The sequence below is a fragment of the Pseudomonas sp. L-22-4S-12 genome, assembly GCF_009799935.1.
GTDB lineage: Bacteria > Pseudomonadota > Gammaproteobacteria > Pseudomonadales > Pseudomonadaceae > Aquipseudomonas.
In genome coordinates, this window is sequence record NZ_WELL01000002.1 from 1 (window position 1) to 56,206 (window position 56,206).

General features: G+C 67.3%; 47 protein-coding genes, 2 tRNA genes and 1 pseudogene (1 of these 50 cut by a window edge). 30 read left to right on the top strand and 20 right to left on the bottom strand.

The window, feature by feature from the left end; genetic code table 11:
• The 4 genes from F3I16_RS06505 to modA all read right to left on the bottom strand — a co-directional run.
• Positions 1 to 901, bottom strand: a 901-nt coding sequence (locus F3I16_RS06505) for an alginate export family protein (protein WP_160492923.1), incomplete at its 3' end; no start/stop codon positions are given.
• A gap of 144 nt (positions 902 to 1,045) precedes the next feature.
• On the bottom strand, positions 1,046 to 2,128 hold the full coding sequence (gene modC, locus F3I16_RS06510) for a molybdenum ABC transporter ATP-binding protein (RefSeq protein WP_160492924.1): 1,083 nt from the start codon (positions 2,126 to 2,128) through the stop codon (positions 1,046 to 1,048).
• Positions 2,125 to 2,799, bottom strand: a complete 675-nt coding sequence (gene modB, locus F3I16_RS06515; protein WP_160492925.1) for a molybdate ABC transporter permease subunit — start codon at positions 2,797 to 2,799, stop codon at positions 2,125 to 2,127. Before modB ends, modC begins: the two co-directional genes overlap by 4 nt.
• A 7-nt stretch (positions 2,800 to 2,806) precedes the next feature.
• Positions 2,807 to 3,553: a molybdate ABC transporter substrate-binding protein gene (gene modA / locus F3I16_RS06520; protein ID WP_160492926.1), complete on the bottom strand. Its 747-nt coding sequence runs from the start codon at positions 3,551 to 3,553 to the stop codon at positions 2,807 to 2,809.
• Positions 3,554 to 3,641: 88 nt separating this feature from the next.
• Between modA and can the strand changes: the two genes are divergently transcribed.
• Positions 3,642 to 4,310, top strand: coding sequence for a carbonate dehydratase (can, locus tag F3I16_RS06525; protein ID WP_160492927.1), 669 nt, complete (start codon positions 3,642 to 3,644; stop codon positions 4,308 to 4,310).
• Positions 4,311 to 4,794: 484 nt separating this feature from the next.
• Here can and narL read toward each other — a convergent pair whose 3' ends face one another.
• Positions 4,795 to 5,433, bottom strand: a complete 639-nt coding sequence (narL, locus tag F3I16_RS06530) for a two-component system response regulator NarL (protein ID WP_160492928.1) — start codon at positions 5,431 to 5,433, stop codon at positions 4,795 to 4,797.
• Positions 5,430 to 7,232: an ATP-binding protein gene (locus tag F3I16_RS06535; RefSeq protein ID WP_160492929.1), complete on the bottom strand. Its 1,803-nt coding sequence runs from the start codon at positions 7,230 to 7,232 to the stop codon at positions 5,430 to 5,432. The genes narL and F3I16_RS06535 overlap by 4 nt, the downstream gene beginning before the upstream one ends.
• A gap of 232 nt (positions 7,233 to 7,464) precedes the next feature.
• Here F3I16_RS06535 and F3I16_RS06540 point away from each other — a divergent pair, with 232 nt between their 5' ends.
• The 9 genes from F3I16_RS06540 (at position 7,465) to gdhA (ending at position 20,867) form a co-directional block, all read left to right on the top strand.
• Positions 7,465 to 8,733, top strand: a complete 1,269-nt coding sequence (locus tag F3I16_RS06540) for a nitrate/nitrite transporter (RefSeq protein WP_160492930.1) — start codon at positions 7,465 to 7,467, stop codon at positions 8,731 to 8,733.
• 36 nt (positions 8,734 to 8,769) lie between these two features.
• Positions 8,770 to 10,161, top strand: coding sequence for a NarK family nitrate/nitrite MFS transporter (locus F3I16_RS06545; RefSeq protein WP_218573175.1), 1,392 nt, complete (start codon positions 8,770 to 8,772; stop codon positions 10,159 to 10,161).
• A gap of 67 nt (positions 10,162 to 10,228) precedes the next feature.
• Positions 10,229 to 13,981: a nitrate reductase subunit alpha gene (locus tag F3I16_RS06550; protein WP_160492932.1), complete on the top strand. Its 3,753-nt coding sequence runs from the start codon at positions 10,229 to 10,231 to the stop codon at positions 13,979 to 13,981.
• A gap of 11 nt (positions 13,982 to 13,992) precedes the next feature.
• Positions 13,993 to 15,531 carry a nitrate reductase subunit beta gene (narH, locus tag F3I16_RS06555; protein ID WP_160492933.1) on the top strand — a complete coding sequence of 513 codons (1,539 nt, stop codon included), beginning with the start codon at positions 13,993 to 13,995 and terminating at the stop codon, positions 15,529 to 15,531.
• A gap of 2 nt (positions 15,532 to 15,533) precedes the next feature.
• Positions 15,534 to 16,289 carry a nitrate reductase molybdenum cofactor assembly chaperone gene (gene narJ, locus F3I16_RS06560; protein ID WP_160492934.1) on the top strand — a complete coding sequence of 252 codons (756 nt, stop codon included), beginning with the start codon at positions 15,534 to 15,536 and terminating at the stop codon, positions 16,287 to 16,289.
• Positions 16,282 to 16,977: a respiratory nitrate reductase subunit gamma gene (gene narI / locus F3I16_RS06565; RefSeq protein WP_160492935.1), complete on the top strand. Its 696-nt coding sequence runs from the start codon at positions 16,282 to 16,284 to the stop codon at positions 16,975 to 16,977. The genes narJ and narI overlap by 8 nt, the downstream gene beginning before the upstream one ends.
• A gap of 201 nt (positions 16,978 to 17,178) precedes the next feature.
• Positions 17,179 to 18,153, top strand: a complete 975-nt coding sequence (locus F3I16_RS06570) for a peptidylprolyl isomerase (RefSeq protein ID WP_160492936.1) — start codon at positions 17,179 to 17,181, stop codon at positions 18,151 to 18,153.
• Between the two features lie 48 nt (positions 18,154 to 18,201).
• Positions 18,202 to 19,194 (top strand): GTP 3',8-cyclase MoaA, encoded by a 993-nt coding sequence (gene moaA, locus F3I16_RS06575; RefSeq protein WP_160492937.1) that lies wholly within the window; start codon positions 18,202 to 18,204, stop codon positions 19,192 to 19,194.
• Between the two features lie 335 nt (positions 19,195 to 19,529).
• Entirely contained in the window at positions 19,530 to 20,867 is a 1,338-nt protein-coding gene (gdhA, locus tag F3I16_RS06580) for an NADP-specific glutamate dehydrogenase (RefSeq protein ID WP_160492938.1), read from the top strand.
• 268 nt (positions 20,868 to 21,135) lie between these two features.
• On the opposite strand, the gene F3I16_RS06585 is transcribed toward gdhA, so the two are convergent.
• A complete protein-coding gene (locus tag F3I16_RS06585; RefSeq protein WP_160492939.1) occupies positions 21,136 to 21,276 on the bottom strand; it encodes a hypothetical protein in 141 nt (46 codons plus the stop codon).
• Positions 21,277 to 21,370: 94 nt separating this feature from the next.
• Between F3I16_RS06585 and F3I16_RS06590 the strand changes: the two are divergent.
• Both F3I16_RS06590 and F3I16_RS06600 read left to right on the top strand, forming a co-directional pair.
• A pseudogene (locus F3I16_RS06590) lies at positions 21,371 to 23,569 on the top strand (ribonucleoside triphosphate reductase).
• Between the two features lie 119 nt (positions 23,570 to 23,688).
• On the top strand, positions 23,689 to 24,387 hold the full coding sequence (locus F3I16_RS06600; protein ID WP_160493394.1) for an anaerobic ribonucleoside-triphosphate reductase activating protein: 699 nt from the start codon (positions 23,689 to 23,691) through the stop codon (positions 24,385 to 24,387).
• Between the two features lie 118 nt (positions 24,388 to 24,505).
• Here the strand turns inward: F3I16_RS06600 and F3I16_RS06605 are convergent, their stop codons facing one another.
• From F3I16_RS06605 to F3I16_RS06620, 4 genes are read right to left on the bottom strand one after another with little or no spacing between them, the layout of a single operon-like run.
• Positions 24,506 to 25,873, bottom strand: a complete 1,368-nt coding sequence (locus F3I16_RS06605; protein ID WP_160492941.1) for a 4Fe-4S binding protein — start codon at positions 25,871 to 25,873, stop codon at positions 24,506 to 24,508.
• The gene (locus tag F3I16_RS06610; protein ID WP_160492942.1) at positions 25,870 to 26,715 is read right to left on the bottom strand and encodes an FTR1 family protein; all 846 of its coding nucleotides are present in this window, start codon (positions 26,713 to 26,715) and stop codon (positions 25,870 to 25,872) included. The genes F3I16_RS06605 and F3I16_RS06610 overlap by 4 nt, the downstream gene beginning before the upstream one ends.
• 24 nt (positions 26,716 to 26,739) lie before the next feature.
• On the bottom strand, positions 26,740 to 27,066 hold the full coding sequence (locus F3I16_RS06615) for a cupredoxin domain-containing protein (protein WP_160492943.1): 327 nt from the start codon (positions 27,064 to 27,066) through the stop codon (positions 26,740 to 26,742).
• A 47-nt stretch (positions 27,067 to 27,113) separates the two neighbouring features.
• Positions 27,114 to 27,647, bottom strand: a complete 534-nt coding sequence (locus F3I16_RS06620) for an iron transporter (RefSeq protein ID WP_160492944.1) — start codon at positions 27,645 to 27,647, stop codon at positions 27,114 to 27,116.
• 188 nt (positions 27,648 to 27,835) lie between these two features.
• On the opposite strand from F3I16_RS06620, the gene F3I16_RS06625 reads away from it, so the two are divergent.
• From F3I16_RS06625 to F3I16_RS06640, 4 genes are all read left to right on the top strand, one after another.
• Complete coding sequence (locus tag F3I16_RS06625) at positions 27,836 to 28,081, top strand: hypothetical protein (protein WP_160492945.1); 246 nt, start codon at positions 27,836 to 27,838, stop codon at positions 28,079 to 28,081.
• A gap of 28 nt (positions 28,082 to 28,109) precedes the next feature.
• Positions 28,110 to 29,498, top strand: a complete 1,389-nt coding sequence (gene hemN / locus F3I16_RS06630; RefSeq protein ID WP_160492946.1) for an oxygen-independent coproporphyrinogen III oxidase — start codon at positions 28,110 to 28,112, stop codon at positions 29,496 to 29,498.
• Positions 29,499 to 29,670: 172 nt separating this feature from the next.
• Entirely contained in the window at positions 29,671 to 30,042 is a 372-nt protein-coding gene (locus F3I16_RS06635; RefSeq protein ID WP_160492947.1) for an antitoxin Xre/MbcA/ParS toxin-binding domain-containing protein, read from the top strand.
• A gap of 325 nt (positions 30,043 to 30,367) precedes the next feature.
• Positions 30,368 to 31,120: an RES family NAD+ phosphorylase gene (locus tag F3I16_RS06640; RefSeq protein ID WP_160492948.1), complete on the top strand. Its 753-nt coding sequence runs from the start codon at positions 30,368 to 30,370 to the stop codon at positions 31,118 to 31,120.
• Positions 31,121 to 31,200: 80 nt separating this feature from the next.
• Here F3I16_RS06640 and zapE read toward each other — a convergent pair whose 3' ends face one another.
• Positions 31,201 to 32,358 carry a cell division protein ZapE gene (gene zapE / locus F3I16_RS06645; RefSeq protein WP_160492949.1) on the bottom strand — a complete coding sequence of 386 codons (1,158 nt, stop codon included), beginning with the start codon at positions 32,356 to 32,358 and terminating at the stop codon, positions 31,201 to 31,203.
• A gap of 449 nt (positions 32,359 to 32,807) precedes the next feature.
• Here zapE and F3I16_RS06650 point away from each other — a divergent pair, with 449 nt between their 5' ends.
• On the top strand, positions 32,808 to 33,230 hold the full coding sequence (locus tag F3I16_RS06650) for a tetratricopeptide repeat protein (protein ID WP_160492950.1): 423 nt from the start codon (positions 32,808 to 32,810) through the stop codon (positions 33,228 to 33,230).
• Between the two features lie 177 nt (positions 33,231 to 33,407).
• A complete protein-coding gene (gene rmuC / locus F3I16_RS06655; RefSeq protein WP_160493395.1) occupies positions 33,408 to 34,769 on the top strand; it encodes a DNA recombination protein RmuC in 1,362 nt (453 codons plus the stop codon).
• Positions 34,770 to 34,877: 108 nt separating this feature from the next.
• Here rmuC and F3I16_RS06660 read toward each other — a convergent pair whose 3' ends face one another.
• From F3I16_RS06660 to F3I16_RS06670, 3 genes are all read right to left on the bottom strand, one after another.
• A complete protein-coding gene (locus F3I16_RS06660; protein ID WP_160492951.1) occupies positions 34,878 to 36,140 on the bottom strand; it encodes an MgtC/SapB family protein in 1,263 nt (420 codons plus the stop codon).
• A 114-nt stretch (positions 36,141 to 36,254) separates the two neighbouring features.
• Positions 36,255 to 36,953: a pirin family protein gene (locus F3I16_RS06665; RefSeq protein WP_160492952.1), complete on the bottom strand. Its 699-nt coding sequence runs from the start codon at positions 36,951 to 36,953 to the stop codon at positions 36,255 to 36,257.
• Positions 36,954 to 37,105: 152 nt separating this feature from the next.
• A complete protein-coding gene (locus tag F3I16_RS06670) occupies positions 37,106 to 40,576 on the bottom strand; it encodes a PAS domain-containing hybrid sensor histidine kinase/response regulator (RefSeq protein WP_160492953.1) in 3,471 nt (1,156 codons plus the stop codon).
• A gap of 180 nt (positions 40,577 to 40,756) precedes the next feature.
• Here F3I16_RS06670 and F3I16_RS06675 point away from each other — a divergent pair, with 180 nt between their 5' ends.
• The 4 genes from F3I16_RS06675 (at position 40,757) to F3I16_RS06690 (ending at position 43,376) form a co-directional block, all read left to right on the top strand.
• Positions 40,757 to 41,326: a GNAT family N-acetyltransferase gene (locus F3I16_RS06675; protein WP_160492954.1), complete on the top strand. Its 570-nt coding sequence runs from the start codon at positions 40,757 to 40,759 to the stop codon at positions 41,324 to 41,326.
• Entirely contained in the window at positions 41,319 to 42,158 is an 840-nt protein-coding gene (locus F3I16_RS06680) for an AraC family transcriptional regulator (protein ID WP_160492955.1), read from the top strand. Before F3I16_RS06675 ends, F3I16_RS06680 begins: the two co-directional genes overlap by 8 nt.
• 178 nt (positions 42,159 to 42,336) lie before the next feature.
• The gene (locus tag F3I16_RS06685) at positions 42,337 to 43,047 is read left to right on the top strand and encodes an AzlC family ABC transporter permease (RefSeq protein WP_160492956.1); all 711 of its coding nucleotides are present in this window, start codon (positions 42,337 to 42,339) and stop codon (positions 43,045 to 43,047) included.
• Positions 43,047 to 43,376 (top strand): AzlD domain-containing protein, encoded by a 330-nt coding sequence (locus F3I16_RS06690; RefSeq protein ID WP_160492957.1) that lies wholly within the window; start codon positions 43,047 to 43,049, stop codon positions 43,374 to 43,376. Before F3I16_RS06685 ends, F3I16_RS06690 begins: the two co-directional genes overlap by 1 nt.
• Positions 43,377 to 43,424: 48 nt before the next feature.
• Here F3I16_RS06690 and F3I16_RS06695 read toward each other — a convergent pair whose 3' ends face one another.
• Entirely contained in the window at positions 43,425 to 45,533 is a 2,109-nt protein-coding gene (locus tag F3I16_RS06695) for a TonB-dependent receptor (RefSeq protein WP_160492958.1), read from the bottom strand.
• A 176-nt stretch (positions 45,534 to 45,709) separates the two neighbouring features.
• Here F3I16_RS06695 and F3I16_RS06700 point away from each other — a divergent pair, with 176 nt between their 5' ends.
• Positions 45,710 to 47,584: a 1-acyl-sn-glycerol-3-phosphate acyltransferase gene (locus F3I16_RS06700; protein ID WP_160492959.1), complete on the top strand. Its 1,875-nt coding sequence runs from the start codon at positions 45,710 to 45,712 to the stop codon at positions 47,582 to 47,584.
• A 54-nt stretch (positions 47,585 to 47,638) separates the two neighbouring features.
• Here the strand turns inward: F3I16_RS06700 and sugE are convergent, their stop codons facing one another.
• Together sugE and rdgC are read right to left on the bottom strand one after the other, a co-directional pair.
• Positions 47,639 to 47,953, bottom strand: a complete 315-nt coding sequence (gene sugE / locus F3I16_RS06705) for a quaternary ammonium compound efflux SMR transporter SugE (protein ID WP_160491130.1) — start codon at positions 47,951 to 47,953, stop codon at positions 47,639 to 47,641.
• Between the two features lie 158 nt (positions 47,954 to 48,111).
• Positions 48,112 to 49,032 carry a recombination-associated protein RdgC gene (gene rdgC, locus F3I16_RS06710; RefSeq protein ID WP_160492960.1) on the bottom strand — a complete coding sequence of 307 codons (921 nt, stop codon included), beginning with the start codon at positions 49,030 to 49,032 and terminating at the stop codon, positions 48,112 to 48,114.
• Between the two features lie 202 nt (positions 49,033 to 49,234).
• Between rdgC and F3I16_RS06715 the strand changes: the two genes are divergently transcribed.
• From F3I16_RS06715 to F3I16_RS06745, 7 genes are all read left to right on the top strand, one after another.
• Positions 49,235 to 49,310 (top strand) — tRNA-Val (locus F3I16_RS06715).
• 20 nt (positions 49,311 to 49,330) lie between these two features.
• Positions 49,331 to 49,407: transfer RNA gene (locus F3I16_RS06720), tRNA-Asp, on the top strand.
• A gap of 240 nt (positions 49,408 to 49,647) precedes the next feature.
• Positions 49,648 to 50,355: an FKBP-type peptidyl-prolyl cis-trans isomerase gene (locus F3I16_RS06725; protein ID WP_160492961.1), complete on the top strand. Its 708-nt coding sequence runs from the start codon at positions 49,648 to 49,650 to the stop codon at positions 50,353 to 50,355.
• A gap of 364 nt (positions 50,356 to 50,719) precedes the next feature.
• Positions 50,720 to 51,157, top strand: coding sequence for a YkvA family protein (locus F3I16_RS06730; protein WP_160492962.1), 438 nt, complete (start codon positions 50,720 to 50,722; stop codon positions 51,155 to 51,157).
• Positions 51,158 to 51,305: 148 nt separating this feature from the next.
• A complete protein-coding gene (locus tag F3I16_RS06735; protein ID WP_160492963.1) occupies positions 51,306 to 51,626 on the top strand; it encodes a helix-turn-helix transcriptional regulator in 321 nt (106 codons plus the stop codon).
• Positions 51,623 to 51,991: a hypothetical protein gene (locus F3I16_RS06740; protein WP_160492964.1), complete on the top strand. Its 369-nt coding sequence runs from the start codon at positions 51,623 to 51,625 to the stop codon at positions 51,989 to 51,991. The genes F3I16_RS06735 and F3I16_RS06740 overlap by 4 nt, the downstream gene beginning before the upstream one ends.
• Entirely contained in the window at positions 51,992 to 52,462 is a 471-nt protein-coding gene (locus tag F3I16_RS06745; protein WP_160492965.1) for an SEL1-like repeat protein, read from the top strand. It begins immediately after the preceding gene.
• Here the strand turns inward: F3I16_RS06745 and F3I16_RS06750 are convergent.
• Complete coding sequence (locus tag F3I16_RS06750; RefSeq protein WP_160492966.1) at positions 52,454 to 54,208, bottom strand: bifunctional diguanylate cyclase/phosphodiesterase; 1,755 nt, start codon at positions 54,206 to 54,208, stop codon at positions 52,454 to 52,456. The two genes, F3I16_RS06745 and F3I16_RS06750, sit on opposite strands and share 9 nt — an antisense overlap.
• A gap of 102 nt (positions 54,209 to 54,310) precedes the next feature.
• Positions 54,311 to 56,206: the 3' portion of a carboxy terminal-processing peptidase gene (locus F3I16_RS06755; protein ID WP_160492967.1), read on the bottom strand. The gene runs 180 nt beyond the window's last position; 1,896 of the gene's 2,076 nt are visible here — the last part of the coding sequence; its start codon lies beyond the right edge, outside the window; its stop codon occupies positions 54,311 to 54,313.

Genomic DNA, 56,206 nt, shown 5'->3' on the forward strand with positions numbered 1-56,206 from the left:
CGCCGCCCAGCACTTCGTAGCCGGCCTTCAGCGCCACGCCCTTGAGGGTGTAGCCGAGTTCGGCCAGAAGGTAGTCGCTGTCCAGCTCCTGCGGGTTGCTGTCGTAGTCGCTCTGGCGCGCGTATTCCAGGGCGTAGCTGAAGCCCTGGATCGCGCCGTTGAGGCGCAGGCCGTTGGTCTGGCTGGACAGCGCACCCTGGGCGCCGGTGGGGGTGATGGCCAGGTTGTCGAGGTCCAGCAGGTAGCTGTAGGCGGTGGCGGTCAGCTCGGGCATGAACACGTACTGGGCGTTGACCAGGTGGCTGTGGCCCTCGATGTTGGCCGGGTTGGCGGCGCTGTCGTGCTGGCCGTTGTCCGGGCCGAAGATGGTGTTGACCTGATCGATGTAGGCGTAGGTCAGGGTCAGCCCGGCGAGCGGCTTGAGCTGGGCCAGGGCGCCGTCGTAGGTCTGCTCGTTCTGGCGCCAGGCCACGCCGCCGACGAAGCGCTGGTTGTCCAGGTTGATGCGCTGGCGGCCGAGCACGGCGCTGCCGTACTGGTGGTCGTAGCGCAGCAGGGCCTGGTTGATTTCGCTGCCGTCCGGGTCGGGCACCGCCGAGTACTCGGTCTGGCCGTTGCGGGTGTCGTTGTAGGCGGCATCGCCGATGCGGCTGACGTTGTCGGCCTCGACCAGGGCGGAGAGGCCGTACCACTTGCCGCTCTGGAAGCCGAGGCGGGTGCGCAGGGTCTGGGCGTTGGCGTGCTTGAGGGCGTTGTCCTGGTCGACGTGTTCAACGCGGTAGCGGGCGTCGAAGATCGGCTTGCCCTCGGTGAACAGGTTGCTGAAGGCCTCTTCGGCCAGCACGGGGGTGGCGCAGGCCAGTAGCGGCAGGATGATCCAACTGTTGGCGCGTGGGTACATACGGGTTCTCCCGGGTGTCAAAGTTGGGGCTGACGATAGGCGCCGGCGGCGAATCGACCTTGATGTTCATCAAGTTCCGCCGGGCATCGCGCGATCCGGCCTGCGGCCTGGCGCCGTGCCTGTTGCGGCGGGGGCGGGGGGCGCTCAGTTGAGGGCGACGGCCTTGACCTGCGCCCACAGCGCCTGGCCCGGCTGCAGCTGCAGCTGTTCCAGGGAGTAGCGGGTGATCAGCGCCAGCAGCGGGTGGCCGTCGGCCTCCAGTTGCAGCAGGGCGTGGGCCGGATGCGGCGCCGCGCGGATGGCCAGCAGGCGCACCGGCAGCTGGTTGAGCGCGCTGCTGGTGCCGGGGTGCTGGTGGGAGACGCTGACATCGCGGGCGCGAATCCGGCAGCGCAGCGGCGTGCCGGCTGCCGCCTGGCTGGCCGGCAGGTGCAGGCTCAGGCCCCGGGGCCCGGCCAGGCGCAGGCTGAGCAACTGGTAGTCGGGGTCGAAGGCGGCGACGCGGCCGTCCAGCAACACGCCGACCTCGTCGTCGCCCTGGCCGGGCAGGTCGTGGCCGGCCAGCACCTCGGCGGGCGGGCCGCAGGCCTGCAGGCGACCGTCGCGCAGCAGGAGCAGGCGGTCGGCCAGGCGCAGGATCTCGTCGTGGGCATGGGTCACGTAGAGCATGGGGATCTGCAGCTCGTCGTGCAGGCGCTCCAGGTAGGGCAGGATCTCCCGCTTGCTGGCCTGGTCGAGGGCCGCCAGCGGCTCGTCGAGCAGCAGCAGGCTGGGGTTGCACAGCAGGGCGCGGGCGATGGCCACGCGCTGGCGCTGGCCGCCGGACAGCTGGGCGGGGCGACGGCCGAGCAGCGCCTCGATCCCCAGCCAGTGGATCGCCTGTTCGGGGGCGATGCGCCGGCTGGCCGGAGCGCTGCGTTGCCAGCCGAACAGCAGGTTGCGGCGCACGTCGAGGTGCTCGAACAGGCGCCCGTCCTGGAACACCAGGCCCAGCGGGCGCCGGTGCGGCGGCACGAACAGCCGGCGCTGGCTGTCCTGCCAGCAGTGCTCGCCCACCGCCAGGTAGGCCGGCTCGGCGCGCTCCAGGCCGGCCAGGCAGCGCAGCAGGCTGGTCTTGCCGCAGCCGGACGGCCCGGAAATCACCGTGACCCCGGCCAGCGGCGTGTCCAGTTCCAGGCGCAGCTCGAAGTCGCCGCGGCGCAGCTGCAGACGGGCCTGCAGGTTCATCTGCCACCCCGCTGGCGCAGGCCGCCATACAGCGCCAGCAGGGCGCAGAACGACACCAGCAGCAGGCCGCCGGCCAGCCAGTGGGCGCTGGCGTAGTCCATGGCCTCGACGTGGTTGAATATCTGCACCGAAACCACGCGGGTGCGCTGCGGGATGTTGCCGCCGATCATCAGCACGATGCCGAACTCGCCCAGGGTATGGGCGAAGGCCAGCACGGCGGCGGCCAGGTAGGCGCTGCGGGTCTGCGGCAGGACCACGTGCAGGAAGCTGTCCCAGGGCCCGGCGCGCAGGGTCGCGGCGGCCTCCAGCGGGGCGCGACCGAGCTGGACGAAGGCGCTCTGCAGGGGCTGCACGACGAAGGGCAGGGAGTAGATCAGCGAGCCGATCACCAGGCCGCTGAAGCTGAAGGCCAGGGTGCCGAGGCCGAGGCTGGCGGTCAGCTGGCCGAGCGGGCTCTGCGGGCCGAGGGCGACCAGCAGGTAGAAACCGATCACCGTGGGCGGCAGGACCAGGGGCAGGGCGACCAGGGCGGCCACCGCGCCGCGCAGGCGCCGGCGGCTGTGCGCCAGCCACCAGGCCAGCGGGGTGCCGAGCAGGAGCAGGAGCAGGGTGGTGACGCCGGCCAGTTGCAGGGTCAGGCGGATGGCGGAGAGGTCGTCCGGGGCGAGCATGGGCGGCCTACAGGCGGTAGCCGTAGCGGCGGATCAGCGCCTGGCTGGCGGGGCTGCGCAGAAACGCGAGGAACTCGCCGGCCAGCGGATTGGGCTGGCCGGCCCGCAGCAGCACGGCGTCCTGCTGCAGCGGCGGATACAGGTGTTGCGGCACCGGCCAGGCCGAACCGGCGCGCAGGCGGCCATCGACGAACACCTGGGAATAGGCGACCAGGCCCAGCTCGGCATTGCCGCTGGCGATGAACTGCTGCACCTGGGCGATGTTCTGCCCCTCGACCAGGCGCGCTTGCAGGCGCCCCTGCGGGTCCAGCCTGGCCAGCAGGGCGTGGCTGGCCTGGCCGTAGGGCGACAGCCGGGCATTGGCTAGGGCCAGGTGCCGGAAGCTGTCGCCCTGCAGCACCAGGCCCTGGGCATCGACCAGATCCGTGCGGGCCGACCACAGCACCAGTTGGCCGGTGGCGTAGGTGAAGCGGCTGCCGGCCACGGCCAGGCCTTCGCGCTCCAGGCGCGCCGGGGTGGCGTCGTCGGCGGCCAGCAGCACTTCGAACGGCGCGCCGTTGCGGATCTGCGCATACAGCTGGCCGGTTCCGCCGAGGGAGATCAGCAGCCGCCCGCCCTGCTGCGCCTCGAAGCGGCTGGCCAGTTCGCGCAGCGGCGCGGCGAAGTTGGCGGCGGCGGCCACCGACAGTTCGGCGGCCGCCAGCAGCGGGCCGGGCAGCAGGGCGAGCAGGCAGAGCAGGATGATCGAGCGCATGGTCGGGTCGGGGCGGCTAGGGGAGCCCAGCCTAAACGGCGCGGCGCCGGGCGGGCTTGATTTTGGACAAGTCGGCGGCGCCTGGCCCATGCTATCTCGGTGCGCGAGTGGGTTAATCGAGGAATGCCGCGTGGATGTCAAACAGCTATTGGCCAACAACCGTTACTGGGCCGAGTCCCTGCGCGCCCGGGACCCCGAGTTCTTCGCCCGCCTGGCGCGCCAGCAGCGCCCGGAGTTTCTCTGGATCGGCTGCTCGGACAGCCGGGTGCCGGCCAACGAGGTGGTCGGCCTGATGCCGGGCGAGCTGTTCGTGCACCGCAACGTGGCCAACATGGTGGTGGCCACCGACATGAACTTCCTCTCGGTGCTGCAGTACGCGGTGGATGTGCTGCAGGTCAAGCAGGTGATCGTCTGCGGCCACTACGGCTGCGGCGGCGTGCGGGCGGCCCTGGGCCATGAGGCGCTGGGCCTGATCGACAACTGGTTGCGCGCGCTGAAGGCGCTCTATCACCAGAACCTGGAACGCTTCGCCGACCTGGAGGCGGAACAGCAGGTCAATCTGCTCTGCGAGCTGAACGTGCAGCGCCAGGTGCGCAACGTGTGCCACACCACCATCGTGCAGAACGCCTGGCGCCGCGGCCAGGCTCTGGCCGTGCACGGCTGGATCTACGGCCTGCACGACGGCCTGGTCAAGGACCTGCAGGTCACGGTCGACAGTGCCGAACAGCTCGACGCGAGCTTCCTCTACGACCAGTGAGGGGCGGTGTGGCGATGGCCGCCGGTATTAGGCCATGGTGCGCCCCAGTCGTAGGTTGGGTTGAGGAGCCGCGCGACGAAGCCCAACGACCCTGCCCGGTTGTTGGGCTTCGCTGCGCTCAACGCCAACCTACCCACGCATGCGCGCCGCGAAATGCAGGGCCATTTGATTGGCTATGTCCCAATAGCGTGTTGCACAGGCCATCGAGCTTGAGTGGGAGCGGATTTATCCGCGATAAACAGGCGGCTCGGCGTAGGCCCTGATCGCGAATGAATTCGCTCCCACGAACAGCCAGAGCAGCCACCTCGAGCGTTTGAGCCAAACAACAGCGCGGCGTAGCAGGTACAGAGCCATTTGATTCGCTAGCTGTGCTCACCCTTCGGGCCAGTCTGCGACTGTTACTCCCGATGGTCGTAGCGCCTTGTCTGGCTCTAATCCAGAAGATCCTGAACAGGGTCTGCGGTCTCCAGCGGACCGGCTCGCCTCAGTGCAGGTTTTCCATGGCCCAGACCGCGGCCTCGACCCGCGAGCGCAGGCCCAGCTTGTGCAGCAGGTTCTTCACGTGCACCTTCACCGTGCCTTCGGTGATGCCCAGCTTGTTGCCGACCATCTTGTTGCTCAGGCCGCCGGCGATCATCTTCAGCACCTGGCGCTCGCGCTCGGTGAGGTCCAGCGAGCTGGCGCCCTGGGGCGAGCGCAGGGCCTGGGCCAGCACGGTGGTCAGGGCCGGGCTGACCACCAGGTTGCCCTGCAGCGCCTCGCGCAGGCGGGTGATCAGGTGCTCCGGCTCCATGTCCTTGAGCAGGTAGCCGTCGGCGCCGAAGCGCATGGCGTCGCGCACGTCGTTCTCCGCGTCGGACACGGTGAACAGCAGGATCTTGCCGGCATAGCCCTGGTCGCGCAGGCGCTTGAGGGTTTCCACGCCATTGAGCTGCGGCATGTTGTTGTCCAGCAGGACCAGGTCCGGGTTCAGCTGGGCCACCAGGACGGTGGCTTCCTCGCCGTTGTTGGCTTCGCCGACCACCACCAGGTCGGATTCCAGCTCGATCAACTGGCGAATACCGCGGCGCATCATCGGGTGGTCGTCGACCAGCAGCAGCGTGTGCGGACTTGCAAGGCTCATTGCGCTATCTCGTGGGTGGGCTGACGCAGGAAATCGGGGCAGAACAGCAGGTGCACGCGGGTGCCGTGCGGTGGCCGCGGCTCGATGGCGAGCTTGCCGCCCAGGCTGCGCGCGCGTTCCTGCATGATGTTCAAGCCATGGTGCTGGCGGCTGTCGAAGCCGGGGGCGATGCCGCAGCCATCGTCCTCGATCAGCAGTTCGACCTCTTCGCCACTCTGCCGCAGGTGCACCCAGGCCTGGCTGGCCTGGGCATGCCGGGCGCAGTTGGACAGGGCCTCGCGGACGATCTGCAGCAGGTGGATCTGTTCGGTGGCGGTCAGGGTGAAGGCCAGCGGCTCGCAGTGCAACAGCACGCGCATGTTGCCACGCTCGGCGAACTCGCGGGCGGTGTCGTTGAACGCCTGGTCGATGCCGCCTTCCTGGATCTGCAGGCGGAAGGTGGTGAGCAGCTCGCGCAGCTGGCGGTAGGCATTGTTCAGGCCTTCGCGCAGCTCGTCGCTGACCTGGATCAGCTGCTCGCCGGGTTCGCCGCGGCGGATCAGGGTCTGCAGGCGGCTGACCTGCAGCTTCATGTACGACAGCGCCTGGGCCAGCGAGTCGTGCAGCTCGCGGGCGATGGTGGTGCGCTCGTCGAGCAGCAGCAGGCGGTTGTCCTGTTCGCGCTGGCGCTCCAGCAGCAACGAGGTGCCGATCAGGTTGGCCAGGGCCTGGATCAGCTCCTGTTCCCAGGGCCGCGGCACATGGCCGTCCACATAGTGCGCGCGCAGCTCGCCGAGGCTGTCGCCCTGGGCGCTGACGACGAAGATCAGGCGGCTCGGGCCCTGGTGCCGCTCGCAGCTGGCGCAGTCGTTGCGCGAGCAGATTTCCCGCGACTCGCTGCCGTGCAGGGCGATCAGCTGCTCGACCGGCTCGGCCGCATCGCCGCGCAGGCATAGGGTCAGGCGCAGGCCGGGCAGGCGCTGCTGGAAGCTGTCGATCAGCTCGTCGAGCTGTTCGGCATTGGCCGGGCTGCTGGCGATGCTGCGGCTGCTCTGGTAGAGCAGCTCCAGGGCCGAGTTGCTCTGTTCCAGATTCTGCGTCTTCTCCGTCACCCGCGTTTCCAGGGTGCGGTGCGACTCCTCGATGGCATCGGCCATGGCGTTGAAGCTCACGGCCATCTGCCCCAGCTCGTCGTCGGAACGGTATTCGATGCGCGCATCCAGGTCGCCGGCGCGAAAGCGCTCGGTGGCGCCGACCAGCTCCTGCAGCGGGTTGATCACGCTGCTCTGCAGCTCGAACATGCCGATCAGCAGGATCACCACGGTGAGCAGCAGGGCCGCGCCCTGGATGCTCTGCTGCCAGCCCTGGCGCTTCTCGCTGAGGCGCTGCAGGAGCAGGACGAAGTGCTCCAGCTGGCCGACGAAGACTTCCGACTGCTGCTGGAAGGTGGCCGCGTCGCCGCGCTCGAGGGCCGGCTTCAGCTGCCCCTGCCACTGCTGCAGGATGGCCTGGAAGGCCTGCTGCTGGGGCGATTCGGGCTGGTCGCTGAGCAGGTGGTGGAGGGCGGTGCTGTCCAGGCGGCGCTGCATGTCGTCGCGCAGGTGCTGGATCCGTTCGGCCGAGGCATTGGCTTCCAGCTGCCAGTTGAGGCGGTAGGTGGCCATGCGCAGCGAACCGGCGGTGTTGATGGCGGCGGCATCGTCCTCGCTGACCCAGGCGATCAGCACGGCGCTGAAGGCGCTGGAGAAGGCCAGGGCGGCGATCAGCAGGACCGCGAGCCCGGCACGTGCCGGCAGCGAGCTTTTCAACCAGTCCAGCATGGCGGCTACCTCTAAAGAGTTCGAGGAGGGGGTAGGGCCGGCTCCTGGAGTGTTTGTGATGTGTTAACTAGTTGATTTGTAAGGGTTAAATTGGTTTTAAAAGCCCTACCACTAAAGTGGTAGCAGGGCCGATGGTAGGGCCGGATGGCCGGTCTTTCCCTTGATCCGTGTCAAGAATTTTAAGCCTTCGCGGTCTAGCCTGCAGCCATGACAGATTTCCCGGAGGACCGTCATGGCCAGTCAGAAACTCCAGCAAGGCTTAGTGCTCGGCATGAGCACGGTGGCGTTCACCATCTGTTTCATGGTCTGGATGATGTTCGCCGTACTCGGCGTGCCGATCAAGGAACTGCTGCAGCTTAACGAAACCCAGTTCGGCCTGCTGGCTGCCACGCCGGTGCTCACCGGTTCGCTGATCCGCCTGCCGCTGGGCATGCTCACCGACCGTTTCGGCGGGCGCATCGTGTTCTTCATCCTGATGCTGGTGTGCGTGCTGCCGATCTACCTGATCAGCTACGCCACCGAGTACTGGCAGTTCCTTGCCCTCGGCCTGTTCGTCGGCCTGGCCGGCGGTTCCTTCTCGGTGGGCATCGCCTACGTCGCCAAGTGGTTCGACAAGAGCACCCAGGGCACAGCCATGGGCATCTTCGGTGCCGGCAACGCCGGCGCCGCGGTGACCAAGTTCGTCGCCCCGGCGATCATCGCCGCCGCCAGCTGGCAGATGGTGCCCAAGGTCTACTCGGCGATCATGTTCCTCACCGCCCTGGCGTTCTGGTTCCTCACCTACGAGAACAAGGCCCACCGGGTGCCGAGCAGCGTGTCGCTGGCCGAGCAGCTGAAGACCCTGAAAGACCCGCGCGTGTGGCGCTACTGCCAGTACTACTCGATCGTTTTCGGCGGCTACGTGGCCCTGGCCCTGTGGATGACCAAGTACTACGTGCAGGAATACGAGTTCACCCTGCAGACCGCCGCCCTGCTGGCCGCCGCCTTCTCCCTGCCGGGCGGCGTGCTGCGCGCCATCGGCGGCTGGATGTCGGACAAGTGGGGCGCCCACAGCGTGACCTGGTGGGTGATGTGGGTGAGCTGGATCTGCCTGTTCCTGCTGTCCTACCCGCAGACCGACTTCACCGTGCAGACGGTCAACGGCCCGCAGACCTTCCATATCGGCCTCAGCGCCACCCTGTTCACCGTGCTGCTGTTCGTCATGGGCATCGCCTTCGCCTTCGGCAAGGCCTCGGTGTTCAAGTACATCTCCGACGAGTTCCCGGAGCGCATGGGCGCGGTGTCCGGCATCGTCGGCCTGGCCGGCGGCCTGGGCGGCTTCGTCCTGCCGATCATGTTTGGCGCCCTGGTCGACCTGACCGGCGTGCGCAGCTCCTGTTTCATGCTGATGTACGGCGTGGTCTGGGTCTCCCTGATCTGGATGTACCTCAGCGAAGTTCGCAAAACCCCCGTCATGGGCCAGGGCTCTTCCGGCCCCATGGCTTCCGCTTCCGACGCTTGAAGGAGACAGAGCATGTCCGCAACCAAGAACCCGGCCATGGGCCAGCCTCCGCGGCAGGGGGCGGTAATTCAGGATTGGCGCCCCGAGGACCCGCACTTCTGGGGCAGCACCGGCAAGGCCATCGCCACCCGTAACCTGTGGATTTCCATTCCGGCGCTGTTCCTCGCCTTCGCCGTGTGGATGGTGTGGAGTACGGTGATCGTGCGCCTGAACGCCATCGGCTTCACCTTCAGCACCGACCAGCTGTTCTGGCTGGCGGCGCTGCCGGGGCTGTCCGGCGCCACCCTGCGCATCTTCTACTCGTTCATGGTGCCGATCTTCGGCGGCCGGCGCTGGACCGCACTGAGCACCGCCTCGCTGCTGGCGCCGGCGATCTGGATGGGCTTCGCCGTGCAGGATCAGAGCACGCCCTACAGCATCTTCGTGATCATCGCCCTGCTGTGCGGCTTCGGCGGCGGCAACTTCGCCTCGTCGATGTCCAACATCAGCTTCTTCTACCCGAAATCCCAGCAGGGCACCGCCCTGGGCCTGAACGCCGGCCTGGGTAACCTGGGCGTGTCGGCCATGCAGTTCCTGGTGCCGCTGGTGATCGGCCTGGGCCTGTTCGGCGCGGTCGGTGGCCAGCCCCAGGAACTGGCCGATGGCAGCCAGCTGTGGCTGCAGAACGCCGGCTTCGTCTGGGTGCCGCTGATTGCCGCGGTCACCATCGCAGCCTGGTTCGGCATGAACGACCTGGCCAGCGCCAAGGCGTCCTTCGCCGAGCAGGCGGTGATCTTCACCCGCAAGCACAACTGGCTGATGTGCTGGCTGTACCTGGCCACCTTCGGTTCCTTCATCGGCTTCGCCGCCGCCTTCCCGCTGCTGATCAAGCATTCCTTCCCCGCGGTCAACGCCCTGCAGTTCGCCTTCCTCGGCCCGCTGGTCGGCGCCCTGGTACGCCCGCTGGGCGGCTGGATCGCGGACAAGCTGGGTGGTGCGCGGGTGACCCTGTGGAACTTCGTGCTGATGATCGCCGCGGTGTTCGGGGTGATCTCCTTCCTGCCGACCCAGGGCGATAGCGGCAACTTCTACGGCTTCCTGGCCATGTTCATGCTGCTGTTCGTCACCACCGGCATCGGCAACGGCTCCACCTTCCGCATGATCCCGGTGATCTTCCGCACCCTGCACGAGCGCCTCAGCGCCGGCAAAGGCGCGGCCGAGAAGGAGCAGGCGATCAAGGCCGCCGGCAAGGAGTCGGCCGCGGTACTGGGCTTCAGCTCGGCGATCGGTGCCTTCGGCGCGTTCTTCATTCCCAAGTCGTTCGGCTCCTCCATCGCCCTCACCGGCGGCCCGGAAGTCGCCCTGTACGTGTTCGTCGGCTACTACGTCAGCTGCATCCTGCTGACCTGGTGGTGGTACTCGCGCAAGGGTGCCGAGACGCCCTGCTAAGCCGAACCCCGAATCCAAGAAATGACGAGCGCAGGGCCGCCTGCGTTCAGCCTGAGAGGAAGAAAAAATGAGCCACCTACTCGACCAGCTGCGCTTCTTCAATCGCAAGCAAGGTGAGTTCGCCGACGGTCATGGCGAAACCCGCAAGGAGTCGCGCGACTGGGAGAACGTCTACCGCTCGCGCTGGCAGTACGACAAGATCGTGCGTTCCACCCACGGGGTGAACTGCACCGGGTCGTGCTCCTGGAAGATCTACGTGAAGAACGGCCTGATCACCTGGGAAACCCAGCAGACCGACTACCCGCGCACCCGCAACGACCTGCCCAACCACGAGCCGCGCGGCTGCCCGCGCGGTGCCAGCTACAGCTGGTACATCTACAGCGCCAACCGCCTGAAGTACCCGAAGATCCGCAAGCCGCTGCTCAAGCTGTGGCGCGAGGCGCGTCTGACCCTGTCGCCGGTGGAGGCCTGGGCCAGCATCGTCGAGGACCCGGTCAAGGCGCAGAGCTACAAGAGCAAGCGCGGCATGGGCGGCTTCATCCGCTCCAGCTGGGACGAGGCCAACGAGATCATCGCCGCCTCCAACGTCTACACCGTCAAGCAGTACGGCCCGGACCGCGTGGTCGGCTTCTCGCCGATCCCGGCCATGTCCATGGTCAGCTACGCCGCCGGTTCCCGTTACCTGTCGCTGATCGGCGGCGTGTGCCTGTCCTTCTATGACTGGTATTGCGACCTGCCGCCGTCCTCGCCGCAGGTGTGGGGCGAGCAGACCGACGTGCCGGAATCGGCCGACTGGTACAACTCCAACTACATCATCGCCTGGGGCTCTAACGTCCCGCAGACCCGCACCCCGGACGCCCACTTCTTCACCGAGGTGCGCTACAAGGGCACCAAGACCGTGGCCATCACCCCGGACTACGCGGAAGTCGCCAAGCTCACCGACCTCTGGCTGAACCCCAAGCAGGGCACCGACGCGGCGCTGGCCCAGGCCTTCGCCCACGTGATCTTCAAGGAATTCCACCTGGAGAAACCGAGCGCCTACTTCACCGACTACGCCAAGCGCTACACCGACCTGCCGGTGCTGGTGCTGCTCAAGGACCAGGCCGGCCGCCTGCAGGCCGACCGCTTCCTGCGCGCCAGCGACCTCACCGACAACCTGGGCCAGGACAACAACCCGGAATGGAAGACCATCGCCGTCGACGCCGCTGGCGAACTGGTCTCGCCGCTGGGCTCGATCGGCTACCGCTGGGGCGAGAAGGGCAAGTGGAACATCGAGGCCCGTGAAGGCCGTGAAGGCCGCGAGGTCGACCTCAAGCTGAGCCAGATCGACAGCGGCGAAGTGGCCGAAGTGGCCTTCCCCTACTTCGGTGGCCAGGTGCACGAGCACTTCGCCCATGTCGAAGGCGAGGAAGTGCAGCTGCGCCGCGTGCCGGTGCGCTCGATCGCCCTGGCCGATGGCAGCAACGCCAAGGTCGCCAGCGTGTTCGACCTGATGGCCGCCAACCTGGGTATCGACCGTGGCTTGGGCGGCAGCAACGTGGCGCGCAGCTACGACGACGCCAGCGTGCCGGGCACCCCGGCCTGGCAGGAGCAGATCACCGGTGTCAGCCGCGAGAAGGCCATCCAGATCGCCCGCGAGTTCGCCGACAACGCCGACAAGACCCATGGCCGTTCCATGATCATCGTCGGTGCGGCGATGAACCACTGGTACCACATGGACATGAACTACCGCGGCCTGATCAACATGCTGATGTTGTGCGGCTGCGTAGGGCAGACTGGTGGCGGCTGGGCCCACTACGTCGGCCAGGAGAAGCTGCGTCCGCAGTGCGGCTGGCTGCCGCTGGCCTTCGGCCTGGACTGGCACCGTCCGCCGCGCCAGATGAACGGCACCAGCTTCTTCTACAACCACAGCTCGCAGTGGCGCCACGAGAAGATGAGCATGCACGAGGTGCTCTCGCCGCTGGCCGACAAGTCCGAGTATCCCGAGCACGCGCTGGACTACAACATCCGCGCCGAACGCGCCGGCTGGCTGCCGAGTGCGCCGCAGCTGAACAAGAACCCGTTGCAGATCACCCGCGACGCCAAGGCCGCCGGCATGGAGCCCAAGGAGTACGTGGTCAATGCGCTCAAGCAGGGCTCGCTGCGTTTCGCCTGCGAGCAGCCGGACAACCCGGTCAACTTCCCGCGCAACATGTTCATCTGGCGCTCCAACCTGCTGGGCAGCTCGGGCAAGGGCCACGAGTACATGCTCAAGTACCTGCTGGGCACCAAGAACGGCGTGATGAACGAGGACCTCGGCAAGCGTGGCGGCGTCAAGCCCAGCGAAGCCGAGTGGCAGGACGACGGCGCCATCGGCAAGCTCGACCTGGTCACCACCCTCGACTTCCGCATGTCCTCGACCTGCGTGTACTCCGACATCGTCCTGCCGACCGCGACCTGGTACGAGAAGGACGACATGAACACCTCGGACATGCACCCCTTCATCCACCCGCTGTCGGCCGCCATCGACCCGGCCTGGGAAGCCCGTTCCGACTGGGACATCTACAAGGGCATCGCCAAGAACTTCTCGGAAATGGCCAAGGGGCACCTGGGCGTCGAGCAGGACCTGGTCACCGTGCCGTTGCTGCACGACACCCCCGGCGAACTGGCCCAGCCGTTCGGCGGCACCGACTGGAAGACGGCAGGACAAACGCCGCAACCGGGTCTCAACTGCCCGAACATGACGGTGGTCGAGCGCGACTACCCGAACACCTACAAGAAGTTCACCTCCCTCGGCCCGCTGCTGGACAAGCTGGGCAACGGCGGCAAGGGCATCAACTGGAACACCGAGGATGAAGTCGAGTTCCTCGGCGAGCTGAACTACAAGGTGCGCGAGGAGGGCGTCAGCCAGGGCCGGCCGAAGATCGAGTCGGCCATCGACGCGGCGGAAGTGATTCTCTCGCTGGCGCCGGAAACCAACGGCCACGTGGCGGTCAAGGCCTGGGCCGCGCTGTCGGAATTCACCGGCCGCGACCACAGCCACCTGGCCCTGCCCAAGGAGCACGAGGCGATCCGCTTCCGCGACATCCAGGCGCAGCCGCGCAAGATCATCTCCAGCCCGACCTGGTCCGGCCTGGAAGACGAGCACGTCAGCTACAACGCCGGCTACACCAACGTCCACGAGTACATCCCGTGGCGCACCATCACCGGGCGCCAGCAGTTCTACCAGGATCACCCGTGGATGGTGGATTTCGGCGAAGGCCTGATGAGCTACCGGCCGCCGATCAACACCCGCACCATCGACTACGTGAAGGGCAAGAAGTCCAACGGCAATCCGGAGATCGCCCTCAACTGGATCACCCCGCACCAGAAGTGGGGCATCCACAGCACCTACACCGACAACCTGATCATGCTCACCCTGAGCCGTGGCGGGCCGATCGTGTGGATGAGCGAGGTCGACGCGAAGAAGGTTGGCATCGAGGACAACGACTGGATCGAGTGCTTCAACGCCAACGGTGCGCTGGTCGCCCGCGCGGTGGTCAGCCAGCGCGTCAAGGAGGGCATGGTGATGATGTACCACGCCCAGGAACGCATCGTGAACATGCCGGGTGCCGAGACCACCAAGACCCGCGGCGGCCACCACAACTCGGTGACCAGAGTGGTCCTGAAACCCACCCATATGATCGGCGGCTACGCGCAGCTGGCCTACGGCTTCAACTACTACGGCACCGTGGGCTGCAACCGTGACGAGTTCGTCGTGGTACGCAAGATGGACAAGGTCGACTGGCTCGACGGTCCCAACGGCGACGACCTGCCGCAACCCCTGCCGCAAGATATCTGAGGACTGATGCCATGAAGATTCGCTCACAAATTGGCATGGTGTTGAACCTGGACAAGTGCATCGGTTGCCACACCTGTTCGATCACCTGCAAGAACGTCTGGACCAGCCGCGAAGGCATGGAATACGCCTGGTTCAACAACGTCGAGACCAAGCCCGGTATCGGCTACCCGAAAGAGTGGGAAAACCAGGACAAGTGGAAGGGCGGCTGGGTCCGCAACAAGGACGGCTCGATCAATCCGAAGATCGGAGGCAAGTTCCGCGTGCTGGCGAACATCTTCTCCAACCCGGACCTGCCGAGCATCGACGACTACTACGAGCCGTTCGACTTCGACTACCAGCACCTGCACACCGCGCCGCTGGGCGACCACCAGCCGACCGCCCGGCCGCGCTCGCTGATCAGCGGCAAGCGCATGGAGAAGATCGAGTGGGGCCCGAACTGGGAGGAGATTCTCGGTACCGAGTTCGCCAAGCGGCGCAAGGACAAGAACTTCGACCAGATCCAGGCCGATATCTACGGCGAGTACGAAAACACCTTCATGATGTACCTGCCGCGCCTGTGCGAGCACTGCCTCAACCCGGCGTGCGCGGCCTCCTGCCCGAGCGGGGCGATCTACAAGCGCGAGGAGGACGGCATCGTCCTCATCGACCAGGAGAAGTGCCGCGGCTGGCGCATGTGCATCAGCGGCTGCCCGTACAAGAAGATCTACTTCAACTGGAAGAGCGGCAAATCCGAGAAGTGCATCTTCTGCTACCCGCGCATCGAAGCCGGCATGCCCACCGTGTGCTCGGAAACCTGCGTGGGCCGGATCCGCTACCTGGGCGTGCTGCTGTATGACGCCGACCGCATCCATGAGGTGGCCAGCACGCCGAACGAGCAGGACCTGTACCAGAAGCAGCTGGACATCTTCCTCGACCCGTTCGATCCCAAGGTGATCAAGCAGGCCCTGGCCGATGGCGTGCCGATGTCGGTGATCGAGTCCGCGCAGAAGTCGCCGGTGTACAAGATGGCGGTGGACTGGAAGCTGGCCCTGCCGCTGCACCCGGAATACCGCACTCTGCCGATGGTCTGGTACGTGCCGCCGCTGTCGCCGATCCAGAACGCCGCCACCGCCGGCAAGGTCAGCATGGACGGCGTGCTGCCGGACGTCGACAGCCTGCGCATCCCGCTGCGCTACCTGGCCAACCTGCTCACCGCCGGTGACGTCAAGCCGGTCAAGCTGGCCCTCAAGCGTCTGCTGGCGATGCGTGCCTACAAGCGTGCCGAGCAGGTCGATGGCGTGCAGGACCTCAAGGTGCTGCAGGACGTCGGGCTGTCGGTGGCCCAGGTCGAGGACATGTACCGCTACCTGGCCATCGCCAACTACGAGGACCGCTTCGTGATCCCCACCGCGCACCGCGAGGAGGCCATGAGCGACGCCTTCGCCGAGCGTTCCGGTTGCGGCTTCAGCTTCGGCAGCGGCTGCAGTGGTGCGTCTGACACCAACATGTTCGGGGCGAAGAAGGCCAACAAGCGCGACGTGCTGAAAACCGTACAGTTGTGGGAGGACTGAGCATGCAAATTCTCAAGGTGATTTCCCTGTTGCTCGACTACCCCACCGAGGCCCTGCGCGATGCGCAGGGTGAACTGGACGAGGCCATCGGCCGCGCCCGCGAGATCAGCCCCGAGCAGCGCAGTGCGCTGATCGCGCTGCTCGACGAGCTGGCCAGCGGTGACCTGATGGACGCGCAGGAGCGTTACAGCGAGCTGTTCGACAAGGGTCGCTCGCTGTCGCTGCTGCTGTTCGAACACGTGCATGGCGAGTCGCGTGACCGTGGCCAGGCCATGGTCGACCTGATGGCGCAGTACGAGGAGGCCGGTTTCGCCATCGGCGTGCGCGAGCTGCCCGACTACATCCCGCTGTATCTGGAGTACTTGGCCACCCGCGAGGACCTCGAGGCCCGTGAAGGCCTGGCCGATGTCGCCCATCTGCTGGCCTTGCTGGCCGCGCGTCTGGACGAGCGCGAAAGCCCCTATGCCGCCTGCTTCCAGGCCCTGCTGCAGATTGCCGGCGTGCAGCCGCAGCAGGCCGTGGCCGAGGTGCGCGAGCAGGTCGCCGCGGAAGTGCGCGACGACTCGCTGGAGGCGCTGGACAAGATCTGGGAGGAGGAGGCCGTGGACTTCATGCAGGCCGAGCAGCAGGACCGCTGCCCGAGCCAGACCACGCTGCCGGGCAAGGTGCGTGAGGAAGTGCCGGTGCCGCTGCACTGGGTGGATTTCAAGGTCGATGGGCCGGCCGTGACGGTGGCCCCGGAGGTGCGCAATGTCTAACGTCAATCTGCTGTTGTTCGGGATCTATCCCTATATCGCCCTGGCCATCTGCATCATCGGCAGCTGGGCGCGCTTCGACCTGTCGCAGTACAGCTGGAAGGCCGGCTCCAGCCAGCTGTTCAACCGCACCGCGGCCGAGCAGCGCTATATGCGCATCGCCAGCAACCTGTTCCACGTCGGCGTGCTGTTCGTGCTGGCCGGTCACTTCGTCGGTCTGCTGACTCCCGAGGCGATCTACCACACCGTCATCAGCACCCAGAACAAGCAGCTGCTGGCCATGGTTTCCGGGGGCTTCTTCGGCTTCCTGTGCCTGATCGGCCTGCTCATGCTGCTCAAGCGGCGGCTGTTCGACGATCGCGTGCGGGCCAGCTCCAACGCCTCCGACATCATGATCCTGCTGGTGCTGCTGGCGCAGCTGGTGCTCGGCCTGCTGACCATCGTCGCTTCCGCCGGGCACATGGACGGTTCGGTGATGGTGCTGCTGGCCAACTGGGCGCAGCAGGTGGTGACCCTGCAGCCGCAGGCCGCCGCCGCGAGCATCGCCTCGGTCAGCCTGGTGTACAAGCTGCACGTGTTCCTCGGCCTGACCCTGTTCGTGCTGTTCCCCTTCACCCGCCTGGTGCACATCGTCAGTGCCCCGGTGTGGTACCTGGGCCGGCGCTACCAGATCGTCCGCCAGAAGGGCTAAGCATGATTGGATCGGCTGCGCGTCGGCCATGCAGCGTTGCAAGCAGGTGCGGAGTGCTCATTGACTAGAGTCAACTCCGCCTCCTTACCTGCTTGCGCCTTGCCTGGCTCTAGCTCGCTCGATCCATGCGTGACCAGTTTTTCATGAATCAGCAATTTGCAGCGTGCACCCGGTGCACGAGCGTTATGCGAGGTAATCATCATGGGTTGTGGATGCGGTGGTAACGGTAATGGTGGTGGCTGCGGCGGCGGGCAAGGCGCGGCGGTGGAAGTGGACCTGAGTGCGCCGGTGGTGCGCGAGGTGCTGCCCGAGCGCGCGCCCAGCGCCGACGAGCCCGAAGCCGATGCTGAAGAGGAGGGCGAGTCAGCCCCCGAGCTGATCGCCACCAGCGAGCAGGAGTGGCCGCGGATCAAGGTCAACGGCCTGGGCATCGCCCCCGAGGCGATTGCCCAGGAGCTGCAGTACCACCCGGCCGCTACCCGCCAGGAGGCGGTGTTCCTCGCCAGCCAGGCGCTGGTGATCCGCGAGCTGCTGCGCCAGCGCATCAACGCGCTGAACATCAAGGTGCGCCCGGTCGAGGGTGAAACCGAAGAGGAGGCGACCACCCGCGCGCTGATCGAGCGCGAAGTGCCGCTGCCGCACGCCGACGCGGCCGCCTGCCGGCAGTATTACGAAAGCAACCGGGCGCGCTTCGCCAGTGCCCCGTTGCTGGCGGCCCGCCATATCCTGCTGGCCTGCGCGGCGGACGACGCCGAGGAGCGCAGCCGGGTGGGCGAGCAGGCGCAGGAGTTGCTGGCGCAGCTGCAGGCCGATGGCACTCGTTTTGCTGAGCTGGCGGCGGCCCATTCGGCCTGCCCGTCGAAACTGCAGGGCGGTGCGCTCGGGCAGATCAGCCAGGGGCAGACCGTGCCGGAGTTCGAGCGGCAGCTGTTCCGCTTGCCGCTGGGCCTGGCCGGACGCCCGCTGGAAAGCCGTTACGGCTTCCACCTGGTGTGGGTCGACCAGCGCATCGAGGGCGAGCAGTTGCCCTTCGAGGTGGTCGAGGGCTCCATCCGTGCCGAGCTGGACCAGCGCGTCTGGCAGGTGGCGGTGGTGCAGTACATCAAGAGCCTGATCGGTGAGGCGGACATCCAGGGCATCGTCCTGGAAGGCGCCGACTCGCCGCTGCTGCAGTAATCACAGGGCCGGGCGACAGGGGTCGCCCAGGCAACCGGGGAGCGCGTGATGGATAGCATTCTGCAGGATGGCTTCGGCCGCAGTATCGATTACCTGCGCATGTCGGTGACCGATCGCTGCGATTTCCGCTGTGTCTACTGCATGGCCGAGGACATGACCTTCCTGCCGCGCCAGCAGGTGCTCGGCCTGGAGGAGCTGTACCGCCTGGCGGCACTGTTCGTGCGCAACGGGGTGAAGAAGATCCGCCTCACCGGCGGCGAGCCGCTGGTGCGCAAGGGCATAGTCGGGCTGTGCGCGCAGATCGCCGCCCTGCCGGGGCTGCGCGAGCTGGTGATGACCAGCAACGGCTCGCAGCTGGTCAAGCTGGCGCAGCCGCTGGCCGACGCCGGGGTCAAGCGCCTCAACATCAGCCTGGACAGCCTTGATCCACAGCGCTTTAAGGCGATCACCCGCACCGGCGAGCTGGCCCAGGTACTGGCCGGCATCGACGCGGCGAGCGCCGCCGGCTTTGCCCGGGTCAAGCTCAATGCCGTGGTGATGCAGGGGCGCAATGCCGATGAGGTGCTCGACCTGGTCGACTATGCGGTCAACAGAGGGCTCGATATCAGCTTTATCGAGGAAATGCCGCTGGGCGAGGTGGGCCGCTCGCGCGGCGAAAGCTACTGCTCCAGCGACTGGGTGCGCGAGCGCATTGCCGAGCGCTACAGCCTGCTCGACAGCGCCGAGCAGAGCGGCGGGCCGGCGCGCTACGTGCGCCTCAAGGACTTCCCCGAGAGCCGCATCGGCTTCATCTCGCCGCACAGCCACAACTTCTGCAGCACCTGCAACCGCGTGCGCCTGACCGTGGAAGGGCGCCTGCTGCTGTGCCTGGGGCACGAGAATTCCATCGACCTGCGCGCCCTGCTGCGTCGCCACCCGGAAAGCGACGCGCCGCTGCTGCAGGCGATCCACGCCGGCCTGGCGCGCAAGCCGTTGCGTCACGAATTCAGCGTCGGTGGCGAAGTGCAGGTCCTGCGCTTCATGAACGCCAGCGGCGGTTGAACTGAGCAAATCTCCCTTCGGCCGCCTCGTGCGGCCTTTTTTTGCTGCGTGCAACGCTTGGCGGGCGAGCCTTGCGCACTGGTGTGCACGGCCCTGAGGCGTAGGGCGCGCCGTGCGCACCAATTCGATGCGTTGCCCTGCGCGGAACGGGCCGGGTCCGGAGTGAGTCATGGACGCTGGCAAAGCCCTGGATTCGCCAGGCTTTTTACATAAATGCACCAAAAAGATTCATCAAGGCGACATATTGCACTATTGAAGTGCCGTGTCGGCTGATAGAGTGCGGCGCACTTTTTAGTCGATCTGCCCAGCCGTATGGGCATTGCAGGGGTATCCACATGAGCGAGTCCGTCGACCTTTTCCTCTCCCGCCTGAAGCAGCGCGATCCCGACCAGCCCGAGTTCCACCAGGCCGTGGAAGAGGTGCTGCGCTCGCTGTGGCCGTTCCTCGAAGCCAACCCGCGCTACCTGCAGGCCGGCATCGTCGAGCGCATGGTCGAGCCGGAGCGGGCCATCCTGTTCCGCGTGTCCTGGGTCGACGATGCCGGGCGGGTGCAGGTCAACCGCGGCTACCGCGTGCAGATGAGCAGCGCCATCGGCCCGTACAAGGGCGGCCTGCGCTTCCACCCCTCGGTCAACCTCGGCGTGCTCAAGTTCCTCGCCTTCGAGCAGGTGTTCAAGAACTCGCTGACCTCGCTGCCCATGGGCGGCGGCAAGGGCGGCTCGGACTTCGACCCCAAGGGCAAGAGCGACAACGAAGTGATGCGTTTCTGCCAGGCCTTCATGAGCGAGCTGTACCGCCACATCGGCGCCGACCTCGACGTGCCGGCCGGTGACATCGGCGTCGGCGGCCGCGAGATCGGCTACCTGTTCGGCCAGTACAAGCGCCTGTCCAACGAGTTCACCTCGGTGCTGACCGGTAAGGGCATCACCTACGGCGGCAGCCTGATCCGTCCGGAAGCTACCGGCTACGGCTGCGTGTACTTCGCCCAGGAAATGCTCAAGCGCATCGAGCGCGGCTTCGAAGGCCGGCGGGTGACCATCTCCGGCTCCGGCAACGTGGCCCAGTACGCCGCGCAGAAGGTCATGGAGCTGGGCGGTCTGGTGGTGTCCCTGTCCGATTCCGAAGGCACCCTGCACACCCCGGACGGCCTCAGCGAAGAGCAGTGGCAGTACCTGATGGAGCTGAAGAACGTCCGTCGTGGCCGCCTCAGCGAGATGGCCGGGCAGTTCCAGCTGAACTTCCTGCCCGGCCAGCGCCCGTGGCACCTGCCGTGCGACATCGCCCTGCCGTGCGCCACGCAGAACGAGCTGGATGCCGAGGATGCGCGCACCCTGCTGAAGAATGGCTGCTTCTGCGTGGCCGAGGGCGCCAACATGCCGTCGACCCTGGAGGCGGTCGACCTGTTCATCGAGGCCGGCATCTGCTTCGCCCCGGGCAAGGCCTCCAACGCCGGCGGCGTGGCCACCAGCGGCCTGGAAATGAGCCAGAACGCCATGCGCCTGAACTGGAGCGCCGGCGAGGTGGACCAGCGCCTGCACAGCATCATGCAGAGCATCCACAACGCCTGCGTGCACTACGGCGAGGAAAACGGCCGGATCAACTACGTCAAGGGCGCCAACATCGCCGGCTTCGTCAAGGTCGCCGACGCCATGCTGGCGCAAGGCGTGGTGTAACCCGCCGCCCGCAGGCGCCACGGCGCCGCCAGCACAGATGCCCGCCCCGCAAGGGGCGGGCATTTTTCATTGGCGTTGTCCCGATAGCCTGTTGCAACGGCGCTGAGTCGTAGGTTGGGTTGAGGAGCCGCGCGACGAAGCCCAACGACCCTGCCCCGGTTGTTGGGCTTCGCTGCGCTCAACGCCAACCTACCCCATGCGCGCCGCACGATACAGGGCAAGCCACGCTCGCCGGCCCATGCCACACGCTATTGGGGGCATGGCCTTCTTATGTATTGGCTGCTTGCCCGGATGACCGCCGCGGGGAGGCGCGTCGGCCGCGCAATCGCCCCCTCTGTCCGCCGCCGGCGATGCCGTTTTCCGCCGGCGCGAAGCCGATCACGTTCGGCTTTTGCGCGTTCTTGACCATGATCAATTCGTTACCGCCGCCAAGTCGTAGATTGCACAGCATGTTGTGTTTTATGTGCTAAACAATAACTACATGATGTGTTTGGAGGTGGTAAGTGCTTCCGCGTAAACAACCCTATCGGCCGACCCTGCTGTACAAGCGCGACGGCAGTGAAGCGGCATTCGACAGCAGCAAGATCCAGCGTGCCATCGCCGCGGCCGGCGAGGCCAGTGGCGAGTTCCGCGCCGCCGAGGCCCAGGCCCTGATGGAGGCGGTGCTGGCCCGTCTGCTGGAGTTCGACAGCCTGGGCGTCGAGCAGGTGCAGGACAAGGTCGAGCTGGTGCTGATGGAGGCCGGTTACTACGCCACGGCGCGCGCCTACATCGTCTACCGCGAACGCCACGGCCGGCTGCGCCGCGACCGGCGCAGCCTGGTCGACGTGGCCGCGTCGATGAACGAGTACCTGTCCCGCGAGGACTGGCGCGTGCAGGCCAACGCCAACCAGGGCTATTCCCTCGGCGGGCTGATCCTCAACGTGTCCGGCAAGGTCACCGCCAACTACTGGCTGGACGAGGTGTACAGCGCCGAGATCGGCTGGGCCCACCGCGAGGCCGACCTGCATATCCACGACCTCGACATGCTCGCCGGCTACTGCGCCGGCTGGTCGCTGCGCACCCTGCTGCACGAGGGCCTCAACGGCATCCCCGGGCGGGTCGAGGCCGGGCCGCCCAAGCACCTGTCCAGCGCCCTCGGGCAGATGGTCAACTTCCTCGGCACCCTGCAGAACGAGTGGGCCGGGGCCCAGGCCTTCAGCTCCTTCGATACCTACCTGGCGCCCTACGTGCGCAAGGATCGGCTGAGCTTCGAGCAGGTGCGCCAGTCGCTGCAGGAGTTCATCTACAACCTCAACGTGCCGTCGCGCTGGGGCACCCAGACCCCCTTCACCAACCTGACCTTCGACTGGGTCTGCCCGGAAGACCTGCGCGAGCAGGTGCCGGTGATCGGCGGGCAGGAGATGCCGTTCTGCTACGGCGAGCTGCAGGCCGAGATGGAGCTGATCAACCGCGCCTACATCGAGGTGATGATGGCCGGCGACGCCAAGGGCCGGGTGTTCACCTTCCCGATCCCGACCTACAACATCACCCACGACTTCCCCTGGGACAGCGACAACGCCACGCGCCTGTTCGACATGACCGCGCGCTACGGCCTGCCGTACTTCCAGAACTTCCTCAACTCGGACATGCAGCCCAACCAGGTGCGCTCGATGTGCTGCCGCCTGCAGCTGGACGTGCGCGAGCTGCTCAAGCGCGGCAACGGCCTGTTCGGCTCGGCCGAGCAGACCGGCTCCCTGGGCGTGGTGACCATCAACTGCGCGCGCCTGGGCTATGTCCACCGCCAGGACTGGGACGGCCTGCTGCTGCGCCTGGACCAGTTGCTGCAGCTGGCCTACGAGAGCCTGGAGGTCAAGCGCAAGGTGATCCAGCATCACATGGACGCCGGCCTCTACCCGTACACCCGGCGCTACCTGGGCACCCTGCGCAACCACTTCTCCACCATCGGCCTGAACGGCCTGCACGAGATGCTGCGCAACTTCACCGGCGACCGCGACGGCCTGCACAACGAGGCCGGGCGCGAACTGGCGATCCGCCTGCTCGACCATGTGCGCGGGCGACTGGTGCAGTTCCAGGAGGACAGCGGGCACATGTACAACCTCGAGGCCACGCCGGCCGAGGGCACCACCTACCGCTTCGCCAAGGAAGACAAGAAGCGCTTCCCCGACATCCTCCAGGCCGGCAGCCTGGAGGCGCCGTACTACACCAACTCCTCGCAGCTGCCGGTGGGCTTCACCAGCGACCCGTTCGAGGCCCTGGAGCTGCAGGACGAACTGCAGTGCAAGTACACCGGCGGCACCGTGCTGCACCTGTACATGGCCGAGCGCGTGTCCTCGGCCGAGGCCTGCAAGAAGCTGGTGCGCACCGCCCTCAGTCGCTTCCGCCTGCCGTACCTGACGATTACCCCGACCTTCTCGATCTGCCCGGTGCACGGCTACCTAGCCGGCGAGCACGAGTTCTGTCCGAAGTGCGACGAGGCCCTGCTGCACAAGCAGCAGTGCTGCGGCGCCTGCGGCGGATAAAGACCTTCACCCACAGCAAGGAGCAACACCATGAACCAAGCCATACAACTGCCAGAAGCCCAACGCCAGCGCTGCGAAGTCTGGACCCGCGTGATGGGCTATCACCGCCCGGTGGCGGCCTTCAATCCGGGCAAGCAGTCCGAGCACCGCGAGCGCCAGCACTTCTGCGAACCGAAGTAGGCTGCCAGCGTCGCCATCCGGCCAGGCCCGTGCGTTGATAAGCGCGGGTCTGGCTTTGTCATCTGTACTTTCAGGAGGTGGTCATGAACAGTCCTTGTCAGTCTTTCGGTAATGGCCCGCTGGACGCTCCGCTGCGCATCGGCGGGCTGCTGCCAATGACCACCCTCGACTACCCCGAGCACCTGGCCTGCGTGCTGTTCTGCCAGGGCTGCGCCTGGCGCTGCCGCTACTGCCACAACCCGGAACTGATCCGTGCCAAGGTGCCCACCCCGATCAGCTGGGACGAGGTGCTGCGCTTCCTGCGCAAGCGCCGCGGCCTGCTCGATGCGGTGGTCTTCAGCGGCGGCGAGGCGACCCTGCAGAAGGCCCTGCCCGGAGCCATGCGCAAGGTGCGCGAGCTGGGCTTCAAGGTCGGCCTGCACAGTGCCGGGATCAAGCCGGCCTCGTTCCGCCGCGTGCTGGCGCTGTGCGACTGGGTCGGCTTCGACGTCAAGGCGCTGGAGGAAGAGGCCGAGCTGATCACCGGCGTCAGCGGCAGCGGCCAGGCCAACTGGCACAGCCTGGAACTGCTGCTGGACAGCGGGGTGGCCTACGAATGCCGCACCACCGTGCACTGGCAGCTGTTCGACTGCCAGCGCCTGCAACGCCTGGGCGAACGCCTGGCGGCGCTCGGCGTGCAGCACTTCGTGGTGCAACTGGCCCGCCCGCAACAGATGCTCGACCCGGAACTCGGCGCCGCGCCGATGCCGGCCGCAGCCGCCCAGCTATGGCCCTATCTGCAGCAGCTGTTCCCGCGCTTCGAGCTGCGCGAGGCCTGAGCCGCGTTTCTGCGACTTGCCCCAGGGTGCGCCATGCGCATCAGGGGCCCCACACGAGCTTGCCGGTGCGCACGGCGCACCCTACGCAGAGTCAGCCGTCTGACTGTGTGCCTGGTTCTCACCAGCCCCAGAACTGCAGCCACCAGGCCGTGGCGATCGGCAGATTGGCCAGCAGCAGGGCGCCCAGGATCGGCAGGCGTTGTGCGGGTGTCAGGGCGCGGCAGACCTGCCAGCCCAGGTGCAGGCTCCAGAGCAGGGCGGCGGCCAGTAGCGCGGCGCGGCAGGCCGGCACCCAGAGCAGGGCCAGGCCCTCGTAGCGCAGCAGCTTGACCGTGGTGGCGGAGAGGCCGAGAAACAGCCCGGCCGCGCCGGTTGGCAGCAGGCACAGCGCGATCTGGCGGGCGAACGCGGCGCCTTGCCCGGCCAGCTTGGCGGCGCCAATGAGCAGCAGGTGCAGGCCGCCACCGAGCAGCAGGCTGCTGGCGCCCAGGTACAGGCAGATGCTCAGGCCATCGAGCCAGGTGAAGGCATCATTGAGCTGGGGATAATGGGTCAGCAGCCACCAGGGCGCATCGGCCTCCAGCGGCCAGAGGATGTCGCGCCGCACCAGCCATTCGGCCAGGGTCTGCTTCAGGGCGATGAACCAGGGGCTGACCGTCCACTGGAAGGCGCCGATGGCCAGGCCGATCACCCCGTAGAGCAGCAGGCGCACCTCCCAGGTGGTGTCGCCGTCGCCGCCGTAGCGGACGATTTCCTCGTTGCCGGAGCGGGCGATCAGGCGCACCGCATCGCGCTGGCCGCTGCAGCGGCCGCAGGCGTGGCAGGCCGAGGCGCCGCGCATGCGGCGGATATCCAGCAGCGGCGCGCAGTTGGGCGGCGGCTGATGGGGCGGGGGGTTGTCGCGCCAGCGCTGCTCATCGACATGAAAGTGCACGGGGGCGAGCTTGGCCAGTAGGGCGAACACCCCGCTGACCGGGCACAGGTAGCGGCACCACACGCGCTTGCCGCGGCCGTACAGGTAGCCGACCAGCATGGCCGCCAGGGTCGAGCCGCCGAGGATCAGCAGCGCCGCCTGGGCGTAGTCGTAGACGCTGATCAGCTGGCCGTACAGGGTGGTCAGCAGGAAACCCAGGGTCGGCCAGCCGGCCCAGCGCATCCAGCGCGGGGTGCCGCGGCCCTGGCCGTGCTGGCTGGCCCATTCGCTGAGCGAGCCTTCCGGGCACAGCACGCCGCACCACAGACGGCCGAACAGCATGATCGACAGCAGCACGAACGGCCACCACAGGCCCCAGAACACGAACTGGGCGAACAGCGTCAGGTTGTCCAGCAGGCGCGCCGAGCCGGGCGGCAGGGGCAGCAGGGCGGGGATCACCAGCAGAGCGGCGTAGACCAGCACCACCAGCCACTGCAGCCGGCGGATCAGTCCGGCGTGGCGGCGCATGGCGTGGCCCAGGCGAGTGAGCCGGCGGTTGAGCGCGGCGTTCATGCCGCGTGGCTCTGCAGAACCCTCCGCGGCGGCCGCAGCAGGCTCCAGGCGAGCAGCCAGTAGTAGCCCAGCAGGCCCACGTGGAGGGCCGAGGGCATGGCCCGGTAGCCGCTCAGGCTGGCCAGCAGCGCCCCCGGCTTGCTGCCGTCGTCGAGCAGCGCCGAGCTGTCCCACATCGGCTCGCTGAGCAGGGCGTAGATGTGTTCGGGCAGGTCCAGGGCCATCCACTGGCCGCTGGCGCGGTCCACCGCGCTCATCAGCAGGGCGCCGCCGAGCAGCAACAGCAGCACTTCGCTGACCAGGAAGAACTGGCGCCAGGCGATGAAGCGGCTGCCGGCCTGCAGCAGGGCGAAGCACAGCAGGCCGAGCAGCAGGCCCAGGCCCGCGCCCAGCGCCAGGCTGGCGGGGTTGGCCGAGGCGCTGACGCCATAGAGGAAGATCACCGTTTCGCTGCCTTCGCGCGCCACCGCCAGGGCCACCAGCAGCGCCAGGCTGGCCAGGCGGCCGTGCTGCAGGGCGCTGTCGGCCTGTTGTTCGAGCTGCTGGCGCAGTTGCCCGCCGTTGCGGGCCATCCAGTGCACCATCTGCAGGATCAGCACGCAGGCGAGCAGGCTGAGGCCGGCCTGGAACCATTCCCCGCCCGGGCCGCTCATCCAGTTGCCGGCCAGGGCCATCAGCGCGGCCAGCAGCCCGGCCAGCAGCAGGCCGGCGCCGACCCCGGCCCACAGGTGCAGCAGGGCACGCTGCTGGCCGGGCTGGCGGCGCAGCCAGGCATACAGGATGCCGATCACCAGCAGGGCCTCGACGCTCTCGCGCCAGACGATCAACAGGGCTTGTTCCATTGCGGGTACCTCAAGGAGTGCGGGTCAACGAGCCTCGATCACGCCTTGCGGCAGCTCGGGGTGGAACTCGTCGAAGAACAGGTAGCGCCCGGGCTTGAGCGGGTGGATCACGACGAAGGAGCTGACGCCGGGGCTGAGCACCTTCTCCACGCGCAGCGGTGTGCTCTCGAACTCGATGGGCCCCTGGCCGACGTTGTGCACGACGATCTTGAAGCGTTGCCCGGCGGGCACCTGCAGGCTGGCCGGGGTGAAGTGACCGTCACGGATGCTCAGCTCGTAGCTCGGCAGCGAGGCGGCCAGCAGGGCGCCGGGCAGGGCGGCGAGCAGCAGGCAGAGGGCTGGATGGTGCATGGGGCGCTCTCCGGGGAGGGCGGCGCGCACGGGCGCGCCGCGGGGGGTCAGTAGCCGCCTTTCTTGCCGATGCCGGCGAAGGTGAAGCTGTAACTCAGCTCGCACGGAGCGAACCAGGGCGCCACGCCGGTTTCCTTGTCGCTATGCCGGCCGAAGTGCTGGCCATGCCCGCCCGGGGCGCTGACCCAGTAGGTCAGCTGGTACTGGCCGGGGCCCATCAGCTCGAGGTTGTCGCCGTAGTGCGGGCCGTCGTTGGCCACCATGGCGTGGAAGTCGCCTTGCAGGACCTGCTCGCTGCCGACCTTGCTCAGGCGGTAGCGCACGCTCAGGTAGGGCACGAAGCTGCCTTCCTGGAAGCCGTGAGCGTTGTTCTCCAGGGCGCTGATATCGGCCTCCATGTGCACGTCGGAATCCACCGCCGGGCGCATCATGCCCGGCGGGTCCATCTCGATCGGTTGCAGGTACACGGCGCCCACTTCCATGCCGGCGCACTGCTGCGGTTCGCCGATCGGGTATTCCTTGGCCTGGCTGGTGGTGGCGGCGATCAGGCCGGTCAGGGCGAGCAAGAGACGAGGGTTCATCCGGGCGTTTCCTTTGGCTGTAGTTGATGGCGCCAGCATAGGAAGGCGGGATGTAATCAATAATGATTCTCGTCAATTTTTCCCCGGATAAGGCCGGCGCCGAAGAGGTACCCATCCAGAGGTATGGTCAGGCCGGCCCGGATCCCCGACCCTTGTCAGACTGAAGTGCCGCACAAGGAGTTTCGGCCATGCAGGATCGACAGCTGGTCACCACCACGCTGGCGCTGATTCATCAGAATCAGGTCGCCCTGGGGGAGGCCATTCAGCTGATCTCCGCCTGGTTCCAGCGCCATGGCGTGAGCGAGGTCACCGGCAGCCTGCAGGCGCATCTGGAGCTGCTGGTGAATAATTCCCTGCTGATCAACAGCCGGCTGGCCGGCCTGCTGGAACCGGCCGCTGCCGCGGATCGGCAGCCGGCGAACGACCCGGGTTGAGCAGCATCCCCTGTTCAGGTGAGCGAGCATGATTGAGCCGGTGAGTTTCAACCGCGCCCTGGTCGAGAAGTACGACCGCCCCGGGCCGCGCTATACCTCCTACCCCACGGCGCCGCAGTTCCACCAGGCCTTCGCCATGGACGACTACCGCGCCGCGGCCAGGCGGAGCAACGAGGCCGCCGCGCCCAAGCCGCTGTCCGTGTACATCCACATCCCGTTCTGCAAGAGCCTCTGCTACTACTGCGCCTGCAACAAGATCATCACCCAGAAGACCCACCGGGCGGTCGAGTACCTGGCCTACCTGAAGCGGGAAATCGCCCAGCAGGCCGCGCTGTTCGACGGCACGCGCAAGCTGACCCAGCTGCACCTCGGCGGCGGCACGCCGACCTACCTGACCGGCGAGCAGCTGGAGGAGCTGATGGCCGCCCTGCACGCGGCCTTCGCCATGGATGACAGCGACGCCCACGAGTTTTCCATCGAGGTCGACCCGCGCACCATCAGCCCGCCGCAGATCCAGCACCTGCGCGACCTCGGCTTCAATCGCCTGAGCTTCGGCGTGCAGGACTTCGACGCGGCGGTGCAGGCCGCGGTGAACCGCCTGCAGAGCGAGGAGCAGACCCGCGAGCTGGTTGCCGCGGCCCGCCGCGCCGCGTTCAAGTCGGTCAGCGTCGACCTGATCTACGGCCTGCCGCTGCAGACCCGGGCCAGCTTCGCGGTCACCCTCGACAAGATCATCGACCTGCGCCCGGACCGCATCGCCGCCTACAGCTATGCCCACCTGCCCGAACTGGTCCGCGCCCAGCGCCTGATCCGCCGCGAGGACATGCCGCCGCCGGAACGCAAGCTGGAGCTGCTGGAACTGACCATCGAGCGCCTGACGGCGGCGGGCTATGTCTATATCGGCATGGACCACTTCGCCCTGCCCGACGACGAGCTGAGCCTGGCGCGGGCGCGGGGCACCCTGCAGCGCAACTTCCAGGGCTATTCCACCCACGCCGACTGCGACCTGATCGGCCTGGGCGTGTCGTCGATCGGCAAGGTCGGCGACAGCTACAGCCAGAACGTCAAGGAGCTCTCGCAGTATTACGCCCGCCTCGACGAGGGCCTGCTGCCGGTGCAGCGCGGCTATCGGCTGAGCGCCGACGACTGCCTGCGCCGCGAGGTGATCACCGACCTGATGTGCCACGGCCGGGTCGACTTCGCCCGTATCGAAAGCCGCCATGGCATCCGCTTTCGCGAGTACTTCGCCGCGGCCCTGGAGTCCCTCGCCGAGCCGGTCGCCGACGGCCTGCTGCAGCTTCACGAGCAGGAACTGGTGCTGTTGCCGCCGGGCCACCTGCTGATGCGCAGCATCGCCATGGCCTTCGATGCCTACCTGGGCGAGGCGCAGCAGGGGCGCTTTTCCCGCACCGTCTAGGCACCTGTTCCCGCTCCCATGCGCCGCGCGCACCAGCGGCCCCGCACGGGCCTCTGCTGCGCACGGCACAGCCTGCGCAAGAGCCGGCCAGCCCTGCCGGCGGCGCATATCATGGTGTTCGTTTGGTTGTTTTATTGCTATGTTTGTATCAAACAAACATCTGGAGGCCGTCATGAGTGCGCTCGGCAAGCCCCGCGTCGCCGCGGATGCGGTTCTGCTCAAGGCCCTGCTCAGCAGTCGCGAGCAGTTGGGCCTGACCCAGCAGGAGCTGGCGCAGATAGTCGGGGTCAATCGTTCGGCCATCAGCCGCTGGAACGACAGCGGCGGCCTGCGCCCGCAGAGCAAGACCGGCGAGCTGGCACTGCTGCTGATCCGCGCCTACCGGGCGTTGTTCGCCCTGTTCGGCGGCAACCTGGAGGACATGCGCCACTTCCTGCGCACCGAGAACCGCCACCTGGCCGGCGTGCCGCTGCAGCAGATGGGCCAGGTGCAGGGCCTGGTGCGGGTGGTCGAGTATCTCGACGCCATCCGCGGCAAGGTCTGAGTACCTGTTTACGATCTCCTGGCCGTCGGCCATACCGCGTTAAAAACAGCCTCGGCAAGCCGCTTGCGGCTAACGCGCTTCAGCGCGGCCCGAGGGGCGAGTGAAACGAGTCATGCTCATTTACAGCACGTAAACTCCGCTTCCTCGGCTGTTTTGACCAGCCGAAGGCTGTTACTGACGTAGCGCCTTGTCTGGCTCTAGTCCAAAAGATCGTAAACAGGTTCTGAGGCCGCTGCCGCTAAGCGCCCGGAACCGGGTGCGCTGACGGCAGACTGATCCCCCGACTTCCACACCCCGCCGCCGGCGGGTTCAAGCGAGCATCGATATGGATATCTGGCAGGCCTGCGCTGGCACCGAGCAGATTGCCCCGTTACGCGGACGCCTGGTGCGCCTGGTGGAAAGCCAGGAGCAGGTGGCCACCCTGCAGCTGGTCGACACCCTGGAGGAGCAGGCCCTGCTCGAACAGCTGCTGGAAACCAGCAAGCCGCCGCTGCCGGTCAGCGACGAACCGCTGCACTACCTGCTGCATACGCCGTTTCGCTACCCGCCGCTGCGCTGGGGCTCGCGCTTCGGCCGCCGGCATGAGCCGAGCCTGTTCTACGCCGCCTGCCGCCTGGATACGGCGATGGCCGAGACGGCCTTCTACCGCTTCGTGCTGTGGCACGGCATGCTCGAGCCGCCGCCGAGCGGGCGGATCCTCTCTGAACATGCCTCGTTCGAGGCACGCTACCAGGTCGAGCGCGGTATCCGCCTGCAGCTGCCGCCATTCGACCGCCACCGCGAGGTGCTGGTGCACCGCAGCGACTACCGCGCCACCCATGAACTGGGCAGCGCCATGCGCGAGGCCGGCGTGGAGGCGTTCGAGTACCCCTCGGCGCGTTGCCCGCTGCAGGGCAACAACGTGGCGCTGTACCGCCCGCAGGCCTTCAGCGAGCGGCGGCCGCGCAACCTGCAACCCTGGCTGTGCGAAACCACGGCCGGCTACGTGGCCTTCAAGAGCGCCCAGGGCCTGGATACGCCGCGGCTGTTTGCGCTGGAGCTGTTCCTGGTCGACGGGCGCCTGCCGCAGCCGGCCTGAGAGCCCGAGCGCGATCTGACGTAGGGTGCACCGTGCGCACCGCAAACCACGTACAGGCACTCTGGTGCGCACGGCGCACCCTACACAGAGCTGGCGAGTTCCGCTGCTGGTTGTTGCGGTACCACATCGACACTGTTGGCGAAACGCTGCAGCTGCATTTCCTGCAGGCGGCTGAGGGTGCGGCGGAAGGCGAACTCCAGGTGGCCTTCGGTGTACAGCTCGCTCAGCGGCACCTCGGCCTCCAGGTAGAGCGGCACCTTGCGGTCGTAGCACTCGTCGACCAGGGCGATGAAGCGGCGCACCGCGTCATCGTGCACCGACAGCGCGGCGAGCTGGCGATCCCCGGCCACCACCCGCTCGACGCCGTCCTCGGTGCCGCGGGCAATCTTCGCCGGGCGGGTGGCCGCGCTGAGGTTGGGCAGCGCGCCGAGCAGGATCACCGGGAACTGGTCGCACAGGGCGATGAAGTCGAGGGCCGCCAGCGGCTGCGCGCACAGGTCGGCGAAGTGCAGCCAGACCACCGTGCTCGCCCGCCGCTGCACCCGGATCGGCCGGCGGCCGAGCTGGATCGCCTCCCGCGAGGTCGCCTGGCCGGCGCTCAGGCGCTCGAAGACCGCCGCCAGGGCGCTGTCCCGGCCGGCCTGGCCGAGCCAGTAGCGCTGGTGCTGCTGGCCCGGATGCAGGCGATGGTCCTGGCCGCCATCGACGCCGACCACCTGCACGTGGCGGCCAATGGCGTCGATCGCCGGCAACAGGCGTTCGCGGTTGAAACCGTCGGCATACAGCTGCTGCGGCGGCTGGTTGGAGGTGGCGAGCAGGGTCATGCCCTGGGCGAACATCGCCTGCAGCAGGCCGCCGAGGAGGATGGCATCGCCGATGTCGCCGACGAACAGCTCGTCGAAGCACAGCACCCGCACCTCGCTGCTCAGTTCGCGGGCCAGGGCCTGCAGTGGCTCGGCGGTGCCGGTGAGTTGGAACAGGCGCCGGTGCACCCATTGCAGGAAGTGGTGGAAATGCTGGCGCCGCGCCGGTACGCGCAGGCCCTCATAGAAGCGATCCATCAGCCAGGTCTTGCCCCGCCCGACCGGCCCCCACAGGTAGACGCCGGGCACCGGCTGGTCGCCGGCATGCAGGGCATCGTGGCAATTCTGCAGCGCTTCGACGGCCTGCCACTGGGCGAGGTCGGCGTGGAAACCCTGGTGATCGATGGCGTGCTGGTAGGCGGCGAGAAGGGGCATGGGCGGTCGCTGCAGTGGTTCGATTGGCGGCGCCGCTTTATAGCACGCGGGCTGGCAGCAGAGCCCGGGCCCGCCGCGGCCAGGGCGCCGGCTGCGCCCCCAAACGGGGCGGGGCGCGGCCCGCGCCGGAGAACTTGTGCACAATTGCGAGGCAGCTTGTCAACCTGCTGTCATAAACTCGCCTAAGCGCTTGATTCTTCGTTGTGATTTTTCAAGCTATTGAAAAATATGAAGTTTTTTTATTGGTGAAAAAACCACCAGTTTGACCGAAAGCCCCAAGCCATCGGTGGTGAGGCGAGTTTCCCGCAAGTTGTCCACGGAGTTATCCACAGCTTTTGTGGATTGTTTAGAGTGCTTGTTCTAGAGCGCTTTTTTGTCGCACGGGCAAGTCTTTACCGGCGAAAAAAAGCGTGTAGAGTGGCGCGCCCCAGCCGCCATCAGCTGCCTTCATGAAGTCTCGCACGCTGTCCGCCACCGTTTATTCTTCGTCCACCGAGAGCTCGCGCCTGCCCCTGCGCATGGCGCTGTGGCTGCTGGACCGGCCGCGCCTGGGGCACAATGCCAGCATCAAGCGCCTGGCCGGGCGCATGCTCAAGCAGCCGGCCCGGCGCGGCGTGGTCGAGGCGCAAAGCCGCCTCGGGCAGCTGCTCTGCCGCGATTGCGGCAATGCCCGCGACCGCCGCATCGGCCTCGAGCTGTTGCGCCAGGCGGCGCGCGCCGGCGATCTGCGCGCCCAGCTGGAGCTGGGCCGCCAGTACAGCCAGCCGCGCCAGCGCGAGCCGCTGCAGGCACGCCACTGGCTGGAGCTGGCGGCGGCCCAGGGCTCCCATGAAGCCACCCGGCTACTTGGCAGGCTGAGCAAAACCGCCTGACGACGGGCGGGTATACTGCCGGGCATCGCGTCCCCGACAGTGAGTGTGCCCGTGCCTGTGTCCTTTACCCTCGATCCGTCCAACCTGCTGCTCGGCCTGTTGCTGGCCGCCGTGCCCCTGGCCCTGCTGGCCTGGCGTCTGCAGCGCCAGCTGGCGGCCCTGGCCGCCGAGCGGCTGCTGCTGGAAGAGCGCCTGAGCAGTGCGCGGCTGAGCCAGGAGGGGCTGTCCGCCCAGCTCGACAGCAGTCTCGACGAATTGCGCCACCTGCAGGGCGAGGGCGCGCGCCAGCAGGCCGAACTGGCGGCCCTGCGCCGCGAGGCCGAGCTGCTCGGCATCGAGCGCGAGGGTGCGCGGGTGGCCGCGCAGGACTGGGGCCGCGAGCGCGAGCAGAAGGAGGGCGAGCTGCGCCGCCTGGAAAGCCATAGCGCCGGCCTGGCCGCCGAGCTGCGCGAACAGCAGGAACATCACCAGCAGCGCCTCAGCGACCTGCAGGCGGCTCGCGACGAGCTGCGCGCGCAGTTCGCCGAGCTGGCCGGGAAGATCTTCGACGAGCGCGAGCAGCGCTTCGCCGAGACCAGCCAGCAGCGCCTGGGCCAGTTGCTCGACCCGCTCAAGGAGCGCATCCAGGCGTTCGAGAAGCGCGTCGAGGAAAGCTACCAGCAGGAAGCCCGCGAGCGTTTCTCCTTGGGCAAGGAACTGGAGCGCCTGCAGCAGCTCAACCAGCGCCTGGGCGACGAGGCGACCAACCTGACCCGCGCCCTCAAGGGGCAGAAGACCCAGGGCAACTGGGGCGAGCTGGTGCTGGAGCGGGTGCTGGAGCACGCCGGCCTGGAGAAGGGCCGCGAGTACGAGACCCAGGTCAGCCTCAAGGGCGCCGATGGCGAGCGTTTCCAGCCGGACGTGCTGATCCAGCTGCCGGGCGACAAGCAGGTCATCGTCGACGCCAAGGTCAGCCTGACCGCCTACCAGCAGTATGTGGCGGCCGACGACGAGCCGATCCGCCAGCAGGCATTGAAGCAGCACCTGCTGAGCCTGCGCAGCCACCTCAAGGGGTTGGCCGGCAAGGACTACAAACGCCTGGACGGCCTGCACAGCCTGGACTTCGTGCTGCTCTTCGTGCCCATCGAGGCGGCCTTCGCCGCGGCCCTGCAGGCCGACCAGAACCTGTTCCAGGAAGCCTTCGAGCAGCATGTGGTGATCGTCAGCCCGACCACCCTGCTGGCCACCCTGCGGGTGATCGACAGCCTCTGGCGCCAGGAGCGGCAGAGCCAGAACGCCCGTGAGATCGCCGAGCGCGCCGGCCAGCTGTACGACAAGTTCGTCGCCTTCATCGGCGACCTGGACGAGGTCGGCAGCCGCCTGCAGCAGCTGGACAAGGCCTATGCGGCGGCGCGCAACAAGCTCTGCGAGGGCCGCGGCAACCTGATCAATCGGGTGGAGAACCTCAAGCTGCTCGGCGCCCGCGCCAGCAAGAGCCTGCCGGCGGAGCTGCTGGAACGGGCGGCCGGCGTGCCGTTGCTGGACGAGGCGGGCGAGTAGGCCCTGGCGGGCGATTTCCCGTAGGAGCGGCTTCAGCCGCGATCGGGAGCGCCTCGGTGCGGCCGGCTTTCGCGGCTAAAGCCGCTCCCACGAAAGGTGCGCTGCGTGTCAGAGCACCAGCAGGGCGGTGAAACCGACCAGCAGGCCGAGCAGCATCACCGGCACCGTGCGCAGGGCCAGTTCGCGGCCGCCGATCAGGGCGATCAGCCCGGCCTTGACCAGGCTGTTGCTGAACGCGGCCAGGTAGATGCCCTGGACCGCCAGGTCCGCGGCCAGGTCGCTGTGCGCGCTGCGCGCCAGCGACAGGGTGATGGCGTCGACATCGCTGAGCCCGGACAGGATCGCCACGCCATACACCCCGGCATCGCCGAACCAGGCCCGCGCCGCCTCGATCAGGAACAGGATCAGCACCAGCAGGGCGGCAAAACGCAGCGCCGGGCCCAGTTCGAAGGGGTTCTTCAGCGGCGGCTCGATGACCTCCTTCAGTTCCAGCCCGGCAATCTGGTAGTAGACCAGGGCGCCCACGGCATACACCAGCGCGGCCAGCAGCAGCGGCACCAGCAGTGCCGGCAGCAGGGCGGCGTTGACCACGCCGACTTCCAGCAGCATGCGCGGGAACATCAGCGCCGAGGTGGCCAGCAGCGCGCAGGCCAGCAGGGCGCGCATCTGCCGGCCATCGTGCAGGCGCGACAGGGTCAGGGTCATGGCGGTGGAGGAAACGATGCCGCCGAGCAGGGCGGTGACCAGCATGCCGTGGCGGGTGCCGACCAGGCGGATGGCGACGTAGGCGGCGAAACCGATGGCGGCGATCAGCACCACCATCCACCAGGTGGCGTAGGGGTTGAAGGCCTGCCAGGGGCCGTAGCCCTGGTTGGGCAGTACCGGCAGCAGCACCAGGGAAATGAACAGCAGCTTCAGCGCGCCGGACAGTTCCACCGCCGACAGGCGGCGCAGGCCGCTGTGCAGGGGTTCCTTGAGGCTCAGCAGCAGGGCCACCACCACTGCGCCGCCGGCGGCCAGGGCGCTGCCGTGGCTGAGTGCCAGGCTGCCGAGGAGAAAGGTCAGCAGCAGGGCGATCTCGCTGGTCAGGCCCAGGTCGCCGCTGCGCCTGACCTCGCCCACGTAGCCGGCCAGGGCGTGCAGGCCGACCAGCAGCAGCACGGCGATCCAGGCGGCGACGCCGAAATGGCTGCCGAGCAGGGCGGCCAGGCCGCCGAGCAGGCCGACCAGGCCGAAGGTGCGGATGCCGGCCACCAGGTGGGTGTCGTCGCTGTCGCGGGCACGCCAGCCGCGCTCGGTGCCGATCAGCAGGCCGACAGCCAGGGAGGTGGCTAGGGCCAGGGCGAGTTCGAGCGTGGCGGTGGTCGGCATGGCGCGTCCTTGAGCGGTTGGCTATGCCCTAGTGTAACCGCGCGCAGGGGGCCATGGCGTGCCAGGGGCGTTGCCGTTTCGTTGCCGCCACAATACGGGGACCGCCCCTGGCGATCAGGCCACGTCGACCAGCACCACCTCACTGTCTTCCAGGGCGGTGACGCGCACCACTTCCTCCTGGGCGATGGCCACGCCATCACGCTCGGCGGCGCGTACGCCGTTGACCTCGATGCGGCCCCTGGCGGCCACCAGGTAGCCTTTGCGCAGACGCCCCAGCGGGTACTCGGCGCTCTGCCCGGCACTCAGGGTGGCGGCGGCCAGGCGTGCGTCGGCGCGGATGCGCAGGGCGTCCTCGTCGCTGGCATGGCCGCTGGCCAGGACCACGAACTGGCCGGCGCGTTCACCCTTGGGGAAGGGCTTGGCGCCCCAGGAAGGCGCCTCGCCCTGCTGGTCGGGCATGATCCAGATCTGGAAGATCTTGCTGGTCACCTCTTCCAGGTTGTACTCGGAGTGGGCGATGCCGGTGCCGGCGCTCATCACCTGGACATCGCCGGCTACGGTGCGACCCTGGTTGCCCAGGTTGTCGCGGTGGCTGATGGCGCCCTCGCGGACGTAGGTGATGATTTCCATGTCGTGGTGCGGGTGCGGCGGGAAGCCGCTGTGCGCGGCGATCTCGTCGTCGTTCCAGACCCGCAGCGCGCCCCAGTTGAGGCGCTGCTCGTCGTGGTACTCGGCGAAGGAGAAGTGGTGGCGGGCATTCAGCCAGCCGTGCTGGGCGTGGCCGAGGCTGTTGAAGGGGCGCAGTTCGATCATGGCGGTGCTCCTGCTGGGGTGGCGCGCGTTCGGCGCCATGGGCTAGGGCTGCATGATCTATCTGTTATGCATGGTTAAAAAGCGCAAAAAGCCCGGCTTATTGATCTGTTTATTCGATTGATTGCCGGGCCTGCCGGCGGGCAGGCCCGGACTCAGCTCAGGCTCAGGTGGCGGCTGATCAGGGCGCGCAGGGCGGCGGGCTTGACCGGCTTGGCCAGGTAGTCGAGGCCGGCGGCATGCACCGCGGCGACCAGCTCCGGGCGGCCGTCGGCGCTGATCACCACGCCGGGCAGCGGTTCGCCCAGGCGGGTGCGCAGCCAGGCCATCAGCTCGGTGCCGGTATCGCCCTCGTCGAGGTGGTAGTCGACCAGCGCCAGTTGCGGGCGCACGTCCTCGTCCAGCAGGTGCTCGCATTCCAGGCGGTTGCGCGCCGTCCACACCTGGCAGCCCCAGCGCGACAGCAGGCTGTGCATGCCGGTGAGGATGCTGTCCTCGTTGTCGATGCACAGCACCTGGGCGCCGCCGAGGGCCTGGCCGTTGAGCTCGCCGGTCAGCCGCGGCGCCACGGCGCTGGCCTGCCTGGCCAGCGGCACGCTGACGCTGAACACGCTGCCCTTGCCCGGCCAGGAGCGCACTTCCAGGCGATGGCCGAGTACCCGGCACAGGCCGTCAGCGATCGCCAGGCCCAGGCCCAGGCCCTTCTCGGCGCGGGTCTGGTGGCTGTCCAGGCGCTTGAACTCCTCGAAGATCACCTTGCGCTTGTCTTCGGGAATGCCCGGGCCGCGGTCCCAGACTTCCAGGCGCAGGTTCTGCCCTTCGCGGCGTACGCCCAGCAGCACGTGGCCCTTGGCGTAGCGGAAGGCGTTGGTCAGGAAGTTCTGCAGCACCCGGCGCAGCAGCTTGGGGTCGCTTTCGATGCGCAGCTGGCTCGAACGCAGGCGGAAGTCCACGCGCTGTTCCTGGGCCAGGGCCTTGAACTCGGCGCCCAGGGCCTCGAACAGATGGCCCAGCGGGAAGCTGCTGAGGTCCGGGGTGATGCGGCCGTTCTCCAGGCGCGAGATGTCCAGCAGGTCGCTGATCAGGTCCTCGGCCGAGCGCAGCGAGCTGTCCAGGTGGCGCACCAGTTCCTGGGCCTCGCGCGGCAGGGCCTCCTGCTGGTGGGAGAGGGCGGCGGAGAACAGCCGGGCGGCGTTCAGCGGCTGCATCAGGTCGTGGCTGACGGCGGCGAGGAAACGCGTCTTCGACTGGTTGGCGGCCTCGGCAACGCCCTTGGCCTCGGTGAGCGCCTGGTTCAGCTGGGAGAGTTCCCGGGTGCGCGCCGCGACCCGCTGCTCCAGGCCCTCGTTGGCTTCCTTGAGGGCCCGCTCGGCCTCGCGGAACTCGGTGATGTCGGTGAAGCTCATGACGAAGCCGCCGCCGGGCATCGGGTTGCCGATCAGCTCGATGACCCGGCCGTTGGGGAACAGCCGCTCGGAGGTGTGGGCGGTGCCCTGGCGCATCCAGTACAGGCGCTTCTCCACGTGCTTGTCGGCTTCGCCCGGGCCGCACAGGCCGCGTTCGGCGTTGTAGCGGATGATGTTGGCGATCGGCCGGCCGACGCTGATCAGCCCTTCCGGGTAGTCGAACAGTTCCAGGTAGCGGTGGTTCCAGGCCACCAGGCGCAGGGACTGGTCGACCACGCTGATGCCCTGGGTGATGTTCTCGATCGCGCCCTGCAGCAGGGCGCGGTTGAACTGCAGCACTTCCGAGGCTTCGTCGACGATGCGCACCACGTCCTCGACCTGCATCTCCCGCCCTTCGATGGCCGCGCGCACCACGGCGCGGGTGCTGGAGGCGCCGAGTACGCCGGCGAGCAGGCGTTCGGTGTGGGCGATCCATTCGCTGTTGGCGCTCTGGGTCGGGTTGAACGGCTTGTCCTGCTGGTAGGCGAAGCGCATGAAACTCTGCCGTGCGCGGTCCTCGCCGACGAAGCGGGCGGCCAGTTCCTGCAGGTCGGCGACCTGCACCGCGAGCAGGTTGCGGCTGCCCGGGCGGGCGGCGATTTCCTGGCCGATGAAGCGCCCGGCCTGCCAGTGCTCGGAGACCCGCGTGCGCGAGAACCAGGACACCCAGCCGAACAGCAGCCAGTTGCCGGCCAGCGACAGCAGCACGCCGCGGGTCAGCGGGTCGATCTCGAAGCCGACCGGGTAATACAGCAGCTCCGGCAGCAGCGGGAAGCTGTCCAGCGACCAGCGCAGGCCGCCGGCCACCAGCGGCAGGACCAGGATGTAGAACCACAGCGCGCAGCCGGCGGCCAGGCCGGCGAATACGCCGCGGCGGTTGGCCTGCTTCCACACCAGGGCGCCGAACATGGCTGGCGCCAGTTGGGCGATGGCGGCGAACGACAGCTGGCCGATGGTGGCCAGGCTGGCATTGGTGCCGAGCAGGCGGTAACACACGTAGGCCAGCAGCAGGATCACCACGATGCTCACCCGGCGGGCGCTGAGCATCCAGTGGCGGAAGGCCTCGAACGGCCGCTCGGCGCTCTGCCGGCGCAGCAGCACCGGCAGCAGCATGTCGTTGGAGATCATGGTCGACAGCGCCACCGAGGCGACGATGACCATGCCGGTGGCGGCCGAGGCGCCGCCGATGAAGGCCAGCAGGGCCAGGGCCGGATGGGCCTCGGCCAGCGGCAGGCTGATGACGAAGGAGTCCGGCTGCACGCCGGCGGGCAGCAGCAGCTGGCCGGCCAGGGCGATGGGCACGACGAACAGCGCGGCCAGCACCAGGTAGGCCGGGAACACCCAGCGCGCCAGGCGCAGGTCCCTGGGTTCGATGTTCTCCACCACGGTGACGTGGAACTGCCGCGGCAGGCAGACAATGGCGGTCATGGCCAGCCCGGTCTGCACCAGCATCGCCGGCCAGTTCACCGCCTCCGCCCAGAACTCCTGCAGCTCGGGGGCCCGCACGGCCTGGCGCGACAGGTCGGCGAAACCGTCGAACAGGCCCCAGGTGACGAACACGCCGACGGCGAGGAAGGCCAGCAGCTTGACCAGCGACTCGAAGGCGATCGCCAGGACCATGCCGCGGTGGTGCTCGGTGACATCCAGGTTGCGCGTGCCGAACAGCACGGTGAACAGGGCCAGCACCAGGGAGATGATCAGCGCGGTGTCCTGGCCGCTGCTGGTGCTGGGCGTGGCGCCGATCAGCATGTTGATGCCGAGGACGATGCCCTTCAGCTGCAGGGCGATGTAGGGCAGGATGCCGACCAGGCAGATCAGCGCCACCACCACCGCCAGCGCCTGGGACTTGCCGTAGCGGGCGGCGATGAAGTCGGCGATCGAGGTGATGTTTTCCTGCTTGCTGATCATCACCATCTTCTGCAGCACCCAGGGCGCGAACAGCAGCAGGAGGATCGGCCCCAGGTAGATCGGCAGGAACGACCAGAGCTGGCCGGCGGCCTGGCCGACCGCGCCGAAGAAGGTCCAGCTGGTGCAGTACACCGCCAGCGACAGACTGTAGACCCAGGCCCGCACCCGTGGCGACAGCGGGGCGCGACGGCGGTCGCCATAGAAGGCGATGGCGAACAGGATGGCCATGTAGACCAAGGCAACCAGGGCGATCAATCCGCCGGACAACGACATGCAGACTCCACGATAGAAGAAGGCCCGGGCAACTCCGGACGGCGCCAGCCAGGCGCACGGCCGTTGGGCTAGAGCGTAGTCTCGCATGGGTCGCGCGTGCCGTCAGGCCGACCATGGTCGCAAGCGGCTTGAGCCGCCGGCGGGGCACTGATAGCGTGATCGTTTTACCGGAGTTTCGCGATGTTCCAGCCGCACCCCATTGCCCTGCAGCAGGGCGCCTTGCGCCTCGACCCGCTGGTCGAGGCCGACCTGCCCGGCCTGCTGGCGTTGGCCGAGGCCAATCGCGAGTCGCAGCAGTACATGAGCGGCACCACGCGGCCGGACTGGTACCGCACGGCCCTGGCCGAGCACCGCGCGCAGACGGCCGTGGTCTTCGCCGTCCGCCTGGCCGGCGAGCTGGTCGGCACCACGCGCTTCTTCGACTTCCATGCGGCGCTGCCGGCCGCCGAGATCGGCTACACCTGGCTGGATGCCGGCCAGCATGGCACCGGCCTGAACAGCATGATCAAGTACCTGCTGCTGCGCCATGCCTTCGAGGACTGGCGCCTGGTGCGCGTGCAGCTGAAGACGGCGGCGAGCAACCTGCGCTCGCAGCGGGCCATCGAGAAGCTCGGCGCGGTGCGCGAGGGCGTGCTGCGCAACCACCGGCGCCTGGCCGACGGCCGCCTCGACGACACGGTGATGTACAGCATTACCGACAGCGAGTGGCCGCAGGTCAAGCAGCAGCTGGAGGCGCGCTTCGGTGCCTGAGCCGGCCAGCGCCGAGGAACAGTCGCGTTTCAGTGCGGTGGCGGAGCTGGACGGTCTCGAACTGCTCAGCGCCCGCTTCATCGACCACAGCTTCGCCCCCCATGTGCACGCCAGCTACGCCATCGCCGTGCTGGAGGAGGGCGCCGAGCGCTACCGCTATCGCGGCGCCGAGCACCTGGCGGCGGCCGGCAGCTTCGCCCTGCTCAACCCGGACGAGGTGCACACCGGCTCCAAGGCCAGCGAGCAGGGCTGGCGCTACCGGGTGTTCTACCCGCACCCCGGACAGCTGCAGGGCCTGCTGGCGGAGCTGGAGCTGCCCCACGGCAGCGCGCCGATGTTCCACGGCAGCGTGCACCGCGATGCCGACCTGGTCGGCGCCTTGCTGCACCTGCACCGCCTGCTCGAATACCCCGACACCCCGGCCCTGCAGCGCCAGACCCGCTGGCGCGAGGTCATGCTGCAGCTGCTGCAGCGCCACGCGCGGGTGCCCGCGGCCCGGGCGCCCGGCCAGGAACCGCAGGCGGTGGCGCGGGCCAAGGAGCTGCTGGCCGCCAGCCTGAGCGAGCCGCCGGCCCTGGAACAACTGGCGCAAGCGGTGAACCTGTCGCCGTTCCACTTTGCCCGGGTGTTCCGCTGCGCCACCGGCCTGCCGCCGCATGCCTGGCTCCGGCAGCGCCGCCTGGAACAGGCGCGGGCCCTGCTCAGGGGCGGCTGCGCGCCGCTGGAGGTGGCGCTGCGCCTGGGCTTCGCCGACCAGAGCCACCTCAGTCGGCAGTTCAAGCAGGCCTACGGCATCGCCCCCGGCGCCTACCGCAGCGCCTGCGTCGGCTGAGGCGCGTCCCGGCCCGCGGCGGATCGGCCTGCTCTGGTGGGAGCGACTTCAGTCGCGATCTTCGGCGAGCCACCATCGCGGCTGAAGCCGCGCCTACGCCAGCATCTGACCGATTGCGCAAGATCGTTCAAGACGTCCGGCGCGCAACCGGCTAGCCTCGCTCGTTCAAGGAGGTTCCATGTCCCGTCATCACGAATTCCTGCAGGGCGCCCGCGACATGCTGCCGATGCTGCTCGGCGCCATTCCCTTCGGCATCATCTTCGGCAGCCTGGCCGGTGCCTCCGGCCTCACGCCCTGGCAGACCATCGGCATGTCCGTGCTGGTGTTCGCCGGTTCGGCGCAGTTCATCGCCATCAGCCTGCTCGGTGGCGGCGCGACCCTGGCCGTGCTGCTGCTCACCACCCTGGTGGTCAACCTGCGCCACGCCCTGTACAGCGCCAGCCTACAGCCCTTCGTGCGCCATCTGCCGCGGCGCTGGCGCATGCCGCTGGCCTTCTGGCTGACCGACGAGGCCTTCGCCGTGGTCCAGCATCGCTACGCCGAGACCGATGCCTCGCCGCACAAGCACTGGTACTTCCTCGGTGCGGCGCTGGCGATGTACCTGAACTGGCAGCTGTGCACCCTGATCGGCCTGGTGTTCGGCCAGGCGGTGCCGAATATCGCGGCCTGGGGCCTGGACTTCGCCATGCTCGCCACCTTCATCGGCATCGTCGTGCCGATGCTGCGCAGTTGCCCGCAGGTAGCGGCGGCGCTGGTGGCCGGGGCGGTGGCCCTGGCCTGTCACGGCCTGCCGTACAAGCTCGGGCTGATGGCGGCGGCGTTCAGCGGCATCCTGGTCGGCGTGCTGCTGGAGCGGCGCAGGCAAAGCCTGCTGGAGGAGCCGCTGTGATGGCCAACTGGACTTTGATTCTCGGCATGCTGGCGATCACCTTCGCCATCCGTTACAGCCTGTTCGCCTTCCCCGACCTGCAGTTTCCGCCGCTGGTGCGCCAGGGCCTGCATTACGTGCCGACCGCGGTGCTCACCGCCATCGTCGTGCCCGGCATGCTGCTGCCGGACGGCCAGCACTGGGCCGTGGGGCTGGACAACGCCTACCTGCTGGCCGGGCTGGCGACCATCGCCATCGCCGCGCTGACCCGCCACCTGCTGGCGACCATCGCCGGCGGGCTGCTGGTGTTCTTCCTGCTGCGCGCCTGGCTCGGGCAGTTGCCGATCTAGAAAGACGAACGGCCTCTTGCGAGGCCGTTCGGGTCCTGTCGGGTGGGGTCAGAAATCGACCTGATAACCCAGGGTGAAGGTACGCCCGCGCCCGGCGAAGTATTGGTCGTCGCGGGTGCTGCCGGCCTGGGCGTAGTAGGTCATGTAGTTGCGGTTGAGCAGGTTCTCGATGCCCAGGCTGGCCTCGCCGACCAGCAGGCGGTAGCCGACGGAGGCGTCCACCAGGCTGTAGCCGTCGAAGTTCAGGCCGGGGCTGTCGAAGCCGCGGCTGGCGTAGTGGTTGACCTGCAGGCGGCTGTTCAACGTGTCGCTCCAGGTGGCCTGCCAGCTCAGGCCGTAGCGGTCCGGGGCGATGTTGGCGCCGTCCAGGTCGGTATCCACGTCGCCGTCGCCATCGGTATCGGAGCGGCCGTCGAGCTGGGCGTAGGTCGCCTGCAGGCGGTGCACGTCGCTGACTTGCCAGCCGGCGGTGGCCTCCACGCCGTCGATCTCGGTGCGCTCGCGGCGCACCTGATAGACCCCGCCGACGCTCTCCAGGCGCGAGCCGAGGTCGGCATCGGACTCGAAGTAGCTGATCTCCATGTCGACCGTCTGCCAGTTCAGGCGCAGGCCGATCTCGCGGTTGTCGGTGACGACCGGCTGCAGGTCGAGGAACTGCTCGACGCTCTGGTCGGGCTGGCCAATGCCGCGCAGCACGCGGCCCACATCGGGCATGCCGAAGCCTTCCGAGTAGTTGGCGAAGACCTGCGCCCAGTCGTTGAGCTGGTAGACCAGGCCGGCGTTGTACAGGGTTTCCTCGAAGTCCGGTTGGCCGCCCTCGACCGCTACGCCGCCGCGCGGGGTGGTGGTGGAGGCGATGGTGTGGAAGCTGTCGACCTCCAGCTCGGCGAACTCGTGGCGCACGCCGCCATGCAGGGTCAGGTTGTCGGTGGCGCGGACCTCGGCCTGGAGGAAGGGCGCCAGGTTCTGGAACACGGTCTCCGGCACCCACTCGCGGTCGGTGGCGATCAGCATCTGGCTGGTGGTGTCTTGCAGGAAGTCCAGGCCGCCGGTGAGCTTGAGAAGGCCGTCGAGCATGTCGTCGCGGCTCAGGGTCAGCTTGCCGCCGTACTTGTCCGACTCGTTCTGCGACTGGTCGAACAGGGTGCCGACCGGGGCGATGCTGGCATCCTGGAACGAGCCGAGGACACCGCCGCCGTAGCGGGCGCGGAAACGCTGGCTGTAGAGCTGGGCGGTGAGCAGGTTGCCGGCCAGGTCGGTGTTGCTGTAGGTCAGGCTGGTGGCCAGCACCTCGTTCTGCGGCGCCTTGCCCAGCGGCTCGCCCTTGCGCGAGGTGGTCGGGATGCCGGCGTCGCGGTCGCCGGGTACGTTGACGTATTGGTGCTCGCCTTCCAGTTCGAAGCGGTTGACCATCAGCGCCAGGTTCTGCTCGGCATCGAACCAGTAGCCCAGTTTGAGCAGCAGGTCGGTGCTGGTGGAATCCATGATGTCGCCCTGGGTATCGTCGACGCCGATCAGTTCGCCGTCGGCGTCGTAGAACATGCCGCGGGTCTGCCCGCTGATGGCGGCCAGGTAGTCCCAGTCGCCTTCGCTGCCTTCGACGCGGTAGTCCAGCTTGTAGCCCAGGCCGTCGCCGTCGAAGTCGTCGCCGGCCTCCAGGCTGACGCCGGCGTGCTGCTTCAGGCTGCCGCCCTGGGGCCGGCGGGTGACGTAGTTGATGATGCCGCCGGTGGCGCCCAGACCGTGTTCGGCGCTGGCGCCGTGGATCACCTCGATGCGCTCGACCATCGACAGGTCGATGGTGTAACCGTCGCGGCCACCGGCGCGCAGCGGGGTGGACTGCGGCACGCCGTCGATCAGCACCAGCGCCGCGCGGCCGCGGAAGGTCTCGCCGGCGTTGCTCAGCTTCTGCCGGCTCGGCGAGTAGGAGGGGATCAGGTTGCTCAGCACCTGGCCGTGGTCGCTGGTGATCGCCAGTTGCTGTTCGATCTGCTCGCGGCTGATCACGGTGATCTTCTGCGGCGTCTTGCCGGCCTCGCTGTGCGAGCGGGTGGCGCTGATGGCGGTGCTTTCCAGTTGCAGGACTTCCTCGGCCTGGCTGGTCGGGGCGAGGAAGGCGAGGGAGATCGAGAGGCAGAGGTGGGTCTTGCGGAACATTGCGTGCTCACTGGGGGAGGTTGGCGATTCTGAGAGGGTACGAAATCTAATCTAATTGCAAACAATTTGCATTAAGATAATGCGGTGTTTCGAGCCATCCTGGGTGTGGCTTTGTCGGGGTCAGATGCTGTCCAATGCGGGACGGCGTTTGCCGCTTCGCTACAGGTACAAGGACGATGACCCCACACTCGCAATTCGCCCTGCTGGGCACCCGGCGCTTCCTGCCGTTCTTCATCACCCAGCTGCTCGGCGCCTTCAACGACAACGTGTTCAAGCAGGGGCTGATCTTCGTCATCCTGTTCAACATGGCGTTTTCGGACAAGACCGGCAACCTGCTGGTCAACTTCTGCCACCTGCTGTTCATCCTGCCGTTCTTCCTGTTCTCCGCCCTGGGCGGGCAGTTCGGCGAGAAGTTCGCCAAGGACGCGCTGATCCGCCTGATCAAGCTGGCCGAGATCGCCATCATGCTGGTCGGCGCCGCCGGTTTTTACCTCAACAGCCTGCCGCTGCTGCTGCTCGCGCTGTTCGGCATGGGCACCCATTCGGCGCTGTTCGGCCCGGTGAAGTATTCGATCCTGCCGGCCACCCTGCGCGAAGAGGAACTGGTCGGCGGCAATGCCCTGGTGGAGATGGGCACCTTCCTGGCCATCCTCGCCGGCACCATCGGCGCCGGAGTGATCATGTCCGGCAGTCATTCCGCCGGCCTGGTGTCCGCTGCCATCGTGCTGGTCGCCTGTCTCGGCTACCTGGCCAGCCGCAACATCCCGCGCTCGCACGCGGCGCTGCCGGAGCTGGTGCTGGACTGGAACATCTTCCGCCAGACCTGGGCCACCGTGCGCCTGGGCCTCGGCCAGCGCCCGGCGGTGTCGCGCTCGCTGCTCGGCAACTCCTGGTTCTGGTTCATCGGCTCGATCTACCTGGCGCAGATTCCCGGCTTCGCCAAGGACCTGCTGCACGGCGACAAGACCGTCATCACCTTGATCCTCACCGTGTTCTCGGTGGGCATCGCCCTGGGCTCGGTGCTCTGCGAGCGCCTGTCCGGGCGCAAGGTGGAGATCGGCCTGGTGCCGTTCGGCTCGATGGGCATGACCGTGTTCGGCATCCTCCTGTGGTGGCATTCGGCGGGCTTCCCGAGCGCGGCCGAGCCCTATACCTGGCTGACCCTGCTGGGGCAGGGCCAGGCCTGGTGGCTGCTGGCGGACATCCTCGGCATCGGCATCTTCGGCGGCTTCTACATCGTGCCGCTGTATGCGCTGATCCAGTCGCGCACGGTGGAAAGCGAGCGGGCCCGGGTGATCGCCGCCAACAACATCCTCAACGCCCTGTTCATGGTGGTGTCGGCGCTGGTGGCGATGCTGTTGCTCAACGTCGCCGGGCTGTCGATTCCGCAGCTGTTCCTGGTGGTGTCGCTGATGAACATCGCGGTCAACGCCTACATCTTCAAGATCGTCCCCGAATTCACCATGCGCTTCCTCATCTGGCTGCTCAGCCACTCGATGTACCGGGTCAGGCACCAGGGGCTGGAGGCGATTCCGGACGAGGGCGCGGCGGTGCTGGTGTGCAACCACGTGTCCTTCGTCGATGCGCTGCTGATCGGCGGTGCGGTGCGCCGGCCGATCCGCTTCGTCATGTACTACAAGATCTACAACCTGCCGGTGCTCAACTTCGTCTTCCGCACCGCCGGCACCGTGCCGATCGCCGGGCGCAGCGAGGACGCGAAGGTCTACGAGCAGGCCTTCCAGCGCATCGCCCAGTACCTGGCGGACGGCGAAGTGGTGTGCATCTTCCCCGAGGGCAAGCTGACCACCAGCGGCGAGATCGACGAGTTCAAGGCCGGGGTGGAGCGCATCCTGGCCGCCAACCCGGTGCCGGTGATCCCCATGGCGCTGCAGGGCCTGTGGGGCAGCTTCTTCAGCCGCGCGCCGCACAAGGGCCTGTTCAAGCGCTTCTGGTCGCGCATCACCCTGGTCGCCGGCCAGCCCATGCCGGCCGATACCGGGCGCCTGGTGCTGCAGGAGCAGGTGGCGCAGCTGCGCGGCGACGTGCGCTGAGCCTTGGCACAATGGATAAGCCTGCCGATTGGCGGGCTTTTTTCTGTCTGAGTCTCAGTGACTGAGCTTCAGTCCCAGCAATCCAGCGACGATCAGGCCGACGCTGAGCAGGCGCAGCAGGGCCATCGACTCGCCGAACAGGATGATCCCGGCGATCACCGTGCCCACCGCGCCGACTCCGGTCCAGATGGCGTAGGCGGTGCCCAGCGGCAGCTCCTTCATCGCCAGGCCGAGCAGGGCCAGGCTGACGATCATCGCGCCGACAGTGAGCAGGGTAGGGAGGGGGCGGGTGAAACCGTCGGTGTATTTCAGGCCGACGGCCCAGCCGACTTCGAACAGGCCGGCGAGAAACAGGATGATCCAGGACATGGCTGGCTCCGCAGTGAGGCTACGAATGCGGGCCGTCCCGGGTGGTCACTCGCGCGGAGTGGCAAGGTCGTCCTTGCGCTGTGCGTTATTCTGCACATCGCCCTGCACAGGGCAAGCTCGGAAGGACGAGCCGGCCCCGGCAGGTGTTGCCAAAGTTGTCAGATTCCCTCTGGAATCTCCTCGCCACCCAGGGCTTCGAACAGCGCCGGCAGGAAGTCGCAGAAGGTCAGCATCATCAGGGTGAAGCTGGCGTCCAGCTGGCCGAGGTTGTCGTCGCCGCCGTCCTGGGCCGCCTGGTCCTGCAGCAGGTCCTCGAAGCGCAGGCGCTTGACCACCAGCTTGTCGTCGAGGACGAAGGACAGCTTGTCCTGCCAGGCCAGGGACAGCTGGGTGACCAGCTTGCCGGCGGACAGGTGCAGCTGGATTTCCTCGCTGGTCAGGTCCTGGCGCTTGCAGCGCACCACGCCGCCGTCTTCGGCGGTGTCGCGCAGCTCGCATTCGTCGAGGACGAAGAAGTCCGCCGCGGCCTGCTGCGACTTGACCCAGTCGGTCATGGTCGCGGTCGGCGCCATCTTCACCGTCAGCGGGCGTACCGGCAGGCTGCCCATGACTTCACGCAGGGTCGACAGCAGGTCTTCGGCACGCTTGGCGCTGGCCGAGTCGACCAGGATCAGGCCGAGCTTGGGCGCGATGGCGGCGAAGGTGGCCGAACGGCGGACGAAGGCGCGCGGCAGGAAGGACATGATGATCTCGTCCTTGAGCTGGTCGCGCTCCTTCTTGTAGACCTTGCGCATCTGTTCGGCTTCGATCTGCTCGACCTTTTCCTTGAGTGCGTCGCGTACCACGCTGCCCGGCAGGATGCGTTCTTCCTTGCGCGCGGCGACCAGCAGGAAATCACCACTGACATGCACCAGCGGCGCGTCTTCGCCTTTGCCGAAGGGGGCGATGAAACCGTAGGTGGTCAGCTCCTGGCTGGCACAGGAACGTGCCAGCTTGGTGGCTAGGGTAGCCTCCAGCGCTTCGGCATCGAAAGGCAGATCCTGGGTCAGGCGATAGACAAGCAGGTTGCGGAACCACATGGGGGTGACACTCCAATTGCGCAAAGCGCGCATTATTCTCTGCCGGGGCGGATTGTCCAAGCTGCAGTCGAGTCTTCCTCTACGGGAAATGCCGAGTAGCCCCCGTTCTCCTAAGCCTTTGGAACTGCTGAAAATTTTTTTTGAAAAAGAGCTTGCCAAGGTTCGGGGTGCTGTCTAGAATGCGCCCCACTTCGAGAGTGAAGGGTGATTAGCTCAGCCGGGAGAGCATCTGCCTTACAAGCAGAGGGTCGGCGGTTCGATCCCGTCATCACCCACCATCTCGCTCACGAGGTTACGCGCAGCGGTAGTTCAGTCGGTTAGAATACCGGCCTGTCACGCCGGGGGTCGCGGGTTCGAGTCCCGTCCGCTGCGCCATACATAAGCCTTGGTTAGACTGAAGACCAGGACTGGAAGAAACGACCGCAAGGTCGTTTTTTTTTGCCCGCGATTTGCTGCCAGTGGCTTGCCTGGCGGTGCCTATTGGCGGAGCCGGCGCACAAGCTGAACTAATCCGCTGTTCATGGTTCCTACTGGCGTAGCCAGTAATTGGCGCAGGCTGCTAAGCTCGCCCACTCACCGATAGCCTGCTTCAGGGCGCTCCAACAAGGATCAAGCATGAAACAACATCGTTTAGCCGCGGCGGTTGCCCTGGTAGGCCTGGTACTGGCCGGTTGCGATTCGCAGACCAGCGAAGTCGAACTGAAAACCCCGGCGCAGAAAGCCTCCTACGGCATCGGCCTGAACATGGGCAAGAGCCTGGCCCAGCAAGGCATCGACGACCTGGACCAGAAGGCCATTTCCGCAGGCATCGCCGACGCCCTCGGCAAGAAAGAGCAGCAGTTGAAGGACGAAGAGCTGGTCGAGGCCTTCACCTTCCTGCAGAAGCGTGCCGAGCAGCGCATGCTGGCGCTGAACGAGGAAGCGGCCAAGGCCGGCAAGAAGTTCCTCGAGGAAAACGCCAAGAAAGACGGCGTGACCACCACCGCTTCCGGCCTGCAGTACGAAGTGCTGAAGAAAGCCGACGGTGCCCAGCCCAAGGCCACCGACGTGGTCACCGTTCACTACGAAGGCAAGCTGACCGATGGCACCGTCTTCGACAGCTCCGTCGAGCGCGGTAGTCCGATCGATCTGCCGGTCAGCGGTGTGATCCCGGGTTGGGTCGAAGGCCTGCAGCTGATGCATGTCGGCGAGAAGTACAAGCTGTACATCCCGAGCGAGCTGGCTTACGGCGAGCAGAGCCCGAGCCCGACCATTCCGGCCAACTCGGTGCTGGTATTCGAGCTGGAACTGCTGGCCATCAAGGATCCTGCTGCCCAGCAGTAAGCCTGATGCTTGTACGCAACGCCCCGCCTGGTCGGGGCGTTGTCGTTTCTGCGTCCTTGGCAGAACGCCGGGCTGACCAGGCGGTCTGAAAAGGAGGTAAGCGGCGAGTCGGTGTTACGGTTATGCACATTCGCCCCATCGCTCGCGCCGCGCTGACTGTTACGTTGTTCATGAGCTATGCCCAGTCGCTAACTGTATGATTTTTAATGACTTTAAGGCTTGAGCAAAAAATGCCCGATCTGTGCCGGGGCCGCATGAGACGGGCGTTTGAATGACTCATCAAGAATCTGTGCACAAGGTTATCCACAGCTTTGGTGGATAACCCCAATCGGCCCAGCAGGCACGCGGGTTGTGGAGAAAAACCATGAATATGGCGAAGCATTTGCAGCGTTACCTGCAGGCCGCGCAGGCTGTGCTCGAGCGCGGCAAGTTGCCGCGGCTGCTGGCGGCCGTGGCACAAAAGGGCGCCGGCAATGCTGCGCGCCTGGGGCGGGTGCGCGGGGATCTGCAGTTGCTGCTGGGCTTGTGCACGGCCTGGTGGCGCGGCGAATACCGGGTCATCAGTACTCGGGCCCTGGTGAGCATCGTGGCTGGCTTGCTGTATTTTCTGACGCCCCTGGATGCGCTGCCGGATTGGCTGCTGGGCATCGGCCTGCTGGATGACCTGGCGGTGCTGGCCTGGCTCCTGCGCACCTGGCAGGGCGAGCTGGATGCCTACCGTGCCTGGCGCGAGGCGCAGGCGCCGACGCAGCTGGAGCGCATCGAGGCGCTGCCGACGGCAGAGGATGCGGGACAATCCTGAGCTACTGTTCAGGTTATGGGGCGCCGCTTCGTCACTCTTGTAACGGTAGGGCGCGATGGGTCACCCTCTGTGTCGGGGCCAGTTGTTAAGATGACGGCCTGCAGGAGGGCGTCGAGTCAGTCGGCGCTGCAGTCCACGGAGAGCGTTAATGAGTGTGCAAGTGATCACGCGGGACGGTGAGGCCGAATATGCCGTACTGCCCTGGGCCGAATACCAGGCGCTGCTGCAGGCCGCCGGACGTGCCATACCCGCCGCGCCGCAAGAACCGACCGCCGCTGCTGCGCCGTTGAACCAGCTGGCCGCGCTGCGCGAGGCGCAGGGCCTGTCCCAGGCCGACCTGGCGCGGGCCGTGGGCATCAGCCCGCACTACCTGAATCTGTTCGAAAGCGGTGAGCGCCAGCCGGATGGGGCCATTCTGCGCGCCCTGGGCCGGGTGCTCGGGGTGAGCGCCTGGGAGCAGGGTTCTTGAGCGTGCGCATCCACCGTCAGCACTGGCAGGCGCTGCTGGTCGAGCTGGAGGATGCGCGGCGCCAACGTCATCTGCTGACCTATCGGGCCCTGGTCGAGCGTTTGCAGCTGCCGACCCCAGCCATGCAGACCCTGACCGCCGCACTGGAACACCTGGCGGCGCTGGATGCGCGGGCCGAGCGGCCGCTGCGCAGTGCGCTGGTGATCAGCCAGGGCGCCAGCCGCCTGCCGCGTACCGGCTTCTTCGAATGCGTCACCCGGCTCGGGCGCTTCAGCGGGCCTTCCGACGGCATTGCCGCGGCGTCCTGGCATGCCGCCGAAGTGGCGCGGGTCTTCGAATTCAGCTATCCGGCCGGGGAAGCCTGAGTGCTCTGGCGGCTGCGCGCCCGGCTGGGCTATTGGCTGGCACGCCGGCTGTTCCATTGGCGCTGGCTGATGCAGCAGCCGCGCGCCTGGGCCTGGATGCAGGGACAGTTCGCGCGCATGGCGGCGCAAGGCCATGTGCCGGCGCAGAGTTTCTACGGCCACTTGCTGCTGTTCCGCGGCCAGGGCCTGGGCGCGCGGGATGAAGGGGTGCGTCTGCTGCGCCTGGCGGCGAGCGGGGGCGACGGCAAGGCCGCCTATCAGCTCGGCCTGCTGAGTCTCGCCGGCGACAGTCGACAGGCGCCGGATGGCGTCGAGGCGGCGCGCTGGTGGACCCTGGCCGCGACCGCCGGTCATCCCCTGGCCGCCCATCGCCTGGCCAGGCTGTACCGCGAGGGCGCGCCGGGGCTGGCGGCCGATGCCGTGCTGGCGCAGCGGTTCGAGCAGCGCGCCAGTGAGCTGGGCCTAAGCTGACAGGCTGTCCAGCACGTGCAGGCTGTAGCCCGGCACGGCCTTGGCGTGGCGCTTGGCCTCCGAGGCCAGACTGGCCAGCTGGCTGGCATCCAGCTCGGCACAGGCCGATTCCCGCAGCTGCACCACGCCGACCGACAGCGACAGCAGGGGAAACTCCTCGCGCCGGCCCTGGCGGTTGTGGGCGACGAAGCAGCCGGCCCGCAGGTGTTCGTCGCGGTAGAAGCGCCGGCACTGGCCCTGGAAGTCCTCCAGCAGTAGCTGGATGCGTTTGCGCCAGTCCGCCGAGCCGAGCACCAGCATGAAATCGTCGCCGCCGATATGGCCGACGAAGTCGCGGCTGGGGTCGACCCGCTCGTTCAGGCACTGCGCCAGGCACAGCAGCACCTCGTCGCCGCGGGCGTAGCCGTACAGGTCGTTGAACGGCTTGAAACTGTCGATATCCACATAGCACACCGCCGCATCGCGGCCCTGCTGCAGCAGGCGGGTCAGGCACTGCTGGATCGGCACGTTGCCCGGCAGCAGGGTCAGCGGGTTGGCGTGGCGAGCCTGCTGGATCTTCAGCTCGGTGATCAGCTTGAGCACGTCGATCACCCGGCCCAGGCCGCGGTAACGGCCCTGCTGGGTGATGATGAAGTCTTCCTCGATGCGCTGGCGCGCGCGGCTGGTGAGCAGACGGCTGACTTGCTGCAGCGACTGGCCGAGGTCCACGGCGAGAAAGTCGGTGCTCATCAGCCGGCTGATCGGCTTGCGCGCGAACAGATCGGTGGCGAACGGCTTGAGCAGGGCCTCCGACAGGGAATTGCGGTGGATGATGCCGAGCGGTTGCTGCTGCTCGTCGAGCACGGCCAGGGAGTTGAGGTTGGCCTGGGCACGAAAGGCCTCCAGCACCTCGGCCGTGGCCGTGCTGTGGCTCACCGCGGGTTGCTCGTTGAGCAGGGCGCTGAGGTCGGCGCTGTCCTCGCCGAGGCTGCCGATCACGCTGTCCAGCTGTGGCAGCAGCTTGCGTGCGTCACGTGGCGGCTGCTCCTGCGGCCGGCTGAGCAGGTAGCCCTGCAGCAGGTCCACGCCCATCTCGCTGAGCACGGCCAGTTCTTCCGCCAGCTCGATGCCCTCGGCGATCACCTGGGCGCGCGAGGCCTTGGCCATCTTCAGGATGGAACCGACGAATTCGCGCTTCACCGCGTCCTGGTGGATGCCGTCGATGAAGTGGCGGTCGATCTTCACGTAGTCCGGGCGCAGCTCGGACCACAGGCGCAGGCTGGAGTAGCCGGCGCCGAGGTCGTCCAGGGCGATGGAAAAGCCCATGGCACGGTAGTGATGCAGGGCGGTGTCGAGCAGGGCGAAGTCGTCGATCGGCGCCTGTTCGGTCAGCTCGATCACCACCCGGTCCGGGGTGATGCCGAATTCCTGCAGCAGCTTGAGGGTGCGCCCGGGCTGGTGGGTGGGTTCCAGCAGGGACTCGGGGGAGACGTTGAGGAACAGCTTGCCGTCCAGTTGCAGGTCACGGAAGCGGCGGCAGGCGCTGCGCCGACTGGCCAGTTCCAGCTCGCTCAGGCGGCCGCAGTTGCGCGCCACGCTGAACAGGGCGATGGGTGAGTGCAGCGGGCTGTTGGACGGCCCGCGGGTGAGGGCCTCGTAACCGAGGATGCGCCGGTCGGCCAGGGCAATGATGGGTTGGAACAGGCTGTGCAAGTCGCCGTGAGCGAGGATCTGATCCAGCGCGCTCAACTGCTCGGTGACGGTCATGGTGAATCTCGACTGGCCGGAAAAAGAAAAGGGCCGGTAGTGCTACCGGCCCCTTTATTTCACGACAGAACGATGACGCTTTGATGACGTCTGCGCCGCGCCTCAGTGCTTGGCCACCTGGGTGTCCATGCCCAGGTAGTCGAGCAGGATGCGCCCGCTTTCGGTCAGGTAGGCGTCGTCTTCCGGCTTGGCCTTCTCCGGCTCGACGGGGAGGCTGTCTTCGTCCTCCTCCTTGATCTCCTTGAGCAGCTCTTCGCCCTTGGCCGTGCGCTTGGCGTTTTCCAGGGCCAGTTGACGGGCCTCGATGCTGGCGCGCTGGCTGCGCCGGGTCTGCTCGTTGAGGCTGATGCTGGTCTGCTGCATCAGCTCCTGGGCCAGGGCCAGGCGCTCGCGGGTGAAGACGAAGTCCGGGTTGCTGGCGGTACGCGCATCGTGACGGGCCTTGAGCTCGGCGAGGAACGGCTTGAACGGGTCGACCTCCGGCTTGATCGCGGCGCGGATGCTGTCCCACGGCATGGCTTCGGGCAAGGCGCTCTCGCCGATTTCCTGGGTGTCGACCATGTCCGGATAGGCGATGTCCGGCAGCACGCCCTGGTGCTGGGTGCTCTGCCCGGAAACCCGGTAGAACTTGGCCAGGGTCAGCTTCAGTTCGCCGTGGTTGAGCTCCTGGATGGTCTGCACAGTGCCCTTGCCGAAGGTCTGGCCGCCTAGGATCAGGCCGCGGTGGTAGTCCTGCATGGCGCCGGCGAAGATTTCCGAGGCGGAGGCCGACAGGCGGTCGACCAGCACGGCCAGCGGGCCGGTGTAGAACACCCCGGGCTCCTCGTCGGCCAGCACGTCGACGCGGCCGTCGCTGTTGCGTACTAGCACGGTCGGGCCCTGGTCGATGAACAGGCCGGTCAGTTCGGTGGCTTCCTGCAGGGAGCCGCCGCCGTTGTCGCGCAGGTCGAGAACCACGCCGTCGACCTTTTCCTGTTTCAGCTCGGTGAGCAGGCGTTTGACGTCGCGGGTGGTGCTCTTGTAGTTCGGGTCGCCGGCGCGGAAGGCCTTGAAGTCGAGGTAGAAGGCCGGGACCTTGATCACCCCGAGCTTGTAGTCGCGGCCGTCATGCTTGAGCTTGAGCACCGACTTCTGCGCCGCCTGTTCCTCCAGCTTGACCGCCTCGCGGGTGATGCTGACCACCTTGCTGGTCTGGTCGCTGGCGGCGTTGCTGGCCGGGATCACTTCCAGGCGCACTGTGGAGCCTTTCGGCCCGCGGATCAGCTTGACCACTTCATCCAGGCGCCAGCCGATCACGTCGACCATATCCTTGTCGCCCTGGGCCACGCCGATGATCTTGTCCGCCGGAACGATCTGCTTGCTCTTCTCCGCCGGGCCCGCGGGCACCAGGCGCACCACCTTGACGTATTCGTTGTCCGACTGCAGCACGGCGCCGATGCCTTCCAGCGACAGGCTCATGTTGATGTCGAAGTTCTCCGCGTTGTCCGGGGAGAGGTAATTGGTGTGCGGGTCGTAGGTCTGTGCGAAGGCGTTGATATAGGCCTGGAACACGTCTTCGCCGCTGGTCTGGTCGAGGCGCTTGCGCTGGTTCTGGTAGCGCTTGGTCAGCAGCTCCTCGATGGCCTTGGGTTCCTTGCCGGCCAGCTTGAGGCGCAGCACCTCATCCTTGACGCGCTTGCGCCAGAGGTCGTCGAGTTCGGCACGGTTCTTCGCCCAGGGTGCGTTTTCGCGGTCGACCAGCAGGCTTTCCTCGACGTTGAAGTCCAGTGCCTCGGTGTTCTGCAGCAGCTTGAGGGCGTAGTCCAGGCGTTCCTGGACGCGCACCAGCTGGCGCTTGTACATGAGGAAGCCGGGTTCCAGGTCCCCGCCTTTGAGCAGGTCGTCGAATTTGTTGCGCCACTGGTCGAATTCTGCGATGTCGGCGGCAGTGAAGTAGCTGCGCGCCGGATCGAGCATCTTCAGGTAGCTCTCATAGACCTTCTGCGAGCGCGTATCGTC

Excerpts from the sequence above, each read along its gene's own strand:
- narI (WP_160492935.1), top strand. The coding sequence starts at position 16,282 with ATGTCTAACGTCAATCTGCTGTTGTTCGGGATCTATCCCTATATCGCC.
- F3I16_RS06540 (WP_160492930.1), top strand. The coding sequence starts at position 7,465 with ATGGCCAGTCAGAAACTCCAGCAAGGCTTAGTGCTCGGCATGAGCACG.
- sugE (WP_160491130.1), bottom strand. The coding sequence starts at position 47,953 with ATGTCCTGGATCATCCTGTTTCTCGCCGGCCTGTTCGAAGTCGGCTGG.
- F3I16_RS06550 (WP_160492932.1), top strand. The coding sequence starts at position 10,229 with ATGAGCCACCTACTCGACCAGCTGCGCTTCTTCAATCGCAAGCAAGGT.
- narH (WP_160492933.1), top strand. The coding sequence starts at position 13,993 with ATGAAGATTCGCTCACAAATTGGCATGGTGTTGAACCTGGACAAGTGC.
- F3I16_RS06690 (WP_160492957.1), top strand. The coding sequence starts at position 43,047 with ATGGCCAACTGGACTTTGATTCTCGGCATGCTGGCGATCACCTTCGCC.
- F3I16_RS06750 (WP_160492966.1), bottom strand. The coding sequence starts at position 54,208 with ATGACCGTCACCGAGCAGTTGAGCGCGCTGGATCAGATCCTCGCTCAC.
- modB (WP_160492925.1), bottom strand. The coding sequence starts at position 2,799 with ATGCTCGCCCCGGACGACCTCTCCGCCATCCGCCTGACCCTGCAACTG.
- F3I16_RS06670 (WP_160492953.1), bottom strand. The coding sequence starts at position 40,576 with ATGTCGTTGTCCGGCGGATTGATCGCCCTGGTTGCCTTGGTCTACATG.
- F3I16_RS06660 (WP_160492951.1), bottom strand. The coding sequence starts at position 36,140 with ATGCCGACCACCGCCACGCTCGAACTCGCCCTGGCCCTAGCCACCTCC.
- F3I16_RS06620 (WP_160492944.1), bottom strand. The coding sequence starts at position 27,647 with ATGAACCCTCGTCTCTTGCTCGCCCTGACCGGCCTGATCGCCGCCACC.
- gdhA (WP_160492938.1), top strand. The coding sequence starts at position 19,530 with ATGAGCGAGTCCGTCGACCTTTTCCTCTCCCGCCTGAAGCAGCGCGAT.
- F3I16_RS06675 (WP_160492954.1), top strand. The coding sequence starts at position 40,757 with ATGTTCCAGCCGCACCCCATTGCCCTGCAGCAGGGCGCCTTGCGCCTC.
- F3I16_RS06650 (WP_160492950.1), top strand. The coding sequence starts at position 32,808 with ATGAAGTCTCGCACGCTGTCCGCCACCGTTTATTCTTCGTCCACCGAG.
- zapE (WP_160492949.1), bottom strand. The coding sequence starts at position 32,358 with ATGCCCCTTCTCGCCGCCTACCAGCACGCCATCGATCACCAGGGTTTC.
- F3I16_RS06735 (WP_160492963.1), top strand. The coding sequence starts at position 51,306 with ATGAGTGTGCAAGTGATCACGCGGGACGGTGAGGCCGAATATGCCGTA.
- can (WP_160492927.1), top strand. The coding sequence starts at position 3,642 with ATGCTATCTCGGTGCGCGAGTGGGTTAATCGAGGAATGCCGCGTGGAT.
- rdgC (WP_160492960.1), bottom strand. The coding sequence starts at position 49,032 with ATGTGGTTCCGCAACCTGCTTGTCTATCGCCTGACCCAGGATCTGCCT.
- moaA (WP_160492937.1), top strand. The coding sequence starts at position 18,202 with ATGGATAGCATTCTGCAGGATGGCTTCGGCCGCAGTATCGATTACCTG.
- F3I16_RS06640 (WP_160492948.1), top strand. The coding sequence starts at position 30,368 with ATGGATATCTGGCAGGCCTGCGCTGGCACCGAGCAGATTGCCCCGTTA.
- F3I16_RS06605 (WP_160492941.1), bottom strand. The coding sequence starts at position 25,873 with ATGAACGCCGCGCTCAACCGCCGGCTCACTCGCCTGGGCCACGCCATG.
- F3I16_RS06725 (WP_160492961.1), top strand. The coding sequence starts at position 49,648 with ATGAAACAACATCGTTTAGCCGCGGCGGTTGCCCTGGTAGGCCTGGTA.
- narJ (WP_160492934.1), top strand. The coding sequence starts at position 15,534 with ATGCAAATTCTCAAGGTGATTTCCCTGTTGCTCGACTACCCCACCGAG.
- F3I16_RS06615 (WP_160492943.1), bottom strand. The coding sequence starts at position 27,066 with ATGCACCATCCAGCCCTCTGCCTGCTGCTCGCCGCCCTGCCCGGCGCC.
- F3I16_RS06585 (WP_160492939.1), bottom strand. The coding sequence starts at position 21,276 with ATGGTCAAGAACGCGCAAAAGCCGAACGTGATCGGCTTCGCGCCGGCG.
- hemN (WP_160492946.1), top strand. The coding sequence starts at position 28,110 with ATGATTGAGCCGGTGAGTTTCAACCGCGCCCTGGTCGAGAAGTACGAC.
- F3I16_RS06625 (WP_160492945.1), top strand. The coding sequence starts at position 27,836 with ATGCAGGATCGACAGCTGGTCACCACCACGCTGGCGCTGATTCATCAG.
- F3I16_RS06700 (WP_160492959.1), top strand. The coding sequence starts at position 45,710 with ATGACCCCACACTCGCAATTCGCCCTGCTGGGCACCCGGCGCTTCCTG.
- F3I16_RS06695 (WP_160492958.1), bottom strand. The coding sequence starts at position 45,533 with ATGTTCCGCAAGACCCACCTCTGCCTCTCGATCTCCCTCGCCTTCCTC.
- narL (WP_160492928.1), bottom strand. The coding sequence starts at position 5,433 with ATGAGCCTTGCAAGTCCGCACACGCTGCTGCTGGTCGACGACCACCCG.
- F3I16_RS06535 (WP_160492929.1), bottom strand. The coding sequence starts at position 7,232 with ATGCTGGACTGGTTGAAAAGCTCGCTGCCGGCACGTGCCGGGCTCGCG.
- F3I16_RS06665 (WP_160492952.1), bottom strand. The coding sequence starts at position 36,953 with ATGATCGAACTGCGCCCCTTCAACAGCCTCGGCCACGCCCAGCACGGC.
- modA (WP_160492926.1), bottom strand. The coding sequence starts at position 3,553 with ATGCGCTCGATCATCCTGCTCTGCCTGCTCGCCCTGCTGCCCGGCCCG.
- F3I16_RS06610 (WP_160492942.1), bottom strand. The coding sequence starts at position 26,715 with ATGGAACAAGCCCTGTTGATCGTCTGGCGCGAGAGCGTCGAGGCCCTG.
- F3I16_RS06570 (WP_160492936.1), top strand. The coding sequence starts at position 17,179 with ATGGGTTGTGGATGCGGTGGTAACGGTAATGGTGGTGGCTGCGGCGGC.
- F3I16_RS06685 (WP_160492956.1), top strand. The coding sequence starts at position 42,337 with ATGTCCCGTCATCACGAATTCCTGCAGGGCGCCCGCGACATGCTGCCG.
- F3I16_RS06730 (WP_160492962.1), top strand. The coding sequence starts at position 50,720 with ATGAATATGGCGAAGCATTTGCAGCGTTACCTGCAGGCCGCGCAGGCT.
- modC (WP_160492924.1), bottom strand. The coding sequence starts at position 2,128 with ATGAACCTGCAGGCCCGTCTGCAGCTGCGCCGCGGCGACTTCGAGCTG.
- F3I16_RS06635 (WP_160492947.1), top strand. The coding sequence starts at position 29,671 with ATGAGTGCGCTCGGCAAGCCCCGCGTCGCCGCGGATGCGGTTCTGCTC.
- F3I16_RS06545 (WP_218573175.1), top strand. The coding sequence starts at position 8,770 with ATGGGCCAGCCTCCGCGGCAGGGGGCGGTAATTCAGGATTGGCGCCCC.